The 55,954-nt window shown below is 62.3% G+C and carries 57 protein-coding genes; 33 read left to right on the top strand and 24 right to left on the bottom strand.

The genetic code is table 11. The annotated features are described in order from the left end of the window. Positions 1-87: 87 nt before the first annotated feature. The 3 genes from APH36_RS29815 to APH36_RS29805 form a co-directional block, all read right to left on the bottom strand. A complete protein-coding gene (locus APH36_RS29815) occupies positions 88-1,680 on the bottom strand; it encodes an ABC transporter substrate-binding protein (protein WP_060501794.1) in 1,593 nt (530 codons plus the stop codon). A 143-nt stretch (positions 1,681-1,823) separates the two neighbouring features. Beyond that, positions 1,824-3,449 carry an ABC transporter substrate-binding protein gene (locus tag APH36_RS29810; RefSeq protein ID WP_060501791.1) on the bottom strand — a complete coding sequence of 542 codons (1,626 nt, stop codon included), beginning with the start codon at positions 3,447-3,449 and terminating at the stop codon, positions 1,824-1,826. 353 nt (positions 3,450-3,802) lie between these two features. Continuing rightward, entirely contained in the window at positions 3,803-4,519 is a 717-nt protein-coding gene (locus APH36_RS29805) for an SIMPL domain-containing protein (RefSeq protein WP_060501789.1), read from the bottom strand. Between the two features lie 202 nt (positions 4,520-4,721). Between APH36_RS29805 and APH36_RS29800 the strand changes: the two genes are divergently transcribed. The 4 genes from APH36_RS29800 (at position 4,722) to APH36_RS29785 (ending at position 9,051) form a co-directional block, all read left to right on the top strand. Further along, entirely contained in the window at positions 4,722-5,978 is a 1,257-nt protein-coding gene (locus APH36_RS29800; protein WP_016713164.1) for an ATP-binding protein, read from the top strand. Beyond that, on the top strand, positions 5,978-6,538 hold the full coding sequence (locus tag APH36_RS29795; RefSeq protein WP_003255244.1) for a response regulator transcription factor: 561 nt from the start codon (positions 5,978-5,980) through the stop codon (positions 6,536-6,538). The genes APH36_RS29800 and APH36_RS29795 overlap by 1 nt, the downstream gene beginning before the upstream one ends. Before the next feature lie 156 nt (positions 6,539-6,694). Further along, positions 6,695-7,636 (top strand): AEC family transporter, encoded by a 942-nt coding sequence (locus APH36_RS29790; protein WP_060501787.1) that lies wholly within the window; start codon positions 6,695-6,697, stop codon positions 7,634-7,636. A gap of 56 nt (positions 7,637-7,692) precedes the next feature. Next, on the top strand, positions 7,693-9,051 hold the full coding sequence (locus APH36_RS29785) for an amino acid permease (protein WP_060501785.1): 1,359 nt from the start codon (positions 7,693-7,695) through the stop codon (positions 9,049-9,051). A gap of 52 nt (positions 9,052-9,103) precedes the next feature. Here APH36_RS29785 and APH36_RS29780 read toward each other — a convergent pair whose 3' ends face one another. The 6 genes from APH36_RS29780 to gatC form a co-directional block, all read right to left on the bottom strand. After that, positions 9,104-9,475 (bottom strand): carboxymuconolactone decarboxylase family protein, encoded by a 372-nt coding sequence (locus APH36_RS29780; protein WP_016713161.1) that lies wholly within the window; start codon positions 9,473-9,475, stop codon positions 9,104-9,106. Positions 9,476-9,485: 10 nt separating this feature from the next. After that, the gene (locus APH36_RS29775; protein ID WP_060501783.1) at positions 9,486-10,529 is read right to left on the bottom strand and encodes a calcium/sodium antiporter; all 1,044 of its coding nucleotides are present in this window, start codon (positions 10,527-10,529) and stop codon (positions 9,486-9,488) included. A gap of 60 nt (positions 10,530-10,589) precedes the next feature. Next, the gene (locus APH36_RS29770) at positions 10,590-10,964 is read right to left on the bottom strand and encodes a septal ring lytic transglycosylase RlpA family protein (RefSeq protein WP_177337148.1); all 375 of its coding nucleotides are present in this window, start codon (positions 10,962-10,964) and stop codon (positions 10,590-10,592) included. 143 nt (positions 10,965-11,107) lie between these two features. Beyond that, on the bottom strand, positions 11,108-12,553 hold the full coding sequence (gene gatB / locus APH36_RS29765; protein ID WP_016713158.1) for an Asp-tRNA(Asn)/Glu-tRNA(Gln) amidotransferase subunit GatB: 1,446 nt from the start codon (positions 12,551-12,553) through the stop codon (positions 11,108-11,110). An 11-nt stretch (positions 12,554-12,564) separates the two neighbouring features. Further along, complete coding sequence (gene gatA / locus APH36_RS29760; RefSeq protein WP_060501777.1) at positions 12,565-14,016, bottom strand: Asp-tRNA(Asn)/Glu-tRNA(Gln) amidotransferase subunit GatA; 1,452 nt, start codon at positions 14,014-14,016, stop codon at positions 12,565-12,567. A gap of 15 nt (positions 14,017-14,031) precedes the next feature. Then, positions 14,032-14,319 (bottom strand): Asp-tRNA(Asn)/Glu-tRNA(Gln) amidotransferase subunit GatC, encoded by a 288-nt coding sequence (gene gatC / locus APH36_RS29755; RefSeq protein WP_003255165.1) that lies wholly within the window; start codon positions 14,317-14,319, stop codon positions 14,032-14,034. Between the two features lie 205 nt (positions 14,320-14,524). Here gatC and mreB point away from each other — a divergent pair, with 205 nt between their 5' ends. The 8 genes from mreB (at position 14,525) to tldD (ending at position 25,583) form a co-directional block, all read left to right on the top strand. Beyond that, complete coding sequence (gene mreB, locus APH36_RS29750; RefSeq protein ID WP_003255163.1) at positions 14,525-15,562, top strand: rod shape-determining protein MreB; 1,038 nt, start codon at positions 14,525-14,527, stop codon at positions 15,560-15,562. Positions 15,563-15,788: 226 nt separating this feature from the next. Beyond that, a complete protein-coding gene (mreC, locus tag APH36_RS29745; RefSeq protein ID WP_060501775.1) occupies positions 15,789-16,745 on the top strand; it encodes a rod shape-determining protein MreC in 957 nt (318 codons plus the stop codon). Continuing rightward, a complete protein-coding gene (gene mreD / locus APH36_RS29740; protein WP_060501773.1) occupies positions 16,745-17,233 on the top strand; it encodes a rod shape-determining protein MreD in 489 nt (162 codons plus the stop codon). The genes mreC and mreD overlap by 1 nt, the downstream gene beginning before the upstream one ends. A gap of 32 nt (positions 17,234-17,265) precedes the next feature. Next, positions 17,266-17,865, top strand: coding sequence for a nucleoside triphosphate pyrophosphatase (locus APH36_RS29735; protein ID WP_060501771.1), 600 nt, complete (start codon positions 17,266-17,268; stop codon positions 17,863-17,865). Between the two features lie 54 nt (positions 17,866-17,919). Then, positions 17,920-19,377, top strand: a complete 1,458-nt coding sequence (rng, locus tag APH36_RS29730) for a ribonuclease G (RefSeq protein WP_060501769.1) — start codon at positions 17,920-17,922, stop codon at positions 19,375-19,377. A gap of 82 nt (positions 19,378-19,459) precedes the next feature. After that, a complete protein-coding gene (locus tag APH36_RS29725; RefSeq protein ID WP_060501767.1) occupies positions 19,460-23,281 on the top strand; it encodes a YhdP family protein in 3,822 nt (1,273 codons plus the stop codon). 8 nt (positions 23,282-23,289) lie between these two features. Then, positions 23,290-24,141, top strand: a complete 852-nt coding sequence (locus APH36_RS29720) for a carbon-nitrogen hydrolase family protein (protein ID WP_060501765.1) — start codon at positions 23,290-23,292, stop codon at positions 24,139-24,141. Between the two features lie 2 nt (positions 24,142-24,143). Beyond that, positions 24,144-25,583 carry a metalloprotease TldD gene (tldD, locus tag APH36_RS29715; RefSeq protein ID WP_012270646.1) on the top strand — a complete coding sequence of 480 codons (1,440 nt, stop codon included), beginning with the start codon at positions 24,144-24,146 and terminating at the stop codon, positions 25,581-25,583. A 35-nt stretch (positions 25,584-25,618) separates the two neighbouring features. Here the strand turns inward: tldD and yjgA are convergent, their stop codons facing one another. Further along, a complete protein-coding gene (gene yjgA / locus APH36_RS29710; RefSeq protein WP_016713148.1) occupies positions 25,619-26,140 on the bottom strand; it encodes a ribosome biogenesis factor YjgA in 522 nt (173 codons plus the stop codon). Positions 26,141-26,248: 108 nt separating this feature from the next. Here yjgA and pmbA point away from each other — a divergent pair, with 108 nt between their 5' ends. From pmbA to APH36_RS29680, 6 genes are all read left to right on the top strand, one after another. Beyond that, the gene (gene pmbA, locus APH36_RS29705; protein WP_060501762.1) at positions 26,249-27,595 is read left to right on the top strand and encodes a metalloprotease PmbA; all 1,347 of its coding nucleotides are present in this window, start codon (positions 26,249-26,251) and stop codon (positions 27,593-27,595) included. 127 nt (positions 27,596-27,722) lie between these two features. Next, entirely contained in the window at positions 27,723-28,124 is a 402-nt protein-coding gene (locus APH36_RS29700) for a hypothetical protein (RefSeq protein ID WP_060501760.1), read from the top strand. Then, positions 28,117-29,493 carry a lyase family protein gene (locus APH36_RS29695; protein ID WP_060501758.1) on the top strand — a complete coding sequence of 459 codons (1,377 nt, stop codon included), beginning with the start codon at positions 28,117-28,119 and terminating at the stop codon, positions 29,491-29,493. The genes APH36_RS29700 and APH36_RS29695 overlap by 8 nt, the downstream gene beginning before the upstream one ends. Positions 29,494-29,521: 28 nt before the next feature. Beyond that, positions 29,522-29,983: a hypothetical protein gene (locus APH36_RS29690; RefSeq protein ID WP_060501756.1), complete on the top strand. Its 462-nt coding sequence runs from the start codon at positions 29,522-29,524 to the stop codon at positions 29,981-29,983. A 1-nt stretch (position 29,984) separates the two neighbouring features. Continuing rightward, entirely contained in the window at positions 29,985-30,596 is a 612-nt protein-coding gene (locus APH36_RS29685; RefSeq protein WP_060501754.1) for a superoxide dismutase, read from the top strand. A gap of 11 nt (positions 30,597-30,607) precedes the next feature. Next, positions 30,608-31,501, top strand: coding sequence for a ZIP family metal transporter (locus APH36_RS29680; RefSeq protein ID WP_060501752.1), 894 nt, complete (start codon positions 30,608-30,610; stop codon positions 31,499-31,501). 44 nt (positions 31,502-31,545) lie between these two features. On the opposite strand, the gene APH36_RS29675 is transcribed toward APH36_RS29680, so the two are convergent. The 10 genes from APH36_RS29675 to APH36_RS29630 form a co-directional block, all read right to left on the bottom strand. Beyond that, positions 31,546-31,818, bottom strand: a complete 273-nt coding sequence (locus APH36_RS29675) for an HPr family phosphocarrier protein (protein WP_016713141.1) — start codon at positions 31,816-31,818, stop codon at positions 31,546-31,548. Positions 31,819-31,838: 20 nt separating this feature from the next. Next, positions 31,839-32,693 (bottom strand): RNase adapter RapZ, encoded by an 855-nt coding sequence (gene rapZ, locus APH36_RS29670; protein ID WP_016713140.1) that lies wholly within the window; start codon positions 32,691-32,693, stop codon positions 31,839-31,841. 2 nt (positions 32,694-32,695) lie between these two features. Further along, on the bottom strand, positions 32,696-33,160 hold the full coding sequence (ptsN, locus tag APH36_RS29665) for a PTS IIA-like nitrogen regulatory protein PtsN (RefSeq protein WP_015269060.1): 465 nt from the start codon (positions 33,158-33,160) through the stop codon (positions 32,696-32,698). Positions 33,161-33,172: 12 nt separating this feature from the next. Beyond that, positions 33,173-33,481 (bottom strand): ribosome hibernation-promoting factor, HPF/YfiA family, encoded by a 309-nt coding sequence (gene hpf, locus APH36_RS29660; RefSeq protein ID WP_003255135.1) that lies wholly within the window; start codon positions 33,479-33,481, stop codon positions 33,173-33,175. Positions 33,482-33,560: 79 nt separating this feature from the next. After that, on the bottom strand, positions 33,561-35,054 hold the full coding sequence (locus APH36_RS29655; protein WP_060501750.1) for an RNA polymerase factor sigma-54: 1,494 nt from the start codon (positions 35,052-35,054) through the stop codon (positions 33,561-33,563). A 176-nt stretch (positions 35,055-35,230) separates the two neighbouring features. Continuing rightward, positions 35,231-35,956 (bottom strand): LPS export ABC transporter ATP-binding protein, encoded by a 726-nt coding sequence (gene lptB, locus APH36_RS29650; protein WP_012270657.1) that lies wholly within the window; start codon positions 35,954-35,956, stop codon positions 35,231-35,233. After that, positions 35,957-36,481, bottom strand: coding sequence for a lipopolysaccharide transport periplasmic protein LptA (gene lptA, locus APH36_RS29645; protein ID WP_012270658.1), 525 nt, complete (start codon positions 36,479-36,481; stop codon positions 35,957-35,959). Next, positions 36,468-37,040, bottom strand: coding sequence for an LPS export ABC transporter periplasmic protein LptC (lptC, locus tag APH36_RS29640; RefSeq protein ID WP_019099457.1), 573 nt, complete (start codon positions 37,038-37,040; stop codon positions 36,468-36,470). Before lptC ends, lptA begins: the two co-directional genes overlap by 14 nt. An 8-nt stretch (positions 37,041-37,048) precedes the next feature. Beyond that, entirely contained in the window at positions 37,049-37,573 is a 525-nt protein-coding gene (locus APH36_RS29635; RefSeq protein ID WP_060501748.1) for an HAD family hydrolase, read from the bottom strand. Between the two features lie 11 nt (positions 37,574-37,584). Further along, positions 37,585-38,559 carry an SIS domain-containing protein gene (locus APH36_RS29630; protein ID WP_016713135.1) on the bottom strand — a complete coding sequence of 325 codons (975 nt, stop codon included), beginning with the start codon at positions 38,557-38,559 and terminating at the stop codon, positions 37,585-37,587. Positions 38,560-38,807: 248 nt separating this feature from the next. Between APH36_RS29630 and APH36_RS29625 the strand changes: the two genes are divergently transcribed. The 10 genes from APH36_RS29625 to hisC all read left to right on the top strand — a co-directional run bounded on the left by APH36_RS29625 (position 38,808) and on the right by hisC (position 46,729). Then, positions 38,808-39,617, top strand: a complete 810-nt coding sequence (locus APH36_RS29625; RefSeq protein WP_012270662.1) for an ATP-binding cassette domain-containing protein — start codon at positions 38,808-38,810, stop codon at positions 39,615-39,617. Continuing rightward, positions 39,617-40,414 carry a lipid asymmetry maintenance ABC transporter permease subunit MlaE gene (gene mlaE, locus APH36_RS29620; protein ID WP_016713133.1) on the top strand — a complete coding sequence of 266 codons (798 nt, stop codon included), beginning with the start codon at positions 39,617-39,619 and terminating at the stop codon, positions 40,412-40,414. The genes APH36_RS29625 and mlaE overlap by 1 nt, the downstream gene beginning before the upstream one ends. Next, positions 40,414-40,899, top strand: coding sequence for an outer membrane lipid asymmetry maintenance protein MlaD (gene mlaD / locus APH36_RS29615; protein WP_016485045.1), 486 nt, complete (start codon positions 40,414-40,416; stop codon positions 40,897-40,899). The genes mlaE and mlaD overlap by 1 nt, the downstream gene beginning before the upstream one ends. A 9-nt stretch (positions 40,900-40,908) precedes the next feature. Then, positions 40,909-41,556 carry a phospholipid-binding protein MlaC gene (locus APH36_RS29610; protein WP_060501746.1) on the top strand — a complete coding sequence of 216 codons (648 nt, stop codon included), beginning with the start codon at positions 40,909-40,911 and terminating at the stop codon, positions 41,554-41,556. Beyond that, complete coding sequence (locus APH36_RS29605; protein WP_060501744.1) at positions 41,553-41,855, top strand: lipid asymmetry maintenance protein MlaB; 303 nt, start codon at positions 41,553-41,555, stop codon at positions 41,853-41,855. Before APH36_RS29610 ends, APH36_RS29605 begins: the two co-directional genes overlap by 4 nt. Positions 41,856-41,972: 117 nt before the next feature. Continuing rightward, a complete protein-coding gene (locus APH36_RS29600) occupies positions 41,973-42,212 on the top strand; it encodes a BolA family protein (protein WP_003255121.1) in 240 nt (79 codons plus the stop codon). Positions 42,213-42,235: 23 nt separating this feature from the next. Further along, a complete protein-coding gene (gene murA, locus APH36_RS29595; protein WP_016713130.1) occupies positions 42,236-43,501 on the top strand; it encodes a UDP-N-acetylglucosamine 1-carboxyvinyltransferase in 1,266 nt (421 codons plus the stop codon). A 91-nt stretch (positions 43,502-43,592) separates the two neighbouring features. Further along, positions 43,593-44,228 carry an ATP phosphoribosyltransferase gene (hisG, locus tag APH36_RS29590; RefSeq protein WP_016713129.1) on the top strand — a complete coding sequence of 212 codons (636 nt, stop codon included), beginning with the start codon at positions 43,593-43,595 and terminating at the stop codon, positions 44,226-44,228. A gap of 126 nt (positions 44,229-44,354) precedes the next feature. After that, entirely contained in the window at positions 44,355-45,680 is a 1,326-nt protein-coding gene (gene hisD / locus APH36_RS29585) for a histidinol dehydrogenase (protein WP_060501742.1), read from the top strand. 2 nt (positions 45,681-45,682) lie between these two features. Then, positions 45,683-46,729, top strand: coding sequence for a histidinol-phosphate transaminase (gene hisC / locus APH36_RS29580; protein WP_060501740.1), 1,047 nt, complete (start codon positions 45,683-45,685; stop codon positions 46,727-46,729). A 40-nt stretch (positions 46,730-46,769) separates the two neighbouring features. Here the strand turns inward: hisC and APH36_RS29575 are convergent, their stop codons facing one another. Beyond that, positions 46,770-47,321 (bottom strand): hypothetical protein, encoded by a 552-nt coding sequence (locus tag APH36_RS29575; protein ID WP_060501737.1) that lies wholly within the window; start codon positions 47,319-47,321, stop codon positions 46,770-46,772. A 20-nt stretch (positions 47,322-47,341) separates the two neighbouring features. Here APH36_RS29575 and APH36_RS29570 point away from each other — a divergent pair, with 20 nt between their 5' ends. The 4 genes from APH36_RS29570 (at position 47,342) to APH36_RS31460 (ending at position 50,274) form a co-directional block, all read left to right on the top strand. Continuing rightward, positions 47,342-47,992 carry a FadR/GntR family transcriptional regulator gene (locus APH36_RS29570; protein ID WP_060501735.1) on the top strand — a complete coding sequence of 217 codons (651 nt, stop codon included), beginning with the start codon at positions 47,342-47,344 and terminating at the stop codon, positions 47,990-47,992. Positions 47,993-48,005: 13 nt separating this feature from the next. Beyond that, positions 48,006-49,286: an MFS transporter gene (locus APH36_RS29565; RefSeq protein ID WP_060501731.1), complete on the top strand. Its 1,281-nt coding sequence runs from the start codon at positions 48,006-48,008 to the stop codon at positions 49,284-49,286. Between the two features lie 177 nt (positions 49,287-49,463). Further along, complete coding sequence (locus APH36_RS29560; RefSeq protein WP_060501729.1) at positions 49,464-49,940, top strand: nuclear transport factor 2 family protein; 477 nt, start codon at positions 49,464-49,466, stop codon at positions 49,938-49,940. Beyond that, positions 49,933-50,274, top strand: coding sequence for a GIY-YIG nuclease family protein (locus tag APH36_RS31460; protein ID WP_080578098.1), 342 nt, complete (start codon positions 49,933-49,935; stop codon positions 50,272-50,274). Before APH36_RS29560 ends, APH36_RS31460 begins: the two co-directional genes overlap by 8 nt. Here APH36_RS31460 and yejK read toward each other — a convergent pair. Further along, on the bottom strand, positions 50,222-51,229 hold the full coding sequence (gene yejK / locus APH36_RS29555; RefSeq protein WP_060501727.1) for a nucleoid-associated protein YejK: 1,008 nt from the start codon (positions 51,227-51,229) through the stop codon (positions 50,222-50,224). The genes APH36_RS31460 and yejK overlap by 53 nt on opposite strands. A gap of 370 nt (positions 51,230-51,599) precedes the next feature. Between yejK and APH36_RS29550 the strand changes: the two genes are divergently transcribed. After that, positions 51,600-51,881: an HU family DNA-binding protein gene (locus APH36_RS29550; RefSeq protein WP_003255106.1), complete on the top strand. Its 282-nt coding sequence runs from the start codon at positions 51,600-51,602 to the stop codon at positions 51,879-51,881. Between the two features lie 50 nt (positions 51,882-51,931). On the opposite strand, the gene rlmF is transcribed toward APH36_RS29550, so the two are convergent. Both rlmF and APH36_RS29540 read right to left on the bottom strand, forming a co-directional pair. Continuing rightward, positions 51,932-52,882: a 23S rRNA (adenine(1618)-N(6))-methyltransferase RlmF gene (gene rlmF / locus APH36_RS29545; protein WP_060501725.1), complete on the bottom strand. Its 951-nt coding sequence runs from the start codon at positions 52,880-52,882 to the stop codon at positions 51,932-51,934. Positions 52,883-52,999: 117 nt separating this feature from the next. Further along, on the bottom strand, positions 53,000-55,846 hold the full coding sequence (locus APH36_RS29540; protein WP_060501724.1) for a valine--tRNA ligase: 2,847 nt from the start codon (positions 55,844-55,846) through the stop codon (positions 53,000-53,002). Between the last annotated feature and the right edge of the window lie 108 nt (positions 55,847-55,954).

Below are 55,954 nucleotides of genomic sequence, written 5' to 3'. Positions count from 1 at the left end.
TCCCACAGGGATCTGTGCAGACTCCTGGCTAGGGGATAACGCTGTGGGAGCGGGTTTACCCGCGAAGAGGCCCTTGAGGGCTACAAATCAGTCCACACTCACACCGGAAAAATCATTGCGCCCAAACGGGCTGACCTTGAACTCGGAAACCTTGACGCTGAGCGGTTGGTTGACCGTGGAATGCGCCACCGGGGTAATTGGCACCTGTTGCTTCAGCCGCTGCTGGGCCTGCTGGTACAGGGCGGTGCGCTGGGTGCGGTCGGTAACCTGCTTGGCTTGCTTGACCAGGCTGTCGTATTGCGGGTCGCACCACAGCGAGTAGTTATTGCTGCCGATGGCGTCGCAGCTGTAGAGGGTGCCCAGCCAGTTGTCCGGGTCACCGTTGTCACCGGTCCAGCCGATCAGGGCGATGTCGTGCTCGCCGCTTTTCATGCGCTTGAGGTATTCACCCCACTCGTAGCTGACGATGCGCACCTTGAAACCGAGCTTGTTCCAGTCGGCCTGGAGCATTTCAGCCATCAGTTTGGCGTTGGGGTTGTACGGGCGCTGTACGGGCATGGCCCACAAACTGACTTCGGTGCCAGGCTTGACCCCGGCCTGCTGGAGCAGCTGTTTGGCCTTTTCCGGGTCGTAGGGTGCGTCCTTGAGGCTTTCGTCATAGGACCACTGGGTGGGCGGCATGGCGTTGACCGCCCGTTGGCCGGAGTCCTGATACACCGCCTGGATGATGGCTGCCTTGTCCACCGCCATGTCCATCGCCTGGCGTACTTCCAGGCGGTCGAATGGCGGGTGCTGGGTGTTGTAGGCGATGTAGCCGAGGTTGAAGCCCGGCTGCTGCAACACCTGCAGCTTGCTGTCGGCCTTGAGTGCCGACAGGTCGGCCGGGCGTGGGTGCAGGGTGACCTGGCATTCGTTGCGGCGCAGCTTCTGGATACGCACAGAAGGGTCGATGTTGATCGAGAACACCAGGTTGTCGATCTTCACTTCATTCGGTGCCCAGTAATCCTTGTTGCCCTTGTAGCGGATCTGCGAATCCTTCTGGTAACGCTGGAACACGAACGGCCCGGTGCCGATGGGCTGCTGGTTGATGTCGCTGGGGCGACCGCTGGCCATCAATTGGTCGGCGTATTCGGCAGAGAGGATGGAGGCGAAACTCATCGCCAGGTTTTGGGTGAACGCGGCATCGACCGATTTCAGGGTGAATGCCACGGTCATCGGGTCGATTTTCTCGACACGGGCGATGTTCTTGTCCAGGCCCATGCTGATGAAATAGGGGAACTCGGTGGGGTAGGCCTGGCGGAACGGGTGGCCCTTGTCGAGCATGCGTTTGAAGGTGAACAGCACGTCGTCGGCGTTGAAGTCACGGCTCGGGGTAAAGGCCTTGTTGCTGTGGAACTTCACCCCTTCGCGCAGGTGGAAGGTGTAGTGCAGGCCATCGTCCGATACCTCCCAGCGCGTCGCCAGGGCAGGGTGTACGGCGGTGCCGCCGCGCTCGAACTCCACCAGGCGGTTGTAGATCGGTTCGGCGGCGTCGTTGTCGGTGGCGCTGGTGTACTGGGCCGTGTCGAAACCGGCTGGGCTGCCTTCGGAGCAGAACACCAGGCTGTTGGCCAGCGAGGGAAGGGATTGGCTGATCAGGCCTAGTGCCAACAGGGCTGATAGGCAGGTAGCGTGGCGCATGGCGAATCCTTTTTCGTCTGTTTGCACCGCCTCGGGTATGAATGGCGGCAACAGTTCACCCAACCCGCAGCGGGTAGCCGCAGGACGACATTGAAGAGGTGATGGGGAAGGCACCCGCTATTGCCCGGGTGCCGCAGTTAACCCTATTTGTCCACGCTGACGCCGTAGAAGGCGTTCAGCGCAAACGGGCTGATCTTGAAGTCCTTCACCTTGGCGCTCATGGGCTGGTACACGGTGGAGTGGGCGATCGGGGTGATCGGCACCTGCTCCTTGAGGATGTGCTGTGCCTTCTGGTACAGCTCGGTGCGCTTGGCCTGATCGGAGGTGGCCTTGGCCTGCTTGATCAGGTCGTCGTAGGGCTTGTAGCACCATTTGGAGAAGTTGTTGCCGTCGACCGCATCGCAGCCGTAGAGGGTGCCCAGCCAGTTGTCCGGGTCGCCGTTATCGCCGCTCCAGCCAATCAGCATGGCGCCCTGTTCGCCGCCTTTGGAGCGTTTGATGTATTCGCCCCATTCGTAGCTGACGATTTTCGCCTTGATACCGATCTTGGCCCAGTCGGACTGGAGCATTTCGGCCATCAGCTTGGCATTGGGGTTGTACGGGCGTTGCACGGGCATGGCCCACAGGGTGATTTCGGTGCCTTCCTTGATGCCGGCTTCCTTGAGCAGTTGCTTGGCCTTTTCGGGGTCGTATGGCGCATCCTTGATGCTGTCGTCATACGACCACTGGGTCGGTGGCATGGCGTTGACGGCCAACTGGCCGGCGCCCTGATAGACAGACTCGATGATCTTCTTCTTGTCCACCGCCATGTCCAGCGCCTGGCGCACTTTCAGCTGGGCCATCGGGTTGGCCTCATTACTGCCCTTGATCTTGTCCATCACGTTGTAGGCGATGTAGCCAAGGTTGAAGCCGGCCTGCTGTGGCATTTGCAGGTTCTTGTCGGCCTTTAGCGGCTCGATGTCGGCCGGGCGGGGGAACAGGGTGACCTGGCACTCGTTCTTCTTCAGCTTCTGCATGCGCACCGAGGCATCGGTGGTGATGGCGAAAATCAGGTTGTCGATCTTCACGTCATCGGGTTGCCAGTAGTCCTTGTTGCCCTTGAAGCGGATCTGCGCGTCTTTCTGATACTTGCTGAACACGAACGGGCCGGTACCGATCGGTTTCTGGTTGATGTCGGCGGCCTTGCCGTTTTTCAGTAACTGGTCGGCGTATTCGGCGGACTGGATGGAGGCGAAGCTCATGGCCAGGTTCTGGATGAACGCGGCGTCGACTTCGTTGAGGGTGAATTTCACCGTGTGCTCGTCGAGTTTCTCCACCTTGGCGATGTTGTTGTCCATGCCCATGTCGGTGAAGTACGGGAACTCGGTGGGGTAGGCTTTGCGGAAGGGGTGGTCCTTGTCGAGCATGCGGTTGAAGGTGAACAGCACGTCGTCGGCGTTGAAGGGGCGGGAGGGCTTGAAATAGTCGGTGGTGTGGAACTTGACGCCTTCACGCAGGTGGAAGGTGTAGGTCTTGCCATCGTCGGAGACTTCCCACTTGGTCGCCAGGCCCGGGATGACTGCCGTACCGCCGCGCTCGAACTGGGTCAGGCGGTTGAACACGGTCTCGGCCGAGGCATCGAAATCGGTCCCGGTGGTGTACTGCCCCGGGTCGAAACCGGCCGGGCTGCCTTCGGAGCAGAACACCAGGTTGGACGCGGCAAGCGCCGACGGTGCGCCGGTGAGCAAGCCTGCACCCAGCAGGAACGGAATGACTGCGTGTTTGAGCATGGTGGCCTCATTGTTGTCATTTTTCGGATGAGGTGGCCTCGTGAGCCGACCTGCGGATACTTATGCAGGGGATGTTCCCAATGCAACAGGTAGAAGGATAGTTGGCGCCAGAAAAGTGGTACGACCGTACATGGATGTCGCATCGTTGTAACTTTCGACGAGGTTAAACGTTTGCGCAGGCAAAATGATGGCATTTTGCAGAATGTTTCGGGGCGGGGGTAAATGTAGGAGGCACCTTTGTGGTGCGTAGGAAAGGTCTGAAAAACAGCTATAAGTGGCAAGCTTCAAGCTGCAAGGCAAAGCAGACGGTGTTCACGGTCCACTTGTCGCTTGCTGCTTGAAGCTTGTGGCTGTCAGGGCATCTGCACTTCGATCAAGCCATCGGCATTCATGCTCACTTCACTGGTACCCGCCTCGATATCCGGCGCTGGCGCCGCCTCGTCAGCCCCCATGGCCTTCATTGCCATCGGTGCGCTACGCAGGTACGGGCGCGGGTAGCCGCTGCTGTTGAGGTTCAGGCTGACCACTTTGTAGCCCTTGCCGCCCAGCGCCTCGGTGGCCAGTTGCGCACGCGCCTTGAAGGCATCGACCGCGTCCTTGAGCAGTGCATCCTCGCTGGCCTTGCGTGTGGCCGGGGCAATGGAGAAGTCCATGCCGCCCATTTTCAGTTCTTGCAGCAGGTCAGCGGTAAGCTGGGACAGGGCCGGGAAGTTGGCGCTTTCCAGGCGCAGCTCGGCGCGCTCGCGCCAGCCGGTGATCTTCTGGCCCTTGCTGTCATAGACCGGGTAGCTGTTGCGGCTGCCCTGGCTGATCTTCACATCCTTGACCTGACGCGACTGCTGCACGGCCTTGTTCATGGCTTCGGTGATCTGCTTGGCGAGCTTGCCCGGGTCGGTGTTCTGCGCTTCGCTGTACAGGGTGACGACCATCAGGTCACGCGCCACTTCCTTGCTGACTTCGGCACGCAGCGATACCTGGTTGTAACGCGGTTCATCGGCAGCCAGCACCGGCAGGCTGGCGAGCAGGCCGCAAGACAGGACAAGGGCGGCGCCGCGACGAGGGATTTGCATGTGGTACTCCTTGGCAATAAAAGGCGTGGGGTCTGGTCATCCATTCCACGCATGGCCCATCTGACCGGCAACAGTGTAGTGGGTTCAAAAGTGCCATCATGAACCTGTGACAAAGTGTGGCGCTTTGCCGCATCGCTGCAGCGAGGCGCCCGGCTTCGGTATACTCCAGCCGATTTTTCTGGAGCACTCATCAGGAGAGCTCATGCTCGCCGCCGTACAACCGCTGTCTGCTACCCGCCAGAACCTCTGGCGCCTGACCGTCATTCGGGTCCTGGTCCTGGCTGCCCAGGCAGGCTCCGTGGGCGTTGCCTACTGGACCGAACTGCTGCCTTTACCTTGGCTGTCGCTGGCTGGCACCTTGGCCTTGTCCTCGCTGCTGTGCGCCTTCACGGCGCTGCGCCTGCGCCTGTCGCTGCCGGTCACCGAAATGGAATATGCCCTGCAGCTGGCCTGCGACCTGCTGATCCACAGTGCCTTGCTGTATTACTCAGGTGGCTCGACCAACCCGTTCGTGTCGTATTACCTGGTACCGCTGGCGATTGCTGCGGTGACCTTGCCGTGGCTGTATTCGCTGATTCTTTCGGGCATTGCCCTGACGGCCTACAGCCTGCTGCTGGTGCAGTTCTACCCGCTCGAAGGCCTGCCGATGGCGCGGGACAAGATGCAGGTGTACGGCATGTGGCTCAGTATTGCCCTGGCCGCAGCGGTGATCACCTTCTTTGCCGCGCGCATGGCCGAAGAGCTGCGCCGCCAGGAGCAACTGCGTTCCGAGCGCAGGGAAGAAAGCCTGCGAGACGAGCAGCTACTGGCCGTGGCCACCCAGGCCGCTGGCGCTGCCCATGAACTGGGCACGCCGTTGGCGACTATGAGCGTGCTACTGAATGAAATGCGCCAGGACCACGCCGACCCGTTGCTGCAAGAAGACCTGCAAATCCTTCAAGACCAGGTAAAACTGTGCAAAGAGACGTTGCAGCAGCTGGTGCGTGCCGCCGAAGCCAACCGCCGCCTTGCTATCGTGGAGCAGGACGTGACCGCCTGGCTGGACGAGGCGCTGAACCGTTGGCACTTGATGCGCCCGGAAGCCAGTTACCGCTTCCAGCGCCTGCGCGACGGCAAAGTGCCGCGCCTGACTCCGCCACCGGACCTGACCCAGGCGTTGCTGAATCTGTTGAACAATGCCGCCGATGCCTGCCCCGATGACCTGGAGGTGCGCCTGGACTGGGACGCCCACGACATCGTCATCAGCATCCGCGACCACGGCCCGGGCGTGCCGCCGGCCATTGCCGAAGCCATCGGCAAACCCTTCATTACCACCAAAGGCAAAGGCTTCGGCCTTGGCCTGTTCTTGAGCAAGGCCAGCGTGACCCGTGCGGGCGGTTCGGTGAAACTCTATAGTCATGAACAGGGTGGCACCCTGACCGAACTGCGCCTGCCCTATGGCAAGCGAGGAGATGAATGATGAGCGAAGAAAACCAGGTCGAAAGCGAAGAGCTGCCGCACCTGCTGCTGGTGGATGACGATGCCACCTTCACCCGGGTCATGGCCCGGGCCATGAGCCGCCGCGGTTTCCGCGTGAGCACTGCCAGTTCTGCCGAGGAGGGCTTGATCCTGGCCCAGCAGGACCTGCCGGACTACGCCACGCTGGACCTGAAGATGGACGGTGACTCGGGCCTGGTGCTGCTGCCCAAGCTGCTGGAACTGGACCCGGAAATGCGCGTGGTGATCCTGACCGGGTACTCGAGCATTGCCACGGCGGTGGAGGCGGTGAAGCGGGGCGCCTGCAACTACCTGTGCAAGCCGGCCGATGCCGATGATGTGCTGGCGGCGCTGCTGTCGGAGCACACCGACCTGGATACCCTGGTGCCGGAAAACCCGATGTCGGTCGACCGCCTGCAGTGGGAGCACATCCAGCGCGTGTTGAATGAGCACGAGGGCAACATCTCGGCCACTGCGCGGGCGCTGGGCATGCACCGGCGGACTTTGCAGCGCAAATTGCAGAAGCGGCCGGTTCGGCGCTGATTCTTTATTGGCAGTGCTGGCCCCTTCGCACCGAACCGTCGCGAAAGGGCCGGCACTGACAGAAATTTCTCTATAACACCCCGCGATCCCCGCAAATCCCAGCCGTTGGCGTATCATTAGCCCCCTAACGGCAACCCCCTCCAGGATCGCTTGCGCATGCTCGCCCTTCTTATCCAGACGCTGAACATCACGGCACCGGTCTTCGCCATGCTGTTCATGGGCGTACTGCTCAAACGCATCCATCTGATCGATGACAATTTCAATCGCGTCGCCTCGCAACTGGTGTTCAACGTCTGCATGCCGGCGCTGCTGTTTCTCGGCATTTACCACGCCGACCTGGCCTCTGCGGTAAAACCGGGTGTCATCCTCTACTTTATCGTCGCCACCCTGGTCGGTTTCGCCATCGCCTGGGGCCTGGCCATCTGGCGCAGCCCGCTGGCAGAGCGCGGCATCTATACCCAGGGCGCGTTTCGCGGCAATAACGGCGTGATCGGCCTGGCCTTGGCCGCCAGCCTGTACGGTGACTATGGTATTTCCTTGGGGGCGGTGCTCGCCGGCCTGGTCATCCTCATGTACAACTCGCTGTCGGCATTGGTACTGGCGGTGTACAGCCCGGACCTCAAGTCCGACCCGTGGAGCATCTGCAAGAGCATTTTCAGCAACCCGTTGATCATTAGCGTATTGGTAGCCACGCCCATGGCTTACGGCCAGGTGCCGCTGCCCAACTGGCTGCTGACCTCGGGCGATTACCTGGCGCAGATGACCCTGCCGCTGGCGCTCATCTGCATTGGCGGCACACTGTCGCTGGCGGCGTTGCGCGACAGTGGCAGGCTGGCCATCGATGCCAGCCTGGTGAAGATGGTCTGGCTGCCACTGCTCGGTACCCTTGGCGCATGGTTGTGCGGTTTCCGGGGTGCGGAGCTGGGTATCCTGTTCCTGTACATCGGCAGTCCGACCGCCGCCGCCAGCTATGTGATGGCGCGAGCGGCCAATGGTAACCATGAGCTGGCAGCGTCGATCATCGTAATTACCACGCTAATGGCGGCGATCACCACCAATATCGGCATTTTCATCTTGCAGTGGGGCGGATGGATCTAGATCCTTGACTGCAAACAACACAAAAAACACAGCCTCACTGAGCTAAAGGACACTTCATGCAAGACCAGAGCACGCCCGAGCGGTTACAGCGCGGGCTGAAGAATCGCCATATCCAGCTGATCGCGCTGGGTGGGGCCATCGGTACCGGGTTGTTCCTGGGTATCGCCCAGACCATTCAGCTGGCCGGCCCTTCCGTTCTGCTGGGTTATGCCATCGCTGGCCTGATGGCTTTCCTGATCATGCGCCAGTTGGGCGAAATGGTGGTGGAAGAGCCGGTCGCCGGCAGCTTCAGCCACTTCGCCCACCAGTACTGGAGCGAGTTCGCCGGCTTCGTGTCGGGCTGGAACTACTGGGTGGTGTACGTGCTGGTCGGCATGGCCGAGCTGACTGCGGTGGGTATCTACGTGCAGTACTGGTGGCCAGAGTTCCCGACCTGGGCCACGGCAGCGATCTTCTTCGTGGTGATCAACCTCATCAACCTGACCCAGGTAAAGGTCTACGGCGAGATGGAGTTCTGGTTCGCCCTGGTCAAGGTGGTCGCCATCGTCAGCATGATCGGCTTTGGCGCCTGGCTGCTGAGCAGCGGCCATGGCGGCCCGGATGCCAGCGTGGCCAACCTGTGGCAATACGGCGGCTTCTTCCCTAACGGTGTCACTGGCCTGGTGATGGCGCTGGCGGTGATCATGTTCTCGTTCGGTGGCCTGGAGCTGGTGGGTATCACCGCTGCCGAGGCTGACAACCCTCGCCAGAGCATTCCCAAGGCCACCAACCAGGTGGTTTACCGCATCCTGATCTTCTACATCGGTGCCCTGGCGGTGCTGCTGTCGCTGTACCCGTGGCAGAAGGTGGTGCAGGGCGGCAGCCCGTTCGTGATGATCTTCCACGAGCTGGACAGCGACCTGGTAGCGACCATCCTCAACATCGTGGTGCTGACGGCCGCGCTGTCGGTGTACAACAGCTGTGTGTATGCCAACAGCCGCATGCTGTTCGGCCTGGCCAGCCAGGGTGACGCGCCGCGTCAATTGCTGAAAGTGAGCCGCAGCGGCGTGCCGCTGACTGCATTGGGTGTGTCGGCCTTTGCCACCGGCCTGTGCGTGGTGATCAACTACCTGATGCCGGGTGAGGCTTTTGGCTTGCTGATGGCCTTGGCGGTGTCGGCATTGGTCATCAACTGGGCGAGCATCAGTATTACCCACCTGAAATTCCGCAAGGCCAAGCTGGCCGCAGGCATTACCCCGTTCTACAAGAGCTGGGGGCACCCGTTGACCAACTACCTGTGCCTGGCGTTCATCGTGCTGATTCTGGTGGTGATGTACCTGACGCCGCCGATCCGCATTTCGGTGATGCTGATCCCAGGGTGGATCCTGGTGCTGTGGGTGGCCTTCAAGATGAAGAAGGCTCGCCAAGCCAAGTAAGGCAGTGCCGGCCTCTTGGCGGGTTTGCCCGCGAAGAGGCCGGTGCAGGCAACTACTGATAGCTGTCGATCACTTCCTGTGCCGCCCTGAAGGCATCAATTGCTGCCGGCACTCCCGCATACACTGCGCAATGCAGCAACGCCTCGCGAATCTCCTCCACCGTACAGCCATTGTTCAATGCCCCGCGCACATGCCCCTTGAGCTCTTGCGGGCACTTGAGTGCTGTCAGCGTGGCCAGGGTAATCAGGCTGCGGGTCTTCAGTGGTAGCCCCTCGCGGGCCCATACGCTGCCCCAGGCATGTTCATTGACAAAGTCCTGTAGCGGCTGGGTAAAGTCGGTGGCATTGCCCAGTGCGCGGTCGACGAATGCATCGCCCATTACCTGGCGGCGAATCTGTTCGCCGGTCTTGTTGCTATCAGCCATGTTGTTTTCCTTAGTGTTGGCGACGCCAGGCGCGCACAGTGGTGAACAGCAGCACCACGGCGAGCACCGGCAGTACATAGAACAGCATCAAATGTTCAAGTCGACCAGCCAGCGGCATCCCCATGGTAAAGGCTGCTACGTGCAGGCCGTAGGCTAGGTACAGGCAAAGGAATACCAGGCCTTCGGCACGGGTGACGCGATAGCCGGAATAAAACACCGGCAGGCTCAGTGCCGCAACGCCGAGCATCACTGGCAGGTCGAAAGACAGCGCATTGGGTGAAATCGACAGCGGCTCGGGCGTGACGAGTGCGGTCAGGCCCAATACAGCCAGCAGGTTGAACAGGTTGCTGCCGATCACCGTACCCACGGCGATTTCCCGTTCGCCGCGCAGGGCGGCAATCAGCGCGGCGGCCAGCTCAGGCAGGGAGGTGCAGATGGCGACAACGGTAAGGCCAATGATGCGTTCGGACAGGCCCAGGTCGGTGGCAACCTCCACAGCGGCCTCCAGCAGCAGGTGGCCCGCCAGGCTCAGCAAGCCAAGGCCGGCCAGCACCTGCAGCAGCGTGCCGGACCAGAAGCGCCCGGCACCGGTTTTTGCGCTGTCCGGGGCAGGGTAGGTACGGGCATAGTGACGCGACTGGTGCCAGAGCATCGCCAGGTAACCGCCCAGGCCCAGAAGCAACAGCCCCCCTTCAACCCGGCCCAGGTGGCCGTTGGCAGACAGCGCATAGACCAGGCCGCTGGCGATGATCATCAGCGGAATGTCCAGGCGCACCAGTTGGCGCGACACGCGCAGGGGAATGATCAGCGCGGCCAGGCCAAGAATGACCAGCACGTTGAAGATATTGCTGCCGATTACGCTGCCCACCGCCACGTCCGGCGCGCCCTGGTAGGCAGCCTGCAGGCTTACGGTAAGTTGTGGCGCGGTACTGCCGAAGGCCACCAGGCTCAGGCCGATGATCAGTGGGCGTACGTGAAGGCGCTGGGCAAGGCGCAGCGCGGCGCGCACCAGCAACTCGGCGCCGCCAACCAGCAACACCAGGGCGATGCCCAGTTGCAGGAGGCTGAAGGTGGGAAGGGTGGCCAGGTCGAAAATGGTCGGACTCCTGTCGCGTCAGTCGCTAAGCCCTTGTACTCGCACGCGCGCTGTTCCGCTACGGAGCATGCCGATTTTTTCTGCGGCGGCGCGTGACAGGTCGATCAGCCGGCCGCGGGTATGTGGGCCACGGTCGTTGATGCGTACCACCACACTGCGCTGGTTGGCCATGTTGGTCACCAGTACGCGGGTGCCGAAAGGCAGGCTGCGGTGGGCGGCGGTGAGGCCATGCTGGTTGAAGGGTTCGCCGCTGGCGGTGCGCTTGCCGTGGTGGCGTGAACCGTAATAGGAGGCGGTTCCGGTTTTGTCATAACCGCGTGGGTCGATGTCGTGGCTGGCGCAGCCGGCCAGCAAGGAGAAGAGGGCAAGGGTGCTCAGTGATCGTTTCAGCAATTTAAATGCTCCGGTGTGGCCATTCGCGGGCAAGCCCGCTCCCACAGGTATATCACCGCCCGTGACAGCGGCGCTGTAACTGTGGGAGCGAGCTTGCTCGCGAACGAGGGCGAAGCCCTCGCAGGACTACAGGGGTAAAACAATCACCCTTCGAGCTTGGCCTTGAGCAATTGGTTCACCTGCCCCGGGTTGGCTTTGCCTTTGGAGGCTTTCATTGCCTGACCGACAAAGAAGCCGAACATCTTGCCACGCTTGGCTTCATCGGCCGCGCGGTACTGTTCGACCTGCTCGGCATTGGCTGCCAGCATCTCGTCGAGCATCTTGTCGATCGCACCGGTGTCGGTGACCTGCTTCAGGCCTTTGCTCTCGATGATGCTGTCGGCATCGCCTTCACCGGCGGCCATGGCCTCGAACACAGTCTTGGCAATTTTGCCGCTGATGGTGTTGTCGCGGATGCGCAACAGCATGCCACCCAGCTGTGCGGCGCTGACCGGTGCCTGGTCGATTTCGACACCCAGCTTGTTCAGCAGGCTGCCCAGCTCGACCATGACCCAGTTGGCGGCCAGCTTGGCATCGCCACCGATCTTGACCACTTCTTCGAAGTAGTCAGCCTGTTCGCGGCTCGACGCCAGCACGTTGGCGTCGTAGGCCGACAGGCCGTACTGGCTCTGGAAGCGCTCGACCTTCTGCGGTGGCAGTTCCGGCAGGCCGGCGCGTACGGTTTCGAGGAAGCTGTCCTCAATGACCACCGGCAGCAGGTCCGGGTCGGGGAAGTAACGGTAGTCGTTGGCTTCCTCCTTGCTGCGCATGGAGCGGGTTTCGTCCTTGTTCGGGTCGTACAGGCGGGTTTCCTGCACCACCTTACCGCCGTCTTCGATCAGGTCGATCTGGCGCTGGATTTCGCTGTTGATCGCGCGCTCGATGAAGCGGAACGAGTTGACGTTCTTGATCTCGCAGCGGGTGCCGAATTCGGCCTGGCCTTTCGGGCGGATCGACACGTTGCAGTCGCAACGCAGCGAGCCTTCGGCCATGTTGCCGTCGCAGATGCCCAGGTAGCGCACCAGTGCGTGGATAGCCTTGACGTAGGCCACGGCCTCCTTGGCGCTGCGCATGTCAGGCTCGGAGACGATTTCCAGCAGTGGTGTGCCGGCGCGGTTCAGGTCAATGCCGGTGGAGCCGCTGAAGTCTTCGTGCAGGCTCTTGCCGGCGTCTTCCTCAAGGTGCGCGCGGGTGACCCCGATGCGCTTGATGGTGCCGTCTTCCAGGGCGATGTCCAGGTGGCCCTTGCCGACGATCGGCAGGTCCATCTGGCTGATCTGGTAACCCTTGGGCAGGTCCGGGTAGAAGTAGTTCTTGCGCGCGAACACATTGCGCTTGCCGATTTCGGCATCGATGGCCAGGCCGAACATGCACGCCATGCGCACGGCCTCCTGGTTCAACACCGGCAGTACGCCGGGCATCCCCAAGTCAACCAGGCTGGCCTGGGTGTTCGGCTCGGAGCCAAAGGTGGTGGCGCTGCCGGAGAAGATCTTCGACTGGGTGGCGAGCTGAGTGTGGATTTCCAGCCCGATCACAACTTCCCATTGCATGTGTGAATTCCTCAGAAGCCGTTGGGGGCGCGGGTGTGCCAGTCGGTCACTTGCTGGTAGCGGTGCGCGACGTTGAGCAGGCGGCCTTCCTGGAAGTACGGCGCCAGCAGTTGCACGCCGACCGGCAGGCCATCGACGAAGCCGGCTGGCATCGACAGGCCCGGCAGGCCCGCCAGGTTGGCGGTGATGGTGTAGACGTCTTCCAGGTAGGCGGCGACCGGGTCGCTGCTCTTGGCGCCAAGCTTCCAGGCCGGGTTTGGCGTGGTCGGGCCGAGGATCAGGTCGACGTCGTTGAAGGCGGCCATGAAGTCGTTCTTGATCAGGCGGCGGATTTGCTGCGCCTTCACGTAGTAGGCGTCGTAGTAGCCGGCCGACAGGGCGTAGGTCCCGACCATGATACGGCGCTGTACTTCAACACCGAAGCCTTCGCCACGGGAGCGCTTGTACAGGTCTGTGAGGTCCTTCGGTGCTTCGCAGCGGTAGCCGAAGCGCACGCCGTCGAAGCGCGACAGGTTGGAGGAGGCTTCAGCCGGAGCGATCACGTAGTAGGCCGGGATGGCGTGCTGCATGTTCGGCAGGCTGATTTCCTTGACCACGGCGCCGAGCTTTTCCAGCTCCTTGACGCTGGCCTGGACCAGGTCGGCGATGCGCGGGTCGAGGCCGGCGCCGAAGTATTCCTTCGGCAGGCCGATGCGCAGGCCCTGGAGCGAGGCGTTGAGGTTGGCGCTGTAGTCCGGCACCGGCTCTTCGATGCTGGTGGAGTCCTTGACGTCGAAACCGGCCATGCCTTGCAGCAGCAGGGCGCAGTCCTCGGCCGTGCGGGCCAGCGGGCCACCCTGGTCGAGGCTGGAGGCGTAGGCGATCATGCCCCAGCGCGAAACGCGACCGTACGTCGGCTTGAGGCCGGTGAGGTTGGTCAGTGCTGCCGGCTGGCGGATCGAGCCGCCGGTGTCGGTGCCGGTAGTGGCCGGCAGCAGGCGTGCAGCCACGGCAGCGGCCGAACCACCCGACGAACCGCCCGGAACGTGTTCAAGGTTCCACGGGTTCTTCACCGCGCCGTAGTGGCTGGATTCATTGGCCGAACCCATGGCGAACTCGTCCATGTTGGTCTTGCCCAGGGTGACCATGCCGGCTTCGGCCAGCTTGGCGACCACGGTGGCGTCATACGGTGCTTTGAAGTTGTCGAGCATCTTCGAGCCGCAGCTGGTGCGTACACCGTTGGTGCAGAACAGGTCCTTGTGGGCGACGGGTGCACCCAGCAGCGCGCCGGTTTCGCCAGCGGCGCGACGGGCGTCGGCGGCACGCGCCTGGCCCAGGGCCAGGTCTTCGGTGACGCTGATGAAGCTGTTGATCTGCGGGTCGAGCTGCTTGATGCGCGCCAGCAGGGCGCCGGTCAGCTCTTCGGAAGAAAACGACTTGTCGGCGAGTCCGCGGGCGATCTCGGCCAGGGTCAATTGATGCATGGCAGGCTCTATCCCTTACTCGATGACTTTGGGAACCAGGTACAGACCGCTTTCGGTCGACGGCGCGATTGCCTGGTAGGCATCGCGCTGGTTGCTTTCGGTGACCTGGTCGGGGCGCAGGCGCTGGCTGGCCTCCAGGGGGTGGGCCAGGGGTTCGATGCCAGTGGTATCGACCGCTTGCATCTGGTCGACCAGCCCGAGAATGCTGTTCAGGGCGTCAGTAATGCGTGGCAGTTCGCCATCATTCAAGCCCAGGCGGGCCAGATGGGCGATCTTTTCCACGTCGCAGCGTTCAAGCGCCATGGGGATCTCCAGGGGAAACAAAGAACGGAATTTGGGTCCGCAGTGAGGAACATGTCAGCTTTCTGACGGTCTAACGGCCGCGAATTTCTGCTGGCGTGCTCGGAAAAACAGCCAATTTAACATATTGGCTCCTTGCCCAAAATCCCTGCCATTGTTAGAGTTTGCCGCACTTTTTTACCCACGCTTTCCCCAGGGTCACTTTCCCATGTTCAAGAAACTGCGTGGCATGTTTTCCAGCGATCTTTCCATCGACCTGGGTACTGCCAACACCCTTATTTACGTGCGTGAGCGCGGTATCGTCCTGAATGAGCCCTCGGTTGTTGCCATCCGTACCCATGGCAACCAGAAAAGCGTTGTCGCCGTCGGTACCGAAGCCAAACGCATGCTGGGCCGTACGCCTGGCAACATTGCTGCCATTCGTCCGATGAAGGACGGCGTCATCGCCGACTTCAGCGTGTGCGAAAAAATGTTGCAATATTTTATCAACAAGGTTCACGAGAACAGCTTCCTGCAGCCAAGCCCGCGTGTGCTGATCTGCGTGCCGTGCAAGTCGACCCAGGTGGAGCGCCGCGCCATTCGCGAGTCGGCCCTGGGTGCCGGTGCCCGTGAAGTGTTCCTGATCGAAGAGCCCATGGCTGCTGCCATCGGTGCCGGCCTGCCGGTTGAAGAAGCCCGCGGTTCGATGGTCGTCGATATCGGTGGTGGTACCACTGAAATCGCCCTCATCTCGCTGAACGGCGTGGTTTATGCCGAATCCGTCCGCGTTGGCGGCGACCGCTTCGACGAAGCCATCGTCACCTACGTGCGCCGCAATTACGGCAGCCTGATCGGTGAGTCCACCGCCGAGCGCATCAAACAGGAAATCGGTACCGCCTACCCGGGCGGCGAAGTGCGCGAAGTCGACGTGCGTGGCCGTAACCTGGCCGAGGGCGTACCGCGTGCCTTCACCCTGAACTCCAACGAAGTGCTCGAAGCGCTGCAGGAATCGCTGGCGACCATCGTCCAGGCGGTCAAGAGCGCTCTGGAGCAGTCGCCGCCTGAGCTGGCTTCGGACATCGCCGAGCGTGGCCTGGTGCTGACCGGCGGTGGCGCGCTGCTGCGTGACCTCGACAAGCTGCTGGCCCAGGAAACCGGCCTGCCGGTGATCGTCGCCGAAGACCCGCTGACCTGTGTCGCCCGTGGCGGCGGTCGCGCTCTGGAGATGATGGACAAGCACGCGATGGACCTGCTCTCCAGCGAGTGATCCCACTTGCTGTTCGCGAGCGCCCGGTTTACAGGCAGTACGCACAGTGCTACCTGTATGTGCTGGGCTGGCGCCCGTTCAGGGCGCCGTATCCGTCAACCCGCAACCAGGCTGGTGCGTTGTCCCATGTCCAATGACCTCCTGAGTCGTCCACGAGGAACGGCCCATTAAACCGCTTTTCTCCAAGGGCCCTTCGCTGGGCGTGCGCCTGCTTGTTCTGGTAGTGATGTCGGTCGCGTTGATGGTTGTCGACGCGCGTTTCGACCTGCTTAAACCTGTGCGCAGCCAAATGGGCCTGGTGCTCATGGAATCCTACTGGATCACCGACCTGCCGCAGCGTGTCTGGCAAGGGGTGGCGGGGCAGTTCGGCAGCCGCAACGAGCTGATTGCCGAAAACGAGAAACTCAAGACCGAAGCCCTGCTGTTGCAGGGGCGCCTGCAGAAGCTGGCAGCCCTCACCGAGCAGAACGTGCGCCTGCGCGAGTTGCTCAACTCATCGGCACTGGTTAACGAAAAGGTCGAGGTGGCCGAACTGATCGGTGTCGACCCCAACCCATTCACCCACCGTATCCTGATCAACAAGGGTGAGCGTGACGGCGTGTTCCTGGGCCAGCCGGTACTCGATGCGCGTGGCCTGATGGGCCAGGTGGTCGAGTTGATGCCCTACACCTCACGGGTGCTGCTGCTCACTGATACCACCCACAGCATTCCGGTACAGGTCAACCGTAACGGCCTGCGCGCCATTGCCAGCGGTACCGGCAACCCCGAGCGGCTGGAGCTGCGTCACGTGGCCGATACGGCAGACATCAAGGAAGGGGATTTGCTGGTCAGCTCCGGCATGGGCCAGCGTTTCCCGGCTGGCTACCCCGTTGCCACGGTCAACGAAGTGATCCACGACTCCGGCCAGCCGTTTGCTATCGTGCGTGCCATCCCTACTGCCGCGCTGAACCGAAGCCGCTACATGTTGCTGGTGTTCAGTGATCGCCGCACCCCTGAAGAGCGCGCCACCGATGCCGCCATCGCTCAGGAAGAGGCCGATCGCAAGGGGGCGCCGGCAGCCGGGCAGGGCACAGCCGCACCCGAGCAGGCCGCGCCGGCAGTGACCAAGCCCGCCACACCCGCAGCGCAACCTGCCACACCGGCTGCGGCGCCAGCGGCAACCGCTCAACCCAGGAGGCCGTGATGGCAGCGTCGCGCCGCAACAACGGCTGGTTCATCTGGCTGACCTTCGCCATCGGCCTGCTGCTCAGCGTGTCGCCCATGCCTCAGTTCATGGAAGTGTTCCGCCCCATGTGGCTGGCCTTGCTGGTATCGTTCTGGACCCTCGCCGTGCCGCACAAAGTCGGCATGACCACGGCATTCGTGCTTGGCCTGGCCGAGGATGTGCTCTACGGTACCCTGCTTGGGCAAAACGCGCTTATTCTCACCCTGATCACCTTCCTCGTGCTGTCACTGCAACAGCGTTTGCGCATGTTCCCCATGTGGCAGCAGAGCCTGGTGATCCTGGTGGTGTTCGGTATCGCCCAGCTGGTTCAGCTGTGGCTCAGCGCGCTCACCGGTAACCGCCTGCCGACCCTGGCACTGGTCTGGTCGGCCGTGATCAGTGCACTGCTCTGGCCATGGATAAGCTTTGCCTTGCGCGACGCACGCCGACGCCTGCACATCAATTGACGGCCACGGTGCCACTGACAGGGAGATGTCCGATGACCCCGCTTTACCTGGCTTCTGGCTCACCCCGTCGGCGCGAACTGTTAGCTCAGATCGGCGTCGACTTTTCCGTTGTCAGTGCCTCTGTCGACGAAACCCCGCTGCCGGATGAAGGCGTCTCCGAGTACGCCCTGCGCCTTGCCCGTGCGAAGGCTGCTGCCGGCTTGGCCGGGCTCAACGGCCCAGGTGTGGTGCTGGGTGCCGATACCGTGGTGTCGATTGGCGGCCAGATCCTTGGCAAGCCCCGTGACCGCGAACACGCGCTGGCCATGCTCGCGCAGCTGTCAGATGACCATCATCAGGTGATCACCGCCGTGGCCGTGACCGACGGCGCTCGCTGCCTGGACGTGTGCGTAGGTACTCATGTCTATTTCCGTGCCATCAGCCCAGAAGAAGCGCAGCGCTACTGGGCCACCGGTGAGCCCCATGACAAAGCCGGCGGCTACGCCATCCAGGGCCTGGGCGCAGTCTTCGTCAGGGAACTGATGGGCAGTTACTCGGCCGTGGTTGGCCTGCCCCTATTCGAAACTGCGCGCCTGCTGGATGCGTTTTCCATCGCGTGCTGGCAGCAACACGGAGTATCAGCGCCGCGCTAGCCAGCCACCCCACTGCGATCCATCATTACCGAACATCCTTGACGAGAACGTGCCATGAGTGAAGAGATCCTGATCAACATCACCCCGATGGAGTCACGCGTGGCGGTGGTGGAAAACGGGGTACTGCAGGAGGTGCACGTCGAGCGCACCCAGCGCCGTGGCATCGTTGGCAATATCTACAAGGGCAAGGTGGTGCGCGTGCTGCCGGGCATGCAGGCGGCCTTCGTCGACATCGGCCTGGAGCGCGCGGCGTTCATCCATGCCTCGGAAATTTCCCAGCGCGAAGGCTCGGCGGTCGAGAACATCACCGCCCTGGTCCACGAAGGCCAGGCCTTGGTGGTGCAGGTGACCAAAGACCCGATCGGCACCAAGGGCGCGCGCCTGACCACCCAGTTGTCGATCCCTTCGCGCTATCTGGTGTACATGCCCCGCAGCAGCCATGTTGGCATATCGCTGAAGATCGAAGACGAAGCCGAGCGTGATCGCCTCAAGCAGGTGGTCAGCGACTGCATGGAAAGCGAAAACATCAAGGATGCCGGTGGCTTTATCCTGCGTACCGCCGCAGAAGGCGCGCGCGCTGAAGAAATTCTGCAAGACATCCGCTACCTGCGTCGCCTGTGGGAGCAGATTGGCACCCAGATCAAGACGTGCGGTGCGCCCACGGTCATCTACGAAGACCTGGGCCTGGCCCTGCGCACGCTGCGTGACCTGGTCAACCCGAAAATCGAGAAGATCCGTATCGACTCGCGGGAAACCTTCCAGAAAACCATGCAGTTCGTTGGCGAACTGATGCCGGAAATCGCCGACCGCCTCGAGCACTACCCGGGCGAGCGACCGATCTTCGACCTGTACGGCGTTGAAGACGAGATCCAGCGTGCGCTTGAGCGCAAGGTGCCGCTCAAGTCGGGTGGCTACCTGGTGGTCGATCCGGCCGAAGCAATGACCACCATCGATGTGAACACCGGCGCGTTCGTCGGTCATCGCAACCTGGAAGAGACCATCTTCAAGACCAACCTGGAAGCCGCCACTGCCATTGCCCGGCAACTGCGCCTGCGCAACATCGGCGGCATCATCATCATCGACTTCATCGACATGGAAGATGAAGAGCACCAGCGCCAGGTGCTGCGCACCCTGGAAAAACAGCTGGAGCGTGATCACGCCAAAACCAACATCATCGGTATTACCGAGCTGGGCCTGGTGCAGATGACCCGCAAGCGCACCCGTGAAAGCCTGGAGCAGGTGCTGTGTGAGCCGTGCCTGGCCTGCCAGGGGCGCGGCAAGCTGAAAACCCCCGAGACCATTTGTTACGAGATCTTCCGTGAGATCCTGCGTGAGGCCCGGGCCTATCAGGCTGAGGGCTACCGTGTACTGGCCAACCAGAAGGTGGTCGACCGGCTGCTGGATGAAGAATCTGGCAACGTCGCTGAGCTGGAGGCTTTCATCGGTCGAACCATTCGCTTCCAGGTTGAGTCGATGTATTCGCAGGAACAATACGACGTGGTGCTGCTCTGAGTTCTTCCAGAACACGCCGCAGGATGGTCGGGCTGGCAAAACCGCCGCTACCGGCCATCATGGATAAACGACTTGGAGGGCCATGGCCATGGGACGTCTGACCCGCGTTCTTGTCGCCTTGACCCGCTGGGGGCTGGGCTTATGCGCCCTGTTGGCGGTATTGGTGGCGCTGTATGTCAGCCTCGGTCGCGAACTGGTGCCGCTGGTGGCCGAGTACCGCGCCGATGTGGAAAGCAAGGCCGAGCAGGCGCTGGGCCTGCCGGTGCATGTCGGTGCCCTTGAGGGCCGCTGGAGCGGGCTGGCTCCGGTGCTGCGGGTGCGCGACCTGCAACTGGGCGAAGGCGCTACGGCGTTGCGCCTGGATGACGTGAAGGTGGTGCCTGATGTCTGGGCCAGCCTTACCGCCCGTGAAGTGCGCCTGGCGCGTATTCAGCTGGGCGGCCTGCAACTGATCTTGCGCGAGAACGAGCAGGGCGCCTGGAACCTCGAAGGCCTGCCGAAAAAAGACGACGCACCACTCGACCCCGCCGACCTGCTGCAGCGCCTGCGTCAATTGGGCCGCGTCGATGTGTTCGACAGCCAGGTCACCTTGCACCCCTGGCAGCGTGACCCGCTCACCCTCACCTATGTCAGCGCCGGCCTGAAGGCGGGTGCTTCACGGCAAGTGCTGGAGTTGCGCGCCACCTTGCCCGATGGCCAGCCTCTGTCGCTGAACCTGCAAAGCCGTGTGTCAGCCAAGGCCTGGCGTGATGGCCAGGTGGAGGCCTACCTGAGCCTGCCGCAAAGTGACTGGGCGCGCTGGTTGCCACCACGCCTGCTCGGTGAGTGGCAAGCTGACGCGTTGCGAGCGGGCGGCGAGTTCTGGGTCGATTGGCGCAAAGGGCAGTTGCAGCAGGCTGTGGTGCGGCTTAATGCGCCTGAACTGCGGGGTGCCTATACCGGCCGCAAGGCTGCCACGCTGAGCAACCTGGCCCTGGGCGCCTGGTTCCAGCGCCGGGATCAAGGCTTCGATGTGGTGGTCGACTCCCTGGCCATGGACATCGGCGAGTCCCGCTGGGAGTCGCACTTGCAGTTGCAGCAGCGCCCGGGCGAGAACGCAGCCGATGAAAACTGGCGGGTGCAGGCCGACCGGCTCGACCTCACGCCCTTGACCCCGCTGATCGATGCTTTGGCGCCGTTGCCTGACAAAGTCATGGCTGTGGTCGATGGCCTGAAGGTAACCGGCGCGCTGCGCAATGTGCGCCTGGAGGCCCGGCCGAAAGCCGAGGGCGACAAACGCCTGCAGTTCGAGGCCAACCTGGAAAAGGTCGGTTTCGATGCCTATCACAATGCCCCGGCTGCCGGTAACGTCAGCGGCAGCATCAGTGGCGACCTGGGCCATGGTGAGCTGCGGTTGGATACTGAGGCGTTCATGCTGCATCTGTACCCGATCTTCGCCAAGCCCTGGCACTACCAGAAGGCCAATGCACGCCTGACCTGGGCCTTGGACAAAGACGGTTTCACCCTGATAGCGCCGTACCTCAAGGTGCTGGGCGAAGAGGGCAAGATCGCCGGTGATTTCCTGATTCGCCTGTTGTTCGAGGAAGGCCGCGAGGACTACATGGACCTGCGCGTCGGCCTGACCGAAGGCGATGGCCGCTATACCGCCAAGTACTTGCCCGAGGTGCTCAGCCCCGCCCTCGACGAGTGGTTGCGCAGCGCCATCGTCAAAGGCACGGTGGATGAAGGCTACTTCCAGTACCAGGGCTCGCTGAATCATGGCGCGGCTCCTGAAGCGCGCAGTATCAGCCTGTTCTTCAAGGTGCGTGATGCCGCCCTGGACTTCCAGCCTGGCTGGCCGCAGGTTCAGCACGTGGATGGCGATGTGTTCATCGAGGACAGCGGTGTTCGCATCAAGGCCCAACGCGGCGTGCTGCTCGATACCAAGGTCAGCGATGTGACGGTCGATATCCCGCATGTCGACGGTGACCAGCACAGCCACCTGTACCTGGATGGAGACTTCGACGGCACCCTGGGTGACGGGCTGAAGATTCTCAAGGAAGCGCCAATCGGCACCGGTGAGATGTTCGCCGGCTGGGAGGGTGAAGGGCCGCTGACGGGCAAGGTCAAGCTCGATATCCCCTTGGCCCATGGGCTGCGACCGAAAGTGCAGGTGGACTTCGCCACCAACGAGGCGCGCCTGAAAGTCGCCCCGCCGAGCCTGGAGTTGAACCGCCTGAAGGGTGATTTCAGCTTTGATTTCGATAAAGGCCTGAGCGGCAAGGGCATCAGCCTGCAAGCCTTCGGCAAGCCGGTAACGGCGCAAATCACTGCTGAAGGCCAGGTCGGCCAGATGCAGACCCGCATTAATGCCAATGGCCAGGTGTCGCTCAAGGCGTTGACCGAATGGCTGCAGTTCAAGCAGGCCCTGCCGGCCTCCGGCGACTTGCCTTACCAGCTACAGGTCAACCTGGGTAGCCGGGAAAACAGCCTGAACGTCACTTCCAACCTCAAGGGCCTGGCGATCGACCTGCCGGCACCGTTCGGCAAAGCGGGGGCAGATACCCGCGACAGCCGTTTCAGCATGAACCTGCAGGGGACGGAGCGTCGCTTCGATGCTGCCTACACCGACCTTGCCCGCTTTGCCTATTCCGCGCCGGCCGACGCTCTGGCCCAGGGGCGCGGTGAGTTGCTGCTGGGCGCCGGTAACGCTCAACTGCCGGGCGGTCAAGGGTTGCGGGTACGTGGCCGTTTGGAGGCGCTGGACCTGGCACCTTGGCAAGAGCAGGCAGCACGCCTGGCGGGCGACGACCCCGGTGGCAGCGCGCGGCAAAACCTGCAAAGCGTAGACCTGAGCATTGGCCAGTTGAAAGCCTTTGGCATGGACCTGAATCAGGCAGTGGTGAGGCTGGCACGAGGCGGCCAGGCTTGGGACCTGCGCCTTGACAGCAAGGAAGTGATAGGCAACGCACGCGTGCCGGATGCCAAAGGTTCGCCCATGGTGGTGCGCATGCAAACCTTGCGTTTGCCGGCGGCCGACCCTGCCCAGGCGCAAGCCGAGGATGGCCCCGATCCGCTGGCCGAGTTCGACCCGCGCAAGGTCCCGGCGCTGGACCTGAGCATCGACAAGCTGTACCGCGGCGACGACTTGTTCGGCAGTGCCTCGATCAAGTTGCGACCCACCGCGCGTGGTGTTAGCGCCAGTGATATCGACCTCGACTTCAAAGGCCTGCGTATCGACGGCGGCGGTGGCTGGGAAGGCGAAACAGGCAAGACCAGCAGCTGGTACAAAGGGCGCCTGGACGGCAAGAACCTGGCCGATGTACTCAAGGCCTGGGGCTTTGCGCCGACCGTGACCAGCCGCGATTTCCGCCTGGATGTGGATGGCCGCTGGCCGGGTTCGCCGGCTGCGGTGGGGCTGAAGCGCTTCTCGGGCAGCATGGACGCGGCACTGCGTACCGGCCAGTTCGTCGAGGTTGAAGGCAGCGCCCAGGCGTTGCGGGTATTTGGCCTGCTCAACTTCAACTCCATTGGCCGACGCCTGCGTCTGGACTTCTCCGACCTGTTCGACAAAGGCCTGGCATATGACCGGGTCAAGGGGCTGCTGGTGGCCAGTGACGGGGTGTATGTGACCCGCGAGCCCATCAGCGTGACCGGCCCGTCGAGCAATTTCGAGCTGGATGGGACCCTGGACATGCTAGGCGACCGGATCGACGCCAACCTGCAGGTGAGCCTGCCGGTGACGAACAACCTGCCGCTGGCGGCACTGATTGTCGGCGCGCCGGCCGTAGGTGGCGCCTTGTTCCTGGTCGATCGGTTGATCGGTGACCGTGTTTCGCGCTTTGCCAGTGTGCACTACCGTGTCGAAGGACCGGTTAAAGAGCCTAGAATCACCTTTGTGAAACCTTTCGAGAAATCCCGCTAGGAGTGCCCATGAAGGCAGCGGTAATCCAGATGGTCAGCCAGGACGATGTGCTGGCCAACCTGCAGCGTGCCGGTGCCCTGTTGGAGCAGGCCGCGATGGGCGGCGCACGGCTGGCGGTGCTGCCAGAAAATTTCGCTGCCATGGGCCGTAAGGATGCCGCTGCCATCGGCCGAGCCGAAGCGTTGGGCGAAGGGCCGATCCTGCCATGGTTGAAACGCACCGCCCGTGACCTCAAGTTATGGATTGTTGCCGGTACCTTGCCCTTGCCACCGGTCGGCCAGCCCGAGGCCAAGGCCCATGCCTGCTCGCTGTTGATCGATGAACACGGCGAGGTGGCGGCACGTTATGACAAGCTGCACCTGTTTGACGTGGATGTTGCCGACAACCGTGGCCGTTACCGTGAGTCGGACGACTACGCCCATGGTGCTCAGGTGGTGGTGGCTGATACGCCGGTCGGGCGGCTGGGGTTGAGCGTGTGCTACGACTTGCGCTTCCCCGAGCTGTACAGCGCACTGCGTGCTGCCGGCGCGGAGCTGATCACTGCGCCGGCTGCCTTTACGGCAGTGACAGGCGCGGCCCATTGGGAGGTACTGGTACGCGCCCGAGCCATCGAGACCCAGTGCTACCTGCTGGCTGCGGCGCAGGGAGGCACCCACCCAGGCCCACGGGAAACCCATGGGCATGCGGCGATTGTAGACCCTTGGGGGCGCATCGTTGCAGAACAGGCGCAAGGCGAAGCGGTACTGCTTGCCGAGCGCGACATTGAAGAACAAGCGTCCATTCGGGCGCGCATGCCGGTGGTATCGCACCGGCGCTTTTTCTCGCAGGGCGCGTTGCGGCCTGCGCACACCGCGGAGTGACTATGAGCCAGATGTTATCCACCGTCAGTGAGCAGCTCCTGGCCCCAGGCGGCTTGACCCTGGACAGCCTGCAGAGCGTGCTGGGTGAGTTGGCTGGCCCCGGCATCGACGCCGCCGACCTGTATTTCCAGGGCCAGATCTCGGAAACCTGGGCGCTGGAAGACGGCATCGTCAAAGAGGGCAGTTTCAACCTCGACCAGGGCGTGGGCGTGCGTGCCCAGTCCGGTGAAAAGACCGGGTTCGCCTACAGCAATGCAATCAACCTCGAGGCGCTGACCTCGGCGGCGCGCGCCGCCCGTTCCATTTCCCGTGCCGGTCAAAACGGCACGGTGCAGGCCTTCCGCAGCCAGGAAGTCACTGCCCTGTATGCGGCAGACAACCCGCTGGATGTACTGAGCCGTGCCGAAAAGGTCGAGCTGCTCAAGCGTGTCGATGCCGCCACCCGTGCCCTGGACCCGCGAATTCAGCAGGTCAGTGTGAGCATGGCCGGGGTCTGGGAGCGTATCCTGATTGCGGCGGCCGATGGCAGCCTGGCTGCCGACGTGCGCCCGCTGGTGCGCTTCAACGTCAGCGTCATCGTCGAGCAGAACGGCCGCCGCGAACGCGGCGGGCAGGGCGGTGGCGGGCGTACCGACTACCGCTTCTTCACTGAAGAGCGGGTAATGGGCTATGCCCGTGAAGCGCTGCGTCAGGCTCTGGTGAACCTGGAAGCGATTCCGGCTCCGGCCGGTACCTTGCCGGTGGTGCTGGGTTCGGGCTGGTCGGGTGTGCTGTTGCACGAGGCTGTCGGCCATGGCCTGGAAGGTGACTTCAACCGCAAGGGCAGTTCGGCTTTCAGCGGCCGTATCGGCGAGAAAGTGGCATCGAGCCTGTGCACCATCGTTGACGATGGCACGCTCGAGGGCCGTCGGGGTTCGCTGAGCGTCGACGACGAAGGTACCCCGACCGAGTGCACCACGTTGATCGAGAACGGGGTGCTCAAGGGCTACATGCAGGACAAGCTGAACGCACGCCTGATGGGCATGGCGGTGACCGGCAACGGCCGTCGCGAATCCTACGCACACCTGCCGATGCCACGCATGACCAATACCTACATGCGGGCTGGCGAAAGCGACCCGCAGGAAATCATCGCATCCGTGAAAAAAGGGATCTACTGCGCCAATCTGGGCGGCGGACAGGTGGACATCACCAGCGGCAAGTTCGTGTTCTCGACCAGTGAGGCCTACCTGATCGAAGACGGCAAGATTACTGCACCTGTAAAAGGCGCAACCCTGATCGGCAATGGCCCTGAGGCGATGAGCCGGGTGTCGATGGTCGGTAACGACCTGGCGCTGGACAGCGGAGTGGGTACATGCGGCAAGGACGGGCAGTCGGTGCCGGTGGGGGTAGGGCAGCCTACCTTGAAGCTGGATGCGATTACCGTGGGCGGTACCGGGGCGTGATGGCTTTTGGGGGCCGCAAAGCGGCCCCCAAGGGTTCAGCGCAACCCGCGCTGCAACTCGTCGAGGTCGCGGATGTACTTGAACACCTTGCGCGCAGCGGCAGGTGGCTTGTTCCGGGCCTTTTCGTGTTGAGCATGGCGCACCAGCGAACGCATTTGCTGGCGATCGGTTTCGGGGTACTCGTTGACGAAACGCTCGAGGTCTTCGTCGTTACCGTCGATCAACCGGTCACGCCAGCGCTCCAGGTTGTGGAAACGCTCGTTGTACTGGCGAGTCGAGCTGTCCATCTGTTCGAGCAAGGCGTGAATGGCGTCCAGGTCCTGCACGCGCATCAGCTTGCCGACGAACGACATGTGGCGCTTACGGGCGCCATGAGCGGTGTGCTTGCTGGCTTCAGCCAGTGCTTTGCGCAGCTCGTCGGTCAACGGCAGGCGTGCCAGGGTATCGGCCTTGAGCGTAGTAAGGCGCTCGCCGAGTTCGACCAGCGCATGCAGTTCACGCTTGATCTGGGTTTTGCTTTTTTCGCCGTCGAAGGCGTCGTCGTTTGAATCAACCATGGTGGCAGTCCGCTAGAAATCGCCGCCATGATAACCAGTCGGGGGCCGCTTGTCCGGCCCGGTCGTAGAATGACCCACGCCGAACGCAGAATTTGAGTGGAGAGAACCATGAGTGCAGTCCAGAGCGTAGGTCCGAAAGACCTGCCAGCATTGCAGGAGCAGGTCGAGGCAATCATCGCCGAGGCGCGCCGCCAGGGGGCCAGTGCCTGCGAAGTGGCCGTGTCGCTGGAGCAGGGCCTGTCCACCACGGTACGCCAGCGTGAGGTCGAGACCGTCGAGTTCAATCGCGACCAGGGTTTTGGCATTACCCTCTACGTTGGCCAGCGCAAAGGTTCGGCCAGCACTTCGGCCAGTGGCCCGGATGCGATTCGCGAAACCGTCGCTGCGGCGTTGGCCATTGCCAAGCATACTTCCGAGGACGAATGCTCGGGCCTGGCGGACGCCGCGTTGATGGCCCGGGACATCCCGGACCTGGACCTGTATCACGACTGGGACATCGAGCCCGAGAAGGCCATCGAGATGGCCCTGACCTGCGAGGCTGCGGCGTTCGATGCCGACCCACGCATCCTCAATGCCGACGGCACCACCCTCAATACCCACCAGGGCTGCCGCGTGTATGGCAACAGCCATGGCTTCATCGGGGGCTACGCGTCGACCCGGCACAGCCTGAGTTGCGTCATGATCGCCGAAGGCGACGGGCAGATGCAGCGCGACTACTGGTATGACGTAAACCGCCAGGGCAACCTGCTCGCCGATCCGCGCAGTATCGGTGTACGCGCTGCCCAGCGCGCCGCCAGCCGCCTGGGCGCGCGCCCGGTGCCCACTTGCGAAGTGCCGGTGCTGTTTTCCGCCGAGCTGGCCGGCGGCCTGTTCGGCAGCTTCCTCTCGGCCATTTCCGGCGGCAATCTTTACCGCAAATCGTCGTTCCTTGAAGGGACCATTGGCCAGCGCCTGTTCCCCTCCTGGCTAACCCTCGACGAGCGCCCGCACATTCCTCGAGCGCTGGGCAGCGCCGCATTCGATGGTGACGGCCTGGCCACCTATGCCAAGCCGTTCGTCGACAAAGGCGAGCTGGTGTCGTACCTGCTGGGCACGTATTCCGGGCGCAAGCTGGGCTTGCCAAGTACCGCCAACGCCGGTGGCGTGCACAACCTGTACGTCAGCCATGGTGTCGAAGACCAGGCAGCACTGATCCGCCGCATGGGCCGTGGCCTGCTGGTCACCGAGCTGATGGGGCACGGCCTGAACATGGTGACCGGGGATTATTCCCGAGGTGCGGCAGGGTTCTGGGTTGAGAACGGCGAGATCCAGCACGCGGTGCAAGAAGTGACTATTGCCGGCAATATGAAGGATATGTTCCAGCAAATTGTCGCGATCGGTAGTGATCTCGAAACCCGTAGCAACATTCACACGGGTTCTGTGCTGATCGAGCGAATGACTGTAGCGGGTAGCTAATTCGTTCCAGAGACCTTGGCAAATCAGAAGACCCGGCCCTGCGCCGGGTTTTTTGTTTCATCACCTTTTTCTTGAAGTGATTATATTTATTACTTAATAATGAATATCATTATCCAGTAACCCGGCGATGATGTTCATGAAACCCGTCCTCCGCGAACTGCCCTACCTGGAAAACTGGCGCTGGCTCAGCCGGCGCATCCGCTGTGCGCTCGAGCCCGACGAGCCGCGCCTGATCGAGCATTACCTGGCCGAGGGCCGCTACCTGGTGTGCTGCACTGAGACCTCGCCATGGACGGTGGCACTGACCTCCTTCCGCCTGCTACTGGACACCGCCTGCGACCGCATGCTGCCCTGGCATTGGCGCTGCCTGTGCCTGGACCAGGCCTGGCGCCCTTTGCTGGACCTGCGCAATCTCGATCGCCAGGAACAGAACCAGCGTTGGCAGCCCTATGCCCTGCAGTTGGCCAATTGCCGCCTGCTGTCGTCGATTTCTCCCGATGAACTGATGCAAGGATTTGATGATGAGTGATACCCGTATCGAGCGTGACAGCATGGGCGAACTGCAGGTGCCGGCCCAGGCCCTGTACGGTGCCCAGACCCAGCGCGCGGTCGACAACTTCCCGGTCAGCGGCCAGCGCATGCCGGCCCAGTTCATTCGCGCGCTGTTGCTGGCCAAGGCGGCTGCCGCCAAGGCCAACGTCGAGTTGGAGCAATTGTCTGCCGCGCAGGGCAATGCCATCGTCAAGGCGGTCGAGCAACTGCTGGCCGAGGATTTCATCCAGCACTTCCCGGTGGATGTGTTCCAGACCGGCTCCGGCACCAGCTCGAACATGAACGCCAACGAGGTGATTGCCACCCTGGCCAGCCGTGTACTGGGTGATGCGGTGAACGCCAACGACCACGTCAACTGTGGCCAGAGCAGCAACGACATCATCCCGACGACCATTCACGTCAGTGCTGCACTGGCCCTGCACGAACAACTGCTTCCGGCCCTGAGCCATCTGGTGCAGGTGATTGAGACCAAGTCGGTGCAGGTGCATCAGTACGTGAAAACCGGCCGAACCCACTTGATGGACGCCATGCCGGTGCGCATGAGCCAGGTGCTGGATGGCTGGGCCGCGCAGATCAACGCCGCCAAGGCGCACATCGAGGCGACCCTGCCGAGCTTGCAGGCGCTGGCCCAAGGTGGCACGGCCGTGGGGACCGGCATCAACGCCCACCCACAGTTCGCGGCCGGTTTCGCCCGCCAGCTCAGCGGCCTGACCCAGGTCGAGTTCACCCCGGGCCAGAACCTGTTCGCCCTGATCGGCTCGCAAGACACTGCCGTGGCGCTGTCTGGCCAGCTCAAGACCACTGCCGTGGCGCTGATGAAGATCGCCAACGACCTGCGCTGGATGAACTCCGGCCCGCTCGCCGGCCTGGGCGAAATCGAGCTGCAAGGTCTGCAACCGGGCTCTTCGATCATGCCTGGCAAGGTCAACCCGGTGATTCCGGAGGCCACCGCCATGGTGGCTGCCCAAGTGATCGGCAACGACGCCACCATCGCTGTGGCTGGCCAGTCCGGCAACTTCGAGCTGAACGTGATGCTGCCGGTGATCGCCCGCAACCTGCTGGAAAGCATCGAGCTGATGGCCAACGTCAGCCATCTGCTGGCCGACAAGGCCATCGCCACGTTCAAGGTCAACGAGGGCAAGCTCAAGGAAGCCCTGGCGCGTAACCCGATTCTGGTCACTGCGCTGAACCCGATTATCGGCTACCTCAAGGCTGCCGAAATCGCCAAGACCGCCTACAAGCAGGGCCGCCCGATCATCGACGTGGCGCTGGAACACACCGACCTGTCACGCGACCAGCTGGAAGCACTGCTGGACCCAGAAAAACTCACCGCTGGCGGGATCTGACACTGCGTTCACCGCTCAGGAGACAACCATGCAGCACTGGAAACGCACTACGGAAACTGCCAACCGCCTGTTCGAACAAGGCGAGTTGGTCGACGCCCGGGAACACTACCTGCAAGCCCTGGCGCTGGCGCAGGTGCTGTTCGAGCGCTGGCATGACGTCGACGAAGCGGTGGCTGCATTCGTCATCGCCCATCACAACCTGGCCGACCTGCACCTGCGCCTCAACCAGCCGCACGAGAGCGCCGACTACCTGTGTGCCGCTCACCAGCGGCTGCTGCAGGCCAGCCAGGAGGCGCGTTTACCCCAGGCGCTGCGTGACGCAGCGCTGCGTCACAGTGGACGCACCTACACCGAGCTGCTGAGTTTTATCGCCGAATACGGCCAGTACCCACGTACCGAGCGTCTGCTCAACCGCCACGGCACCGGGGCCAGCGAGCTCGCTGCCCAGCCAGACGTGGCGCCCAGAACCCATGCCTACGGAATTCACTGACATGCCGCATACCTTGCCTGCTTTGCCCTACGCCTACAATGCGCTGGAGCCGCACATCGACGCGCAGACCATGGAAATTCACCACACCAAGCACCACCAGACCTACGTCAACGGCCTCAATGCCGCCATAGAAGGCACCGAATGGGCCGATTGGCCTGTGGAAAAGCTGGTGGGTGCAGTCAAGCAGCTACCGGAAAACCTGCGTGGCGCTGTGACCAACCATGGTGGGGGGCACGCCAACCATAGCCTGTTCTGGACGGTGATGTCGCCGCAAGGTGGTGGTGACCCACACGGGCAGCTGGCGCAGGCCATCACCTCGCAACTGGGTGGTTTCGATGCCTTCAAGGAGGCGTTCACCAAGGCTGCACTGACCCGCTTTGGCAGCGGCTGGGCCTGGCTCAGCGTAACACCGCAGAAAACCCTGGTGGTCGAGAGCAGTGGCAACCAGGACAGCCCGCTGATGCACGGCAACACGCCAATCCTCGGCCTGGACGTGTGGGAGCATGCCTACTACCTGAAGTATCAGAACCGTCGTCCGGAATACATTGGTGCCTTCTACAACGTGATTGACTGGGCCGAAGTGGAACGCCGTTACCTCGAAGCCCTTAAGTGAGTCGGACCGGTATGCGCTCTGAGGTGATGTCTGTCAGCAGTGTGCGCCTGTTTCGGCTGGCGTTTGGGACTTTGCTTTTGCTGGCTGGCACCGCGCTGCTGGTGGCGCGTGGCCTTGCCTGGCTGGACCTGGAACCGCGCATGTTGCGTGCGCTGGAAGGCGGCGCATTATGCGCCCTGGGCACGGCGCTGGGCGCGGTACCGGTACTGGTCATTCGCAACATGCCGGTGGCCTTGGCCGATACGCTGCTGGGCTTCGGCGCTGGCGTAATGCTGGCGGCCACCGCGTTTTCCCTGATCATTCCGGGGCTGGACGCCGCTCAATCCATCGGTTTCAGCCCTTGGGGTGCGGGTGGCTTGATCAGCTTTGGCCTGATGTTCGGTGCGCTGTGCCTGTTTCTGGTTGACCTCAAGGTGTCGGGTGCCTCGCCGGAAGCACTGGTCGGCACCGGCAATCAGCCAGTGATTGCTGCGCGCATCTGGCTGTTTGTCATCGCGATCATCGCGCACAACATTCCCGAAGGCATGGCGATTGGCGTATCGGCCGGCGGTGGTATGGCCGACGCCGACAGCCTGGCCATGGGCATTGCCTTGCAGGATGTGCCTGAAGGGCTGGTGATTGCGCTGGTGCTGGCAGGGGCGGGCATGCCGCGCCTCAAAGCCTTCCTGATCGGTGCTGCTTCTGGGCTGGTCGAGCCGGTAGCCGCAGTGATCTGTGCCTGGTTGGTGAACATCGCCGAACTGCTGCTGCCGCTGGGCCTGGCCTGTGCGGCGGGGGCCATGCTGCTGGTGGTTACCCAGGAAATCATCCCGGAATCACGCAGCAACGGCCATCATCGCCTGGCCAGCCTGGGGTTGTGCATCGGGTTCTGCCTGATGATGGTGATGGACACGGCGATGTCCTGATTCACGATCAGGCTTGCGCGGTCCCTGTAGGACCGCGCAGGTTTTTATTCGCCTTCGTCGAAGAAGTTGTTGATCAGCTCGACCAGCGCATCCATGGCGTCGTTGTCCTGCTCACCCTCGGTAAGCAGGTGAACCTGTGTGCCTTTGCCGGCCGCCAGCATCATCACCGCCATGATGCTCTTGCCATCCACCAGCTTGTCCGGTGCGCGGCCAACCCGTACCTGGCAGGGGAAGCGGCCAGCAACGCCGACGAACTTGGCTGCCGCCCGGGCATGCAGGCCCAGCTTGTTGATGATGGTGATTTCGCGGGCGGGCATCGTGGGGCGGATCCTTGGGCTTAGAGGTCGCGGTGGCGGACCTGGACGTTTTTCAGGGATTGCTGCAGCAACTGGCCAAGGCGTTCGGTGATGTAGACCGAGCGGTGGTGGCCGCCGGTGCAGCCGATAGCAATGGTGACGTAGGCGCGGTTGCTGGCGGCGAAGCGGGGTAGCCACTTTAGCAAGTAGCTGGAAATGTCATTGAACATGTCCTCGACGTCTGGCTGTGCTGCCAGGTAGTCGGCGACCGGTTGATCAAGGCCGGAATGCTCACGCAGCTCGGGTTTCCAGTAGGGGTTGGGCAGGCAGCGTACATCGAACACCAGGTCGGCATCGACTGGCATGCCGCGCTTGAAACCAAACGACTCGACCAAAAAGGCTGTGCCGGGCTCGGGCTGGTTGAGCAGGCGCAGCTTGATCGAATCCCGTAGTTGGTACAGGTTGAGGCTGGTGGTGTCGATCTTCAGGTCTGCCAGGTCGGCAATTGGCCCCAGCAGCTCGCTCTCCACGCGAATGGCTTCTGCCAGCGAACGGTTGGCATTGGTCAGTGGATGGCGACGGCGGGTTTCCGAGAAGCGCTTGAGCAGCATGTCTTCGTCGGCATCCAGGAACACCACGTCACACTGAATGTTCCGCGCACGGGCTTCTTCGAGTAGCTCGGGGAAGCGCGTAAGGTGGCTGGGCAGGTTGCGTGCATCGATCGACACGGCAACCTTGGGTTGCAGTAATTCCGTGTTGATCAGTGCATCCTCCGCCAGCTGCGGCAGCAGCCCGGCGGGCAGGTTGTCAATGCAGTAAAAACCGTTGTCTTCCAGGACATCGAGGGCGGTGCTCTTGCCGGAGCCGGACCGGCCGCTGACGATGATCAGGCGCATGTTCAGTGCTCGTTCTGTACGTCCAGGACAACCTGGAACAGGGCCTCACTGCTGGTGGCCGCACGCAAGCGATCACGGACCTCCTTGCGATCGAGCATGCTGGCGATCTGACGCAGCAGTTCCAGATGCGCATCGGTGGCGGCTTCGGGTACCAGCAGTACAAACAGCAGGTCCACGGGCGCGCCATCGATAGCGTCGTAATCAATAGGTGCTTCCAGGTGCAGCAGGGCGCTAACCGGCGCTGAACAGCCTTCAAGGCGGCAGTGCGGAATGGCGATGCCATTGCCGAAACCGGTCGATCCGAGTTTTTCGCGGGCGACCAGCTTTTCGAAGACGTCTTGCATCTCCAGTTCTGGCACTTGTTCGGCGATGACGGTGGCGACCTTTTCCAGGGCGCGCTTCTTGCTGCCGCCCGGCACGTTCACGAGTGAACGGCCGGGGGTCAGGATGGTTTCAAGTCGGATCATGGATGAGGGGGATCAGCGGGCAGCTGCACCTTGCAGCAGGCTTTGCTGTTTTTCCTTGTGTTTTTTCAGTTGGCGGTCGAGCTTGTCGGCCAAGGCGTCGATCGCTGCATACATGTCTTCGTGTTCGGCGTTGGCTACCACTTCGCCGCCGGGAATCTGCAGGGTCGCCTCGACCTTCTGCTGCAGCTTCTCGACTTTCATGATGACCTGCACGTTGGTGATCTTGTCGAAGTGACTCTCCACGCGGGCGAGCTTTTCAAGCACGTAATCGCGCAGTGGCTGGGTGACTTCTACATGCTGTCCACTGATATTGACTTGCATACAGCTTCTCCTTTGTTGCCCGTGCATAAAGAGGCAGGTCTTGCACCTGCCCCACAAACGCTGTGGCACATCTCAGGCGCTACATCAGTCGCTTGCGTTCACTCGACGGTGCGATGCCGAGGGACTCGCGGTACTTGGCGACGGTGCGACGGGCTACCTGGATGCCTTGTGCCTCCAGTAAACCAGCGATCTTGCTGTCACTCAATGGCTTTTTCTGATTTTCCGCCGCAACCAGTTTTTTGATGATCGCGCGGATCGCTGTGGACGAGCATTCTCCGCCTTCGGAGGTGCTGACGTGGCTGGAGAAAAAGTATTTCAGTTCGTAGATGCCACGCGGTGTGTGCATGTACTTCTGCGTAGTAACCCGCGAAATGGTCGACTCGTGCATGCCCACCGCTTCTGCGATGTCATGCAGCACCAGCGGCTTCATGGCTTCGTCACCATGGTCAAGGAAACCGCGCTGGTGCTCGACGATCTGTGTGGCGACCTTCATCAGGGTTTCGTTGCGGCTTTGCAGGCTTTTGATGAACCAGCGCGCTTCCTGCAACTGGTTGCGCATGAAGGTGTTGTCGGCGCTGGTATCGGCACGGCGCACGAAGCCGGCGTACTGCGGGTTGACGCGCAGGCGCGGAATAGCCTCCTGGTTCAGCTCCACCAGCCAGCGGTCGCTGTCTTTGCGCACGATGACGTCAGGCACCACGTACTCGGGCTCGCTGGACTCGATTTGCGAGCCGGGGCGCGGGTTGAGGCTCTGTACCAGTTCGATCACCTGGCGCAGCTCGTCTTCCTTGATTTTCATGCGCCGCATCAGCTGGCTGTAATCGCGGCTGCCGAGCAGGTCGATGAAATCGGTGACCAGGCGCTTGGCTTCGGTCATCCAGGGGGTGCTGGCAGGCAACTGGCGCAGTTGCAGCAGCAGGCATTCGCCCAGGTTGCGCGCGCCGACGCCGGCTGGCTCGAACTGCTGGATGCGGTGCAGCACCGCTTCGACCTCGTCCAGCTCGATATCCAGCTCCGGGTCGAAACCGGCGCAGATTTCCTCGAGGCTGTCTTCCAGGTAGCCCTGGCCATTGATGCTGTCGATCAGCGTGACGGCGATCAGGCGGTCGGTGTCGGACATCGGCGCCAGGTTCAGTTGCCACAGCAGGTGGCTCTGCAAGCTCTCGCCGGCTGAGGTGCGGGTGGTGAAGTCCCACTCGTCGTCATCGTTGCTTGGCAGGCTGCTGGCGCTGGTCTGGTAGATGTCTTCCCAGGCGGTATCGACCGGAAGCTCGTTGGGGATGCGCTCGCTCCACTCACCGTCTTCCAGGTTGTCGGTACTGACGGTGCTTTCCTGGAAACTGTTGTCCTGGACTTCGGCGGCCGGCTTGTTCTCGGCGTTGTCCGCCATCGGGTCGCTGTTATCGAAGTCGTCGCCGTCTTCCTGACGTTCGAGCATCGGGTTCGACTCCAGCGCTTCCTGGATTTCCTGTTGGAGGTCCAGGGTGGAAAGCTGGAGCAGGCGGATGGCCTGTTGCAACTGCGGTGTCATCGTCAGTTGCTGGCCCATTTTTAGGACGAGCGATGGTTTCATGGCTGGGGCTTAATACCTTGTTCGCCGGCGCGCATGCGCCATCCACTACACGAGGGCGCCGGGGCGCCAGATCAAGCAAGTTTTATGCCTTAAATTGTAGCGTTTGCCTAGAGCACTGTAACAACTTTCACCCCGGTTTCCGGGCGATATGCCAGTACTCCAGGCATGTGCCGGGGTCAGAGCCGGAACTCGTGACCCAGGTAAACCTCTTTGACCAGATCGTTGGCCAGGATGGTCTCGGCATCGCCTTCGGCGATCAGGCGGCCATCGTTGACGATATAGGCGGTTTCGCAGATATCCAGGGTTTCGCGCACGTTGTGGTCGGTGATCAGTACACCGATACCCTTGGCCTTGAGGTGGTGGATGATCTGCTTGATGTCGCCGACCGAAATCGGGTCGACGCCAGCGAACGGTTCGTCCAGCAGGATGAACTTGGGGGCAGTGGCCAGGGCGCGGGCAATCTCGACCCGGCGGCGTTCACCACCGGACAGGCTCATGCCAAGGTTGTCGCGGATATGGCTGATGTGGAACTCCTGCAGCAGGCTTTCCAGCTCTTTGCGGCGCCCTTCGCGGTCGAGGTCCTTGCGGGTCTCGAGGATGGCCATGATGTTGTCGGCCACCGACAGCTTGCGGAAGATCGAGGCCTCCTGCGGCAGGTAGCCGATGCCGGCGCGGGCGCGGCCGTGCATGGGCTGGTGGCTGACATCGAGGTTATCGATAAGCACGCGCCCCTGCTCGGCCTGGACCAGCCCGACAATCATGTAGAAGCAAGTGGTCTTGCCGGCGCCGTTAGGGCCAAGCAGGCCGACGATCTGGCCGCTGTCGATCGACAGGCTGACGTCACGTACCACCTGCCGCCCCTTGTAGCTCTTGGCCAGGTGCTGGGCTTTGAGGGTTGCCATTTACTCGGCCTTCTTCTTGGGCTGGATCACCATGTCGATACGCTGACGCGGTGTGGTCACGTTGCCACCGCGACCCGCAGTCGCCACCTGGGTCTGGGTGTTGTAGACGATTTTCTCGCCTTCGGTGGTGTTGCCCTCGTTCTCGACCTTGGCACGGTCGGTGAGGATCACCAGATCCTTCTGCGACTGGTACTGGATGGTGACGCCCCAGCCTTTCATCTTGTCCGGCTTGGCCGCGCTCTGCTGCTGCTCGAAGTAGGCCAGGTTGCCCACCGAGGTCACCACGTCGATGTCGCCAGAGGCGGAACGGGTGATGGTCACGGTGTTGCCTTTGATCATCATCGAACCCTGGGTGATGATCACGTCGCCGGTGTAGGTGGCCACGCCTTGCTTGTCGTCCAGGTGGGCATTGTCGGCCTGGATACGGATCGGCTGGTCACGGTCGTTCGGCAGGGCGAGGGCGCTCGCGCTTCCCAGTGCTGCGCTCAGGCTGAGCAAAAGGGGGAGGGTTTTAACGAGCCTCATACTGTCCTCTTACGTTAGAGAGCAAGTCCATCTTGCCTTCTTTCAAATACGCTTTCATTCCTTTGCCCGTAGTAGTGCCACCGGCGCCGTCGATTCTAACGGCTTGCTCGGTCTGCGCATATTGCTTCTGCGGGAACACGGTCATGCGTGAGCTGGTAATGATGGTTTCGCGCTGCTTTTCGTCAGTGCGGGCAACCCGTACCTTGTCGATCAGTTCGACCTCGGTACCGTCCGGGTTGACCTCGGCGCGGGTGCTCTGCACATGCCACGGGTATTCGGTACCGCGGTACATGTGCAAGTCCGGCGTGGTCAGCAGGGTGATTTCACTGGCCTTGAGGTGTTCGACCTTGTCGGCGGTCATCTCGTACTGCAGTTTGCCGTCGGGCAGAAACTGCACGCTGTGGGCGTTGATCGCATAGTAGTCGATAGCGCTTTCGTCGACCTGGGCCACCGGCTTGTCGAGGAAGCTTTCCGGGCTGACATTCCAGTAGCCGATCGCCACCAGCAGGGCAGCGATCACTGCGAGCAGCGCAGCATTGCGGGCTTTCTTGCTGAACATGGGCAGCCTTACAGGTAATTGGCGTTGGCAGCGTCCAGGGTACCCTGGGCCTGCATGATCAGTTCGCAGAATTCACGGGCCGCTCCCTCGCCGCCGCGTGCCTGGGTCACACCGTGGGCGTGCTGGCGAACGAACGGCGCGGCGTTGGCCACGGCCATGCCCAATGCTACCCGACGAATGACCGGCAGGTCCGGCAGGTCGTCGCCCAGGTAGGCTACTTGATCATAGCTTAGGCCCAGTTCGGCGAGCAGGCCGTCAAGCACGACCAATTTGTCTTCGCGGCCCTGGTACAGGTGCGGGATACCGAGGTTTCTGGCGCGGCGCTCGACCACCGGGGTCTTGCGGCCGCTGATGATCGCGGTGGTCACGCCCGAATTCATGAGCATCTTGATGCCCTGGCCGTCGAGGGTGTTGAAGGTCTTGAATTCGCTGCCGTCTTCGAGGAAGTACAGGCGCCCGTCGGTGAGCACGCCGTCCACGTCGAACACTGCCAGCTTGATGTGCTTGCCGCGTTGCATGAGGTCCTGGTTCATTCCATCGCTCCTTACATTACGCCGGCGCGCAGCAGGTCGTGCATGTTCAAGGCACCGGTGGGGCGGTCTTCGCGATCCACCACTACCAGGGCCCCGATCTTGTGGTCTTCCATGATCTTCAGGGCTTCGGCGGCAAGCATTTCGGCACGTGCCGTCTTGCCATGCACGGTCATGACCTGATCGATCAGGGTGGTGTGCACGTCGATGTTGCGGTCCAGGCTGCGGCGCAGGTCACCGTCGGTGAAGATCCCGGCCAGCTTGCCGTCAGCTTCGACAATCACGGTCATGCCCAAACCTTTGCGGGACATTTCAAGGAGCGCGTCCTTGAGCAGCGTGCCGCGCGGTACCTGAGGCAGTTCGTCGCCGGCATGCATCACGTTTTCGACCTTGAGCAGCAGGCGTCGGCCCAGTGCGCCGCCCGGGTGCGAGAAGGCAAAGTCCTCGGCGGTGAAGCCTCGGGCTTCGAGCAGGGCGATGGCCAGGCAGTCACCCAATACCAGCGATGCAGTGGTAGAGGAGGTGGGCGCCAGGTTCAGCGGGCAGGCCTCTTGCTCGACGCGGGCATCAAGGTTGACCTCGGCAGCCTGGGCCAGCGGCGAATCCGGGTTGCCGGTGAGGCTGATCAGCTTGATGCCCAGGCGCTTGATCAGGGGCAGCAAGGTGACGATCTCTGCGGTGCTGCCGGAATTCGACAGGGCAAGGATGACATCCTCGCGGGTGATCATGCCCATGTCGCCATGGCTGGCTTCGGCCGGGTGCACGAAAAATGCCGGGGTGCCGGTGCTGGCCAGGGTCGCGGCGATCTTGTTGCCGATGTGCCCGGACTTGCCCATGCCGACCACGACAACCCGGCCCTTGCAGGCCTGGATCAGTTCGCAGGCCTTGACGAAATTGTCGTCGATGCGCGCCAGCAGGGCCTCTACGGCCTCGAGTTCCAGGCGCAGGGTGCGTTGGGCGGATTGGATCAGCTCGCTGGATTGGCTCATGTCGAAAAAGCAATGCCTGATGAAAAGGCCGCGATTATACGCGCAATGACAAAAACCCTCACCCTTTCGATTGCTGTAGCGAATGTCATCAAAGCCTGTCTCAGGGCTGAACGACTCGTTGCCCGGCCTTGGGGCGGCGCTGTCAGCGGTGCTATAGTTCGCCGCTATTCGGCCTGCCAGGGGTGCGTGTGCCTTCCTGATGGAGGCCGGCGTCCATTAGGACGAGGCTGCACTAGCAAGGAGTCTAGATGAGTGTGGATAGCGCCTACGCGGTCGAGTTGAAGGGGGTTACCTTCAAACGCGGTTCGCGCAGCATTTTCAGCAATGTCGACATTCGCATCCCGCGCGGCAAGGTCACCGGCATCATGGGGCCATCGGGTTGCGGCAAGACCACGTTGCTCCGCCTGATGGGCGCGCAGCTGCGCCCCTCCAGCGGTGAGGTATGGGTTGCCGGGCAAAACCTGCCGACGCTGTCGCGCAGCGACCTGTTCGACGCCCGCAAGCAGATGGGTGTGCTGTTCCAGAGCGGCGCGCTGTTCACCGACCTCGATGTGTTCGAGAACGTCGCGTTCCCGCTGCGCGTGCACACCCAGCTGTCGGACGAGATGATCCGTGACATCGTGTTGATGAAGCTGCAGGCCGTGGGGCTGCGCGGTGCCATCGACCTGATGCCCGACGAGCTGTCTGGCGGCATGAAGCGCCGTGTGGCGCTGGCCCGGGCCATTGCCCTGGACCCGCAGATCCTCATGTACGACGAACCGTTCGTCGGCCAGGACCCGATCGCCATGGGCGTACTGGTGCGCCTGATCCGTCTGCTCAACGATGCGTTAGGCATCACCAGCATCGTCGTGTCCCACGACCTGGCAGAAACCGCCAGCATTGCCGACTACATCTATGTGGTGGGGGACGGCCAGGTGTTGGGCCAGGGCACGCCCGATGAGCTGATGGGGTCGGACAACCCACGGATTCGCCAGTTCATGAAGGGCGACCCGGACGGCCCGGTTCCCTTCCACTTTCCTGCGCCTGATTACCGCGCCGACCTGCTGGGGGCGCGTTGATGCGCAGAAGATCCTTACTCGAACGTGTCCGCCTGCTGGGTCGCTCGGCGATCGACGTGCTGGCGGTTCTGGGGCGTTCCTGCCTGTTCCTGTTCCATGCACTGATCGGCCGCGGCGGCATCGGCGGCGGTTTCCAGTTGCTGACCAAGCAGCTGTACTCGGTAGGCGTGCTGTCGCTGGCGATCATCGTCGTGTCCGGGGTGTTCATCGGCATGGTGCTGGCGCTGCAGGGCTACAGCATCCTGACCAAATACGGTTCGGAGCAGGCGGTGGGTCAGATGGTCGCCCTGACCCTGCTGCGTGAACTTGGCCCGGTGGTGACGGCGCTGCTGTTCGCCGGCCGTGCAGGCTCCGCACTGACCGCTGAAATTGGCAACATGAAGTCCACCGAGCAGCTGTCGAGCCTGGAAATGATCGGCGTCGACCCGCTCAAGTACATCGTCGCGCCACGCCTTTGGGCCGGTTTCATCTCGCTGCCGCTGCTGGCGCTGATATTCAGCGTGGTCGGCATCTGGGGCGGCTCGTGGGTGGCCGTGGACTGGCTGGGTGTTTACGAGGGCTCGTTCTGGGCCAACATGCAGAACAGTGTTTCCTTTACCGACGACGTGCTCAACGGGTTGATCAAGAGCCTGGTGTTCGCCTTCGTCACGACCTGGATCGCCGTATTCCAGGGGTACGACTGTGAGCCCACCTCAGAAGGGATCAGCCGTGCCACCACCAAGACCGTGGTCTACGCCTCGTTGGCAGTGCTGGGTCTGGACTTTATTCTGACCGCCTTGATGTTTGGAGATTTCTGATGCAAAACCGCACCCTGGAAATCGGTGTCGGCCTGTTCCTCCTGGCCGGGATCCTGGCGCTGCTGCTGCTGGCCCTGCGTGTCAGCGGGCTGTCGGCCAGCCCGAGCAGCGATACCTATAAAGTTTATGCCTACTTCGACAATATCGCCGGTTTGACGGTCAGAGCTAAAGTGACCATGGCCGGTGTGACGATCGGCAAGGTTACCGCCATCGATCTGGACCGTGATTCCTACACCGGTCGGGTGACGCTGCAGCTGGACAAGTCGGTGGACAACCTGCCGACCGACTCCACTGCCTCGATCCTGACCGCCGGCTTGCTTGGCGAGAAGTACATCGGCATCAGCGTGGGCGGCGAAGACCAGGTGCTCAAGGACGGTGCGACCATCCACGACACCCAGTCGGCACTGGTGCTGGAAGATCTGATTGGCAAGTTCCTGCTCAACTCCGTTGGTAAGGAACCGAAAGAAGCGCAACCGGCTAATTAAGGAGTTTCCATGATTTCGATCCTGCGACGTGGCCTGCTGGTTTTGCTGGCGGCCTTCCCCCTGATGGCCCTGGCCGCGCAGTCGCCGCACGACGTGGTGCAGAGCACCACCACCGAGCTGTTGGGTGAGCTCAAGGCCAACAAGGAGCAGTACAAGTCCAACCCGCAAGCTTTCTACGACACCCTTGACCGGATCCTCGCGCCGGTGGTCGATGCCGACGGTATTTCCAGAAGCATCATGACCGTCAAGTACTCGCGCAAGGCCACGCCCGAGCAGATGCAGCGCTTCCAGGAAAACTTCAAGCGCAGCCTGTTCCAGTTCTACGGTAACGCGCTACTGGAGTACAACAACCAGGGCATCGTCGTAGACCCGGCCAAAGCCGATGACGGCAAGCGCGCGTCCGTAGGCATGAAGGTCACCGGCAACAATGGCGCCGTATACCCGGTGCAGTACACCCTGGAAAACCTGGGTGGAGAATGGAAAGTGCGTAACGTCATCGTCAACGGCATCAACATCGGCAAGCTGTTCCGCGACCAGTTCGCCGATGCCATGCAGCGCAACGGCAACGACCTGGACAAGACCATCGATGGCTGGGCCGGTGAAGTGGCCAAGGCCAAGCAGGCTGCCGACAGCTCGCCAGAGAAGACTGTCAAATGAGTGAGGCCGCTGTAAGCATGGCCGAGCCGGGGGTGCTGCGCCTGGCCGGTGTGCTGGATTACCGTAGCGGCCCGGTCCTGCGCAAGCAGGGCAAGGCACTGATCGCGGCTTGCCGCGAGGCGCAGCTGGTGCTGGATTGCTCGGCGGTGCAGCACTCCACCAGCGTAGGTCTGTCGCTGTTGCTGGCATTCATGCGCGACGCCCAGGGCGCCGGCAAAGGCTGCCAGGTGCGCAGCATGCCTGAGGACATGCGGGAAATTGCCGGGGTCTATGACCTCGATGAAGTGCTGGCAACCTGATGGCCCGGCGCGGATGATGGCCCCTCGGTCAGCGAAACCCTCGTTGGGCTTCGCAGGCGAGGGGCTTTTTTGTATGATGGCCGACCCGTGCGCATCGGGCGCCGATTGAGGTTGAGCATGCAGGCCGTAGAAGTTAAAAGCTTCCTTGAAGAGAAATTGCCGGGTTCCCGGGTCGAAGTTGAAGGCGAAGGCTGCAACTTCCAGTTGAACGTGATCAGCGACGAGTTGGCTGGCCTGAGCCCGGTCAAACGCCAGCAGGCGATCTATGCTCACCTGAATCCGTGGATTGCCAATGGCAGCATCCATGCGGTAACCATGAAATTTTTCAGCAGCGCAGCCTGGGCTGAGCGCACCTGAGCCAACGTGGCGGCGAGATTCCAATGGACAAACTGATTATTACTGGCGGCGCTCGCCTTGACGGCGAGATCCGCATTTCGGGCGCGAAGAACGCAGCCCTGCCAATTCTGGCGGCTACCCTGCTGGCTGACGGCCCGGTCACCGTGGGCAACCTGCCGCACCTGCACGACATCACCACCATGATCGAGCTGTTCGGCCGCATGGGCATCGAGCCTGTGATCGACGAAAAACTGGCGGTGGAGATCGACCCACGTACCATCAAGACCCTGGTCGCGCCTTACGAGCTGGTCAAGACCATGCGCGCCTCGATCCTGGTGCTGGGCCCGATGGTTGCCCGTTTCGGCGAAGCCGAAGTGGCCCTGCCTGGCGGTTGCGCCATCGGCTCACGCCCGGTCGACCTGCACATCCGTGGCCTCGAAGCCATGGGCGCGAAGATCGAAGTGGAAGGCGGCTACATCAAGGCCAAGGCGCCTGAGGGCGGCCTGCGCGGTGCGCACTTCTTCTTCGACACCGTCAGCGTGACCGGTACCGAAAACATCATGATGGCCGCTGCCCTGGCCAAAGGCCGCAGCGTGCTGCAGAACGCCGCGCGTGAGCCGGAAGTGGTCGACCTGGCCAACTTCATCAATGCCATGGGTGGCAACGTCCAGGGCGCTGGCACCGACACCATCACCATCGATGGCGTCGAGCGCCTGCACTCGGCCAACTACCGCGTGATGCCGGACCGCATCGAGACCGGTACCTACCTGGTCGCTGCTGCCGTGACCGGCGGCCGTGTCAAGGTCAAGGACACCGACCCGACCATCCTTGAAGCCGTACTGGAAAAACTCAAGGAAGCCGGCGCCGACATCAACACCGGCGAAGACTGGATCGAGCTGGACATGCACGGCAAGCGGCCGAAAGCCGTCAACCTGCGTACCGCTCCGTACCCGGCGTTCCCGACCGACATGCAGGCGCAGTTCATCTCGCTGAACGCCATTGCCGAAGGCACGGGCGCGGTGATCGAGACCATCTTCGAAAACCGTTTCATGCATGTTTACGAAATGCACCGCATGGGCGCGCAGATCCAGGTCGAAGGCAACACTGCCATCGTCACTGGCGTGAAAGCGCTGAAGGGTGCCCCGGTCATGGCCACCGACTTGCGGGCTTCCGCCAGCCTGGTGCTGTCGGCGCTGGTTGCCGAAGGCGATACCCTGATTGATCGCATCTACCACATCGACCGTGGTTACGAGTGCATCGAAGAGAAACTGCAGATGCTCGGCGCGAAAATCCGCCGCGTACCGGGCTAGTAGCCCGAAGGTGCATGGACGCACCCTTTGAATTGAATGCGGCCAGGTCGATGACCTGGCCGGCAGCAGCCGCTTAAGGACCGACGTTCCAATGTTGACCATCGCGCTTTCCAAAGGCCGTATTCTCGACGATACCCTGCCGTTGCTGGCCGAGGCCGGTATCGTGCCGACCGAGAACCCGGACAAGAGCCGCAAACTGATCATCCCCACCACGCAGGACGACGTGCGCCTGCTGATCGTGCGTGCTACCGACGTGCCGACCTATGTCGAGCATGGTGCCGCCGACCTGGGTGTGGCCGGCAAGGACGTGCTGATGGAGTACGGCGGCCAGGGCCTGTATGAGCCCCTGGACCTGCAGATTGCCCAGTGCAAGCTGATGACGGCTGGCGCGGTTGGCGCGCCTGAGCCCAAGGGCCGCCTGCGCGTGGCCACCAAGTTCGTCAACGTAGCCAAGCGTTACTACGCCGAACAGGGGCGTCAGGTCGACATCATCAAGCTGTACGGCTCGATGGAACTGGCACCGCTGATCAACCTCGCCGACAAGATCATCGACGTGGTCGACACCGGCAACACCCTACGTGCAAACGGCCTGGAGCCCCAGGAACTGATCGCCACGATCAGCTCGCGCCTGGTGGTCAACAAGGCCTCCATGAAAATGCAGCACGCCCGTATCCAGAGCCTGATCGACACGCTTCGTCAAGCGGTCGAATCGCGACACCGCGGCTGACTCCTGCGCGCGGCCTTCGCTGTCGCGCCCGTCTATCCGCGTCATAGCCATTTTTCTCGGGTGCCCGCGCGGATGGACTGGTAGCCTAGGGCGCCTGAGCATTCGCTAATAATCGAGGCCCTCGCCATGACCGTGTCCACTGCAATTGCCCGTCTCAACGCCGCTGATCCGGATTTCGCCCGACATCTGGATCATCTGCTGAGCTGGGAAAGTGTGTCCGATGACGCGGTCAACCAGCGCGTGCTCGACATCATCAAGGCCGTGCGTGAGCGCGGTGATGCGGCGCTGGTCGAGTTCACCCAGCGTTTTGATGGCGTAGATGCCAAGTCGATTGACGACCTGATCCTCAATCGTGAACGCCTGGAACTGGCGCTGACCCGCATCACCCCGGCACAGCGCGAAGCCCTGGAAACAGCCGCCAATCGCGTGCGCATGTACCACGAGCGGCAGAAGCAGGATTCCTGGCAGTACACCGAGGCCGATGGCACCGTGCTCGGTCAGAAAGTCACCCCACTGGACCGTGCGGGCCTGTATGTGCCAGGCGGCAAGGCGTCGTACCCGTCGTCGGTACTGATGAACGCCATCCCGGCCAAGGTTGCCGGCGTCGCCGAAGTGGTGATGGTGGTGCCAACCCCGCGTGGTGAGGTCAACGAACTGGTGCTGGCGGCCGCGTGCATTGCGGGTGTCGACCGTGTGTTCACCGTCGGTGGTGCCCAGGCTGTTGCCGCGCTGGCCTACGGTACCGAAAGCGTGCCGCAGGTGGACAAGATCGTCGGCCCTGGCAACATCTACGTTGCCACTGCCAAGCGCCATGTGTTCGGCCAGGTGGGTATCGACATGATCGCCGGCCCGTCGGAAATTCTTGTGGTGTGCGATGGCCAGACCGACCCGGACTGGATCGCCATGGACCTGTTCTCCCAGGCCGAGCACGACGAAGACGCCCAGGCCATTCTGGTCAGCCCGGATGCCGCCTTCCTCGACCGCGTTGCCGCCAGCATCGACAAGCTGATGCCGACCATGGAGCGTGCCGAAATCATCGAGAAGTCGATCAACGGCCGTGGTGCACTGATTCAGGTGCGTGACATGCATCAGGCAATGGAGGTGGCCAACCGCATTGCGCCGGAACACCTGGAACTGTCGGTGGCCGACCCGCAAGCCTGGTTGCCGCACATTCGCCACGCTGGCGCGATCTTCATGGGCCGCCACACCAGCGAAGCGCTGGGCGATTACTGTGCCGGTCCCAACCACGTGTTGCCGACCTCTGGCACCGCACGTTTCTCGTCGCCGCTGGGGGTGTACGACTTCCAGAAGCGTTCGTCGATCATTTTCTGCTCCGAGCAGGGTGCGTCCGAGCTGGGCCACACCGCGTCGGTCCTGGCCCGTGGCGAGTCGCTGACCGCCCACGCCCGCAGTGCTGAATACCGTATCCTGACCCAAGAGAAGGGGAACTGAGCATGAGTCGATTCTGGAGCCCCTTCGTCAAGGACCTGGTGCCTTACGTGCCGGGCGAGCAGCCCAAGCTGGCCCGTCTGGTCAAGCTCAACACCAACGAAAACCCCTATGGCCCATCGCCCAAGGCGCTGGAGGCCATGCGCGGTGAGTTGAACGATAACCTGCGCCTTTACCCGGACCCGAACGGTGACCGCCTCAAGCAAGCGGTGGCCGACTACTACGGCGTAACCCCGGCGCAAGTGTTTGTCGGCAATGGCTCGGATGAGGTGTTGGCGCACATCTTCCACGGCCTGTTCCAGCACGATGCACCGCTGTTGTTCCCGGACATCAGCTACAGCTTCTACCCGGTCTACTGTGGCCTCTACGGTATTGCCTTCGAGCAGGTGGCGCTGGACGAGCAGTTCCAGATCCGCATCGAGGACTACAACAAGCCCAACGCCGGCATCATCTTCCCCAACCCCAACGCGCCGACAGGTTGCCTGATGCCGCTGCAGGCGGTGGAGCAGTTGCTGCAGGCCAACCGTGACTCGGTGGTGGTGGTGGATGAGGCTTACATCGATTTCGGCGGTGAGACGGCCATCAGCCTGGTGGACCGCTACGACAACCTGCTGGTCACCCAGACGCTGTCGAAGTCGCGCTCGCTGGCTGGCCTGCGGGTTGGCCTGGCGGTGGGGCATCCGGACCTGATCGAGGCACTGGAGCGGATCAAGAACAGCTTCAACTCCTACCCGCTGGACCGAGCGGCGATCGTAGGTGCTGCGGTGGCGTTCGAAGACCGTGAGTACTTCGAAGAAACCTGCCGTAAAGTGATCGACAGCCGCGAAGCGTTGGTCGGGCAGTTGCAAGCCAAGGGCTTTGACGTGTTGCCTTCGGCTGCCAACTTCATCTTCGCCCGCCACCCTCAGCAGGATGCTGCCGAGCTGGCGGCACGCCTGCGCGAGCAGGGCGTGATCGTGCGTCACTTCAAGCAGCAACGTATTGCCCAGTTCCTGCGCATTACCATCGGCACGCCAGAGATGAACCAGGCGTTGCTTGATGCGTTGAACTAAAGCATTGTCGGGCGCGCCTCTATAAAGAGCGCGCCCGGCATTAATAAATGCTTCCTTCTATGGCAAACGCTTTGCCAGCCGGCCGGTTACGCACCGCCGCTGGTGTGCCATCGAGCACCAGCACATACGGCGGTATCACCCAGCAAGGGATGTGCCATCCAGTAGCCATTCCGGCAGCAGTTTCAGGCCCATGTGACCCCATGTGACGTAACACGGTGGGGGCGACCGAGGTTTGCGCGGGCAGGCTGTACAGGTGGTTCGGCCCAGGGTTTTCCGCTGGAATGCCGGGTTGCGAAAGCTCTTGGTTCAACGGCTTGTTGCTGGCAATGAAGATGGTTTTTACCTGCTCCGAAATACCGCCATGCGCTTTGCCCGAGTAATCCCGCCCATGGTCCGTGCTGACGATCACCAGCCAGTCTTCCTGCGGGTTCAGGCGCTGGCGCTCATCGACCTTGTCCAGTAAATGGCCAATCTGGCTGTCGAGGGTGCGCAACGACTGTAGATAGCGTTCGCCAAAGCCGCTGTCGTGGCCAGCAGAAATGTCAGGTGGTTTGCGGCGTCGACCGCCCTCCAGTAAGCTGTGAAAATTCATCGGATGATTGGTTGAGTACAATGAATACAGAGCTGACCAAACGTTCCCTGGTTGAGCTTGCCGTGGATCGCATGCGTGAGCGCATCGTGCTGGGCGACTGGCAGGTCGGTCAGCGACTGCCCACCGAGCCGGAGTTGGCCCTGCAACTGGGCATCAGCCGCAATACCGTGCGCGAAGCCATGCGTGTGCTGGCATTCAGCGGCCTGGTGGAAATTCGACAAGGTGACGGTAGCTACCTGCGCACGGCCCAGGACCCGCTGCAGGCGGTGCAGGCGATGTCTCGCTGCACCGCTGAGCAGGCCCGGGAAACCCGTCACATCCTCGAAGCCGAAGCCATCGGCTTGGCGGCGCTGCGCCGTACCGATGCCGATCTGCAGGCGCTACGCGATGCGCTGGCCAGCAGTGCCGGGCACTTTCACGGGGATGTCGATGCTTATGTGGCCTGCGACCTGGTGTTCCACCAGCGGTTGGTCGATGCCGCCCACAACCCGGCGTTAAGCGAGCTGTATCGCTACTTTTCCGGGGTGGTGGCTGCCGCGCTGCAACGCAACATGGCGACTGTTCCGCGCTGCCAGGCCACGTTCGACCTGCACGGCCAGATCCTCGAAGCCATCGAACAACGCGACGCGGAGCGGGCCAAGCGCCTGAGCCGCACCCTCATCGAATCCTGACACCGAGAAGGCCATGGCTGAACCCATCACCCGCAATACCCCGCCGAATGAGCGGGACCTCGATGAGCTGCTGATCGATGCCGAGGCTGACGACGAGCAGGTGCAGCGGCAGCCTGTGGTGTTGCGGCGGCCCTGGCTGTTGCTGCTGGGCCTGGTGCTGGTGGCCTTGAACCTGCGCCCGGCGTTGTCGAGCATGGCGCCGGTGCTGGGGCTGGTGTCTGAAGGGCTGGGGCTGAGTGCCTCGCAGGCGGGCTTGCTGACCACCTTGCCGGTGCTGTGCCTGGGGTTGTTCGCCCCGCTGGCACCCGTGCTGGCGCGGCGTTTTGGCAGTGAGCGGGTGATCCTCGGCATTCTTGTCACGTTGGCGCTGGGTATCGGGGTGCGAAGCGCCTTCGGCCCCGTTGGCGTGTTCCTCGGCAGCCTGATGGCGGGGGCCAGCATTGGCATTATCGGTGTGCTGCTGCCGGGTATCGTCAAGCGCGACTTCCCGCAGCATGCTGGTACGCTGACCGGTGTGTACACCATGGCGTTGTGCCTGGGCGCCGCCATGGCGGCGGGCGCTACCGTACCGTTGGCCCAGCATTTTGGCGGTAGCTGGGCACTTGGGCTGGGCTTCTGGGTGCTGCCGGCCTTGCTGGCCATGCTGGTGTGGCTGCCGCAGGCCCGCCAGGGGCATGGCCTGCACAAGGTGGCCTATCGGGTGCGGGGCCTGTGGCGCGATCCGCTGGCCTGGCAGGTGACCTTGTACATGGGCTTGCAGTCATCGCTGGCTTACATCGTGTTCGGTTGGTTGCCATCGATCCTGATAGGCCGTGGCCTGAGCCCGACCGAGGCTGGACTGGTGTTGTCGGGGTCGGTGATCGTGCAGTTGATTAGCTCGCTGAGTGCGCCTTGGCTGGCCACCCGTGGCAAGGACCAACGCCTGGCGATCGTGCTGGTCATGTTGATTACCCTGGCGGGCCTGTTCGGTTGCCTGTATGCGCCGGTTTCGGGGCTGTGGGGTTGGGCCGTTGTGCTGGGCCTGGGGCAGGGCGGTACTTTTGCCCTGGCGCTGACCCTGATTGTGCTGCGTTCGAAAGACGCGCATGTAGCGGCGAACCTGTCGAGCATGGCGCAGGGCGTGGGTTACACCTTGGCATCGATGGGGCCGTTTGCGGTGGGGCTGGTGCATGACCTGACCGGGGGCTGGGCGGCGCTGGGGTGGATTTTTGCGGTATTGGGGATGGGTGCCATCGTGTTCGGGCTGGGTGCCGGGCGGGCGTTGCATGTGCAGGTGACGAGCGAAAAAGTCTGAGACTGATGGTGGCAGTACCGGCCTCTTCGCGGGCAAGCCCGCTCCCACAGGATCACCACAGATTCGAGGTTTGTGCGGTCTCTGTGGGAGCGGGCTTGCCCGCGAAGAGGCCGGTACTGGCATAAGCCATCGGGGGAGATTATCGTGCTGGTTTCGACCCCAGCACGGATCTGCCCCATGAGCGACGCCAACCGCGACCTGATCTCCCGCTTCTACCAGGCCTTCCAGCGCCTGGACGCCGAGGCCATGGTGGCCTGCTACAGCGACGATATTGTTTTCAGCGACCCGGTTTTCGGTACCCTGCGCGGCAAGGATGCAGGCGATATGTGGCGTATGCTCACCCGCCGCGCCAAGAACTTCACCCTGACGTTCGACAACATCCGCGCCGATGAGCGCAGTGGCGGCGCGCACTGGGTGGCCACCTACCTGTTCACCCAGACCGACCGTGTTGTGGTCAACGACATCCAGGCGCGTTTTGTCATTCGTGATGGGCTGATCTGCCAGCATGACGACACCTTCGACCTGTGGCGCTGGTCGCGGCAGGCCTTGGGTATGCCTGGTGTATTGCTGGGCTGGTCGCCGCTGGTGCGGAACAAGGTTCGCCTGCAGGCATTCAAGGGATTGCGCGCATTCCAGCAGGCCCAAGGTGAGTGAAACCGTCGAATCCGTTGTTGGCAAACCCTGGTATGTCTATCTGGTAAGGGCCGCCAACGGCTCGCTGTACTGCGGCATCAGCGATGACCCTCAGCGGCGTTTTGCGGCGCACCAGAAGGGGCAGGGCGCCCGCTACTTCAAGACCAGTCCGGCCCAGGCACTGGTGTATGTGGAGCAATGGCCGGATAAAGGCGAGGCTTTGCGCCAGGAGCGGCTGGTAAAGCGGCTGCGCAAATCGGCAAAGGAGGCACTCGTGGCCTCCTTTACCGGCTTTGAGGGGATTAGTCCTTGCGCCGCTTCAACTGATCCACCAGCGTTGTCGGCAGCCCCTTGATGATCAGGGTGCCTGCCGCCTCGTCATACTCCACTTTGTCGCCCAGCAAGTGTGCCTCGAAGCTGATCGACAGCCCCTCGGCACGCCCGGTGAAGCGGCGGAACTGGTTGAGGGTGCGCTTGTCCGCCGGGATTTCTGGCGACAGGCCATAGTCCTTGTTGCGGATGTGGTCGTAGAACGCTTTGGGCCGATCTTCGTCGATCAGGCTGGACAGCTCTTCCAGTGTTACCGGTTCGCCCAGCTTGGTCTGGGTGGTGGCGTACTCGACCAGGGTCTGGGTCTTTTCGCGGGCGGACGCTTCCGGCAGGTCTTCGCTCTCGACGAAGTCACTGAAGGCTTTGAGCAGGGTACGGGTTTCGCCCGGGCCGTCTACACCCTCCTGGCAGCCGATGAAGTCGCGGAAGTAATCCGACACTTTCTTGCCGTTCTTGCCCTTGATGAACGAGATGTACTGCTTGGAGTTCTGGTTGTTCTTCCACTCCGACAGGTTGATGCGTGCCGCCAGGTGCAACTGGCCAAGGTCGAGGTGGCGCGAAGGCATCACGTCGAGTTCGGCGTTCACCGCTACCCCTTCGCTGTGGTGCAGCAGGGCAATGGCCAGATATTCGGTCATGCCTTGCTGGTAATGGGCGAACAGGATATGGCCGCCCGTGGACAGGTTGGACTCTTCCATCAGCTTCTGCAGGTGTTCCACGGCAATGCGGCTGAAGGCGGTAAAGTCCTTTTCTTCGTCCAGGTACTGCTTCAGCCAGCCGCTCAACGGGTAGGCGCCCGACTCACCGTGGAAAAAGCCCCAGGCCTTGCCTTGCTTGGCGTTGTAGCTGTCATTGAGGTCGGCCAGCAGGTTCTCGATGGCATCGGAGGCGGCCAGTTCGGAGTCGCGAGCATGCAGCACCGCGGGGCTGCCATCAGGCTTTTTGTCGATCAGGTGAACGATGCAATGACGGATTGGCATGGGATTCTCGGCGAGCTGCAAAAGTTGCCAAGTTTACCCTAGACGCAAGGTGATGCAGTGGCCGTATGTTGGCAGATATGTCGGTTGTTCGTTTTTTGTTCAGTTTTGTGCGTTTTAAGCTAAAACCCCCGAAAAACCTGCATTTAATCGAAGTGCGCAGCGGATATTTATCTGCTCCTGTGGTAGTTTTGCGCGGTCTTGTGCCCCTCGTGTGGCGCATTGCTGGCAGCGTGCTGTCGTCGTGTCGAACCAAACGCCGATTTACGTATCTACATACGCGATTGGCGCGGCCCTCCACTTTCAGGGGCTGGCCCGATAACGTCGTAGTTCGCAGCATAACCATCGAATTTGATAGGGAAGGAACACCACCATGGCATTGACCAAAGACCAACTGATTGCCGACATCGCCGAATCGATCGCCGCGCCAAAAGCCACCGCCAAGAACGCTCTGGAGCAACTGGGCCAGATCGTTGCCGACCAACTGGAAAACGGCGCTGAAATCACCCTGCCAGGCATCGGCAAGCTGAAAGTCTCCGAGCGTCCTGCCCGCACCGGCCGCAACCCTTCGACTGGCGCTGCCATCGAAATCGCTGCCAAGAAAGTCGTCAAGTTCGTTCCAGCCAAAGTGCTGACCGACGCCATCAACAAGTAATTGTTGAAGTGTTGACGAAACCGCGCCCGGCTTGCCCGGGCGCGGTTTTTTCATGCCTGCGATTTACGCTGGGCGTGCCAGGCCTGGCGCGTGGCATCGTCAAGGAAGCTCCAGGCGACCATGCGGCTCTGTTTCTGCCCCTGGCCCATTTCGATGATGCGTACGGCTTTGGCGCCTGCCTTCTTCAGTGCGGTCTCGATGCCCGGCAAGTTACTGGCCTTGGACACAAGGCTGGTGAACCACAGCACCCGCTCGGCGTATTGCACGCTCTCGCTGACCAGTTGGGTAACAAAGCGGATTTCGCCGCCCTCACACCACAGTTCATTGTTCTGGCCACCGAAGTTGAGCACAGGCAACTTGCGCTTGGGGTCTTGCTTGCCCAGGTTCTTCCACTTGCGCTGGCTACCACGGGTGGCTTCTTCGCGTGAGGCATGGAAGGGCGGGTTGCACAGGGTCAGGTCGAAGCGTTCGTCATTCTGCAGCAGGCCGCTGAGGATGTGCGTGCGGTTAGCCTGTTGGCGCAGGGTAATGGCCTTGCCCAGCCCATTGGCCTGCACGATGGCCTTGGCCGATGCCAGGGCAACGGGGTCGATGTCCGAGCCGAGGAAGCGCCAGCGGTAGTCGCTGTGGCCTAGCAACGGGTAGATGCAGTTGGCACCCACGCCGATGTCCAGCGCACGCACCTGGGCGCCCTTGGGGATCTCACCGGCATTGTCGTCGGCCAGCAGGTCGGCGGCCACATGGATGTAGTCGGCGCGGCCGGGAATCGGTGGGCACAGGTAGTCGGCGGGGATATCCCAGTGCTGGATGCCGTACTGGGCCTTGAGCAGGGCACGGTTGAACACTCGCACGGCTTCAGGGTTGGCGAAGTCGATGCTCGGTTTGCCGTGGGGATTGGTGATGGTGAAGCGGGCAAGGTCCGGGTGGGCCTTGATCAGGCTGGGGAAGTCGTAGCGGCCCTGGTGGCGGTTGCGCGGGTGCAGGGTGGGTTTCTGAATCATGGTGGGGTCCTGAAAAGCATCGCCGGCAAGCCAGCTCCCACAGGTACGGTGCATTCCTGTGGGAGCTGGCTTGCCGGCGATGGGCTGCAAAGCAGCCCGCTATGGCTTCACTTGTGATTACAGCGCAGCAATCCGCGCATGCTGCTCGGTGAAGTTGGCCAGGGCCTGTTCAGACTCGGCCAGCTTGGCACGTTCCTTCTCGATCACCGCAGGCGGAGCCTTGTCGACGAAGGCGGCGTTGGACAGCTTGCCACCCACGCGTGCCACTTCGCCTTGCAGGCGCTGGATTTCCTTGTTCAGGCGCGCCAGCTCGGCATCCTTGTCAATCAGGCCGGCCATTGGCACCAGCACTTGCAGGTCACCGACCAGGGCGGTGGCCGACAGCGGCGCTTCATCGGCATCGCCGAGCACGGTGAACGACTCCACCTTGGCCAGCTTCTTCAGCAGGGCTTCGTTTTCCAGCAGGCGGCGCTGGTCGTCGGCGTTGGCGTTCTTCAGGAACAGCGGCAGCGGCTTGCCTGGGCCGATGTTCATTTCGGCGCGGATGTTGCGCAGACCGACCATCAGTTCCTTGAGCCACTCGATGTCACCTTCAGCGGCGGCGTCGATGCGAGCTTCATTGGCCACCGGCCACGGCTGCAGCATGATGGTCTTGCCTTCGATACCGGCCAGCGGCGCGATGCGCTGCCAGATTTCTTCGGTAATGAACGGCATGAACGGGTGCGCCAGGCGCAGCGCCACTTCCAGCACGCGCACCAGGGTGCGGCGGGTGCCACGGGCGCGCTCGACCGGGGCGTTTTCGTCCCACAGTACCGGCTTGGACAGCTCCAGGTACCAGTCGCAGTACTGGTTCCAGATGAATTCGTACAGCGCCTGGCTGGCCAGGTCGAAGCGGAACTGCTCCAGCTGGCGGGTCACTTCGGCTTCGGTGCGCTGCAGTTGCGAGATGATCCAGCGGTCAGCCAGCGACAGTTCGTAAGCTTCGCCGTTCTGGCCACAGTCTTCGCCCTTGTCCAGCACGTAGCGGGCGGCGTTCCAGATCTTGTTGCAGAAGTTGCGGTAGCCTTCGACGCGGCCCATGTCGAACTTGATGTCGCGGCCTGTGGAGGCCAGCGAGCAGAAGGTGAAGCGCAGGGCGTCGGTGCCGTAGCTGGCGATACCTTCAGGGAACTCGGCCTTGGTCTGCTTGGCGATCTTCTCGGCCAGCTTGGGCTGCATCATGCCGCTGGTGCGTTTTTCTAGCAGGGCGTCGAGGGTGATGCCGTCGACGATGTCCAGCGGGTCCAGTACGTTGCCCTTGGACTTGGACATCTTCTGGCCCTGGCCGTCACGCACCAGACCGTGTACGTAAACGGTCTTGAACGGTACTTGCGGGGTGCCGTCCTCGTTCTTGATCAGGTGCATGGTCAGCATGATCATGCGCGCAACCCAGAAGAAGATGATGTCGAAGCCGGTTACCAGCACATCGGTGGAGTGGAACTTCTTGAGGAACTCGGTCTGCTCTGGCCAGCCCAGGGTCGAGAAGGTCCACAGGCCCGAGCTGAACCAGGTGTCGAGCACGTCGTCGTCCTGGCGCAGGACCACGTCGGCGCCCAGGTTGTGCTTGGCGCGCACTTCTTCCTCGTTGCGGCCAACGTAGACCTGGCCTGCCTCGTCGTACCACGCCGGGATGCGGTGGCCCCACCACAGCTGGCGGCTGATGCACCAGTCCTGAATGTCACGCATCCAGGAGAAGTACATGTTCTCGTACTGCTTGGGCACGAACTGGATACGGCCATCTTCCACGGCGGCGATGGCAGGTTCTGCCAGCGGCTTGGTAGAGACGTACCACTGGTCGGTCAGCCACGGCTCGATCACGGTGCCCGAACGGTCGCCTTTCGGTACTTTCAGGGCGTGGTCGTCGATGCTCACCAGCAGGCCCTGGGCATCCAGGTCGGCAACGATCTGCTTGCGCGCGACGAAGCGGTCGAGGTTGGCGTATTGGGCCGGCAGTCGGGTATCAACCTGCTCGTTGACGCTGCCGTCGAGGTTGAAGGCCTGGGCGCTGGCCAGCACGAAGGCGTTCTTGTCGAAGATGTTCAGCAGTGGCAGGTTGTGGCGTTTGCCGACTTCGTAGTCGTTGAAGTCGTGAGCCGGGGTGATCTTCACGCAGCCGGTACCGAACGCAGGGTCGCAGTAGTCGTCGGCGATGATCGGGATGCGGCGGCCTACCAGTGGCAGTTCGACGAATTTGCCGATCAGTGCCTGGTAGCGTTCGTCATTCGGGTTGACCGCAACGGCCGCGTCACCCAGCAGGGTTTCCGGACGGGTGGTGGCAACCACCAGGTAGTCGTTGCCTTCGGCGGTCTTGGCGCCGTCGGACAGCGGGTAGCGCAGGTTCCACAGGTGGCCTTTCTCGTCGTGGTTTTCCACTTCGAGGTCGGAGATGGCCGTGTGCAGCTTGGTATCCCAGTTGACCAGGCGCTTGCCACGGTAGATGAGGCCGTCTTCATGCAGGCGCACGAACGCTTCTTTAACGGCTTCGGAGAGGCCGTCGTCCATGGTGAAGCGCTCGCGGCTCCAGTCTACCGAAGAGCCCAGGCGGCGGATCTGGCGGCTGATGTTGCCACCGGACTGGTCCTTCCATTCCCAGACCTTTTCCAGAAACTTCTCGCGGCCCAGGTCATGACGGTTCTGGCCTTTGGCTTCGAGCTGGCGCTCGACCAGCATCTGCGTGGCGATACCGGCGTGGTCGGTGCCTGGCTGCCACAGGGTGTCGCGGCCTTGCATGCGGCGGAAACGGATCAGGGCGTCCATGATCGCGTTGTTGAACCCATGGCCCATGTGCAGGCTGCCGGTCACGTTCGGCGGCGGGATCATGATGGTGTAGGACTCGCCTGCACCTTGTGGGGCGAAATAGTTCTCGGACTCCCAGGTGTTGTACCAGGAAGTTTCGATGGCGTGCGGCTGGTAGGTCTTATCCATGCGCGGCGGGACCCTGTGCATTTATTCGGGAAAGCCGGGAAGTATAACCAAGGTGGGGGCCGCAGGCGACAAGCTACTGCTATCTGGCAGTGCGGCGTCTGCTTCGCG

It is taken from the genome of Pseudomonas sp. NBRC 111133, assembly GCF_001320605.1.
Classification (GTDB): domain Bacteria; phylum Pseudomonadota; class Gammaproteobacteria; order Pseudomonadales; family Pseudomonadaceae; genus Aquipseudomonas; species Aquipseudomonas monteilii.
The sequence above is the reverse complement of the archived record's forward strand: the minus strand, read 5'-3'. Positions and strand labels throughout refer to the sequence as shown.

Coding starts and splice junctions, on each gene's coding strand:
- murA (WP_016713130.1), top strand. CDS start 42,236: ATGGACAAACTGATTATTACTGGCGGCGCTCGCCTTGACGGCGAGATC.
- APH36_RS29675 (WP_016713141.1), bottom strand. CDS start 31,818: ATGCCCGCCCGCGAAATCACCATCATCAACAAGCTGGGCCTGCATGCC.
- APH36_RS29575 (WP_060501737.1), bottom strand. CDS start 47,321: ATGAATTTTCACAGCTTACTGGAGGGCGGTCGACGCCGCAAACCACCT.
- APH36_RS29600 (WP_003255121.1), top strand. CDS start 41,973: ATGCAGGCCGTAGAAGTTAAAAGCTTCCTTGAAGAGAAATTGCCGGGT.
- mlaE (WP_016713133.1), top strand. CDS start 39,617: ATGCGCAGAAGATCCTTACTCGAACGTGTCCGCCTGCTGGGTCGCTCG.
- pmbA (WP_060501762.1), top strand. CDS start 26,249: ATGAGTGCAGTCCAGAGCGTAGGTCCGAAAGACCTGCCAGCATTGCAG.
- gatB (WP_016713158.1), bottom strand. CDS start 12,553: ATGCAATGGGAAGTTGTGATCGGGCTGGAAATCCACACTCAGCTCGCC.
- APH36_RS29655 (WP_060501750.1), bottom strand. CDS start 35,054: ATGAAACCATCGCTCGTCCTAAAAATGGGCCAGCAACTGACGATGACA.
- APH36_RS29560 (WP_060501729.1), top strand. CDS start 49,464: ATGAGCGACGCCAACCGCGACCTGATCTCCCGCTTCTACCAGGCCTTC.
- tldD (WP_012270646.1), top strand. CDS start 24,144: ATGAGCCAGATGTTATCCACCGTCAGTGAGCAGCTCCTGGCCCCAGGC.
- APH36_RS29810 (WP_060501791.1), bottom strand. CDS start 3,449: ATGCTCAAACACGCAGTCATTCCGTTCCTGCTGGGTGCAGGCTTGCTC.
- hpf (WP_003255135.1), bottom strand. CDS start 33,481: ATGCAAGTCAATATCAGTGGACAGCATGTAGAAGTCACCCAGCCACTG.
- hisG (WP_016713129.1), top strand. CDS start 43,593: ATGTTGACCATCGCGCTTTCCAAAGGCCGTATTCTCGACGATACCCTG.
- APH36_RS29785 (WP_060501785.1), top strand. CDS start 7,693: ATGCAAGACCAGAGCACGCCCGAGCGGTTACAGCGCGGGCTGAAGAAT.
- mreC (WP_060501775.1), top strand. CDS start 15,789: ATGTCGGTCGCGTTGATGGTTGTCGACGCGCGTTTCGACCTGCTTAAA.
- APH36_RS29790 (WP_060501787.1), top strand. CDS start 6,695: ATGCTCGCCCTTCTTATCCAGACGCTGAACATCACGGCACCGGTCTTC.
- lptB (WP_012270657.1), bottom strand. CDS start 35,956: ATGGCAACCCTCAAAGCCCAGCACCTGGCCAAGAGCTACAAGGGGCGG.
- APH36_RS29690 (WP_060501756.1), top strand. CDS start 29,522: ATGCAGCACTGGAAACGCACTACGGAAACTGCCAACCGCCTGTTCGAA.
- APH36_RS29700 (WP_060501760.1), top strand. CDS start 27,723: ATGATGTTCATGAAACCCGTCCTCCGCGAACTGCCCTACCTGGAAAAC.
- APH36_RS29605 (WP_060501744.1), top strand. CDS start 41,553: ATGAGTGAGGCCGCTGTAAGCATGGCCGAGCCGGGGGTGCTGCGCCTG.
- APH36_RS29635 (WP_060501748.1), bottom strand. CDS start 37,573: ATGAACCAGGACCTCATGCAACGCGGCAAGCACATCAAGCTGGCAGTG.
- mreD (WP_060501773.1), top strand. CDS start 16,745: ATGGCAGCGTCGCGCCGCAACAACGGCTGGTTCATCTGGCTGACCTTC.
- APH36_RS29800 (WP_016713164.1), top strand. CDS start 4,722: ATGCTCGCCGCCGTACAACCGCTGTCTGCTACCCGCCAGAACCTCTGG.
- APH36_RS29720 (WP_060501765.1), top strand. CDS start 23,290: ATGAAGGCAGCGGTAATCCAGATGGTCAGCCAGGACGATGTGCTGGCC.
- mreB (WP_003255163.1), top strand. CDS start 14,525: ATGTTCAAGAAACTGCGTGGCATGTTTTCCAGCGATCTTTCCATCGAC.
- hisC (WP_060501740.1), top strand. CDS start 45,683: ATGAGTCGATTCTGGAGCCCCTTCGTCAAGGACCTGGTGCCTTACGTG.
- APH36_RS29680 (WP_060501752.1), top strand. CDS start 30,608: ATGCGCTCTGAGGTGATGTCTGTCAGCAGTGTGCGCCTGTTTCGGCTG.
- gatA (WP_060501777.1), bottom strand. CDS start 14,016: ATGCATCAATTGACCCTGGCCGAGATCGCCCGCGGACTCGCCGACAAG.
- yejK (WP_060501727.1), bottom strand. CDS start 51,229: ATGCCAATCCGTCATTGCATCGTTCACCTGATCGACAAAAAGCCTGAT.
- APH36_RS29695 (WP_060501758.1), top strand. CDS start 28,117: ATGAGTGATACCCGTATCGAGCGTGACAGCATGGGCGAACTGCAGGTG.
- rng (WP_060501769.1), top strand. CDS start 17,920: ATGAGTGAAGAGATCCTGATCAACATCACCCCGATGGAGTCACGCGTG.
- APH36_RS29565 (WP_060501731.1), top strand. CDS start 48,006: ATGGCTGAACCCATCACCCGCAATACCCCGCCGAATGAGCGGGACCTC.
- rapZ (WP_016713140.1), bottom strand. CDS start 32,693: ATGCGCCTGATCATCGTCAGCGGCCGGTCCGGCTCCGGCAAGAGCACC.
- APH36_RS29630 (WP_016713135.1), bottom strand. CDS start 38,559: ATGAGCCAATCCAGCGAGCTGATCCAATCCGCCCAACGCACCCTGCGC.
- lptC (WP_019099457.1), bottom strand. CDS start 37,040: ATGTTCAGCAAGAAAGCCCGCAATGCTGCGCTGCTCGCAGTGATCGCT.
- mlaD (WP_016485045.1), top strand. CDS start 40,414: ATGCAAAACCGCACCCTGGAAATCGGTGTCGGCCTGTTCCTCCTGGCC.
- APH36_RS29570 (WP_060501735.1), top strand. CDS start 47,342: ATGAATACAGAGCTGACCAAACGTTCCCTGGTTGAGCTTGCCGTGGAT.
- ptsN (WP_015269060.1), bottom strand. CDS start 33,160: ATGATCCGACTTGAAACCATCCTGACCCCCGGCCGTTCACTCGTGAAC.
- APH36_RS29550 (WP_003255106.1), top strand. CDS start 51,600: ATGGCATTGACCAAAGACCAACTGATTGCCGACATCGCCGAATCGATC.
- APH36_RS29795 (WP_003255244.1), top strand. CDS start 5,978: ATGAGCGAAGAAAACCAGGTCGAAAGCGAAGAGCTGCCGCACCTGCTG.
- APH36_RS29685 (WP_060501754.1), top strand. CDS start 29,985: ATGCCGCATACCTTGCCTGCTTTGCCCTACGCCTACAATGCGCTGGAG.
- APH36_RS29540 (WP_060501724.1), bottom strand. CDS start 55,846: ATGGATAAGACCTACCAGCCGCACGCCATCGAAACTTCCTGGTACAAC.
- hisD (WP_060501742.1), top strand. CDS start 44,355: ATGACCGTGTCCACTGCAATTGCCCGTCTCAACGCCGCTGATCCGGAT.
- yjgA (WP_016713148.1), bottom strand. CDS start 26,140: ATGGTTGATTCAAACGACGACGCCTTCGACGGCGAAAAAAGCAAAACC.
- APH36_RS29625 (WP_012270662.1), top strand. CDS start 38,808: ATGAGTGTGGATAGCGCCTACGCGGTCGAGTTGAAGGGGGTTACCTTC.
- gatC (WP_003255165.1), bottom strand. CDS start 14,319: ATGGCGCTTGAACGCTGCGACGTGGAAAAGATCGCCCATCTGGCCCGC.
- APH36_RS29805 (WP_060501789.1), bottom strand. CDS start 4,519: ATGCAAATCCCTCGTCGCGGCGCCGCCCTTGTCCTGTCTTGCGGCCTG.
- APH36_RS29815 (WP_060501794.1), bottom strand. CDS start 1,680: ATGCGCCACGCTACCTGCCTATCAGCCCTGTTGGCACTAGGCCTGATC.
- APH36_RS29610 (WP_060501746.1), top strand. CDS start 40,909: ATGATTTCGATCCTGCGACGTGGCCTGCTGGTTTTGCTGGCGGCCTTC.
- APH36_RS29725 (WP_060501767.1), top strand. CDS start 19,460: ATGGCCATGGGACGTCTGACCCGCGTTCTTGTCGCCTTGACCCGCTGG.
- lptA (WP_012270658.1), bottom strand. CDS start 36,481: ATGAGGCTCGTTAAAACCCTCCCCCTTTTGCTCAGCCTGAGCGCAGCA.
- APH36_RS29735 (WP_060501771.1), top strand. CDS start 17,266: ATGACCCCGCTTTACCTGGCTTCTGGCTCACCCCGTCGGCGCGAACTG.
- rlmF (WP_060501725.1), bottom strand. CDS start 52,882: ATGATTCAGAAACCCACCCTGCACCCGCGCAACCGCCACCAGGGCCGC.
- APH36_RS29780 (WP_016713161.1), bottom strand. CDS start 9,475: ATGGCTGATAGCAACAAGACCGGCGAACAGATTCGCCGCCAGGTAATG.